Here is a 57,671-nt window from a genome sequence, read left to right on the forward strand (position 1 = left end):
AGCAGCGGACAAGGCTGCACTTGTCATCGGCTATGCGACAGGTGACTCCGCAACCGGCGTGACGCAGGACGTCACGCTGCCGACTGCGGGAACGAACGGGACGACCGTTACTTGGGCGTCGAACCGCCTAGCGGTTGTTGCCGCTGACGGTACTGTAACCCGCCCAACCTTCACTCAAGGCAACCAGTCGGCTAAGCTCACAGCGACGATCGAACGCAACGGCGTCAGCGATACGCGTGAATTCTCAATCGAAGTGCTTGCCGCCGCGCAGACGGATGCGGAAGCCGTAGCAGCGGACAAGGCTGCACTTGTCATCGGCTATGCGACAGGTGACTCCGCAACCGGCGTGACGCAGGACGTCACGCTGCCGACTGCGGGAACGAACGGGACGACCGTTACTTGGGCGTCGAACCGCTTAGCGGTTGTTGCCGCTGACGGTACCATAACCCGCCCAACTTTTACCCAAGGCAACCAGTCGGTCAAGCTCACCGCGACGATCGAACGCAACGGCGTCAGCGATACGCGTGAATTCCCAATCGAAGTGCTTGCCGCCGCGCAGACCGATGCGGAAGCCGTTGCAGCGGACAAGGCTGCACTTGTCATCGGCTATGCGACAGGTGACTCCGCAACCGGCGTGACGCAGGACGTCACGCTACCGACTGCGGGAACGAACGAGACTGAGATAACATGGTCGTCTGACAAAGACGCAATTATTTCCGACAAGGGCATTGTCGTCCGTCCATCCTATTTGGAGGGTCCACAAGATGTTGTTCTGACAGCGACGATCGCAAAAGGGACTGTGTCGGATGTACGCACCTTCACGATCAAGGTACTGCCGCAAACGCAGACGGATCAGGAAGCGGTCGCAGCGGCGAAAGCAGCACTCGCTATCACGTTCGCACAAGGCGATTCCGAAGCATCCGTCACACAAGATGTGACGCTTCCAGCCGCAGGCGTCGATGGCACAACCATTACGTGGTCGAGCAACGATGATACGATCATTACCAATGAAGGACATGTAGAGCGCCCTGTTTATACAGCGAGTGATATTCCGGTAACGTTGACAGCAACGATTGCCAAGAATGGGGTACAAGACACGCGCACCTTCACGTTAACCGTTCTGAAACAGGACGCGCCAGCACTCCTGAGCATTACCGCAACGCCGGCAGTCTTGAACTTGGATATCGGTGCTGCAGCCGCACCGACGCTCACAGGAGATTATGGTATTGCTGGCTCCAAATCGCTTGCAGCTTCTTCGCTGAGTTGGGTTGTAGCCAATCCGCAGATTGCAGAGGTCAACGCAGCCGGATTAGTAACGGCATTGCAAGCCGGAGCGACTACGGTTACGGGGACGCTTGACGGAATTACGGTTACTATTCCTGTTACGGTGTCCGGTCAAGTAGCAGTACGGTCGATAGAAGTTGATGCTGCAAGTCTGGATATGAGCAACGGGTCTGTCAGACAACTGCGCGTTGCAGGGACACTTGTAACTTCGCAGACGGTAGATCTCACGCAATCCGCGACTTATGTCTCTTCGGCTACTTCTGTCGCGACAGTCAGCACTACTGGACTGGTGACAGCCGTTTCCAGCGGTACGGCGACGATTACCGTCACCTTTGGAACTTTTCAGAAGACGGTTAACGTTACTGTCACGGTACCGAGCATCCCAACTGTACCGCCTGTGCCAACACCGACTGAACCGGTTAAGCCGACTACGCCTCAAGAACCGACCCCTGCCCCTGAATCGGGGGATGTATTCAAGAGCGAGATCGTGAATACCAAAGAAGTCGTAAGCGCAATGGCAGCGAAGGTCGAGGCAGCGAAGAAGAATCCTGCTCCGAATCAACCTGCAGATATTAAAGGCCACTGGGCAGAAAAAACGGTTCAAACGCTCACCAATCTGGGCGCTATAACCGGATATGCGGACGGAACAATTAGGCCGAATAGCGATATTACACGCGCTGAGTTTGTGACGATTATTTCACGCATATTTACGATCTCGGCAAGCCGGACACCGGTTGCCTTGAATGATATCTCTGACCATTGGGCCAAGCCTGCTATCGAAGCTCTGGCTGGCGCAGGCGTTATCCAAGGCTACGGCAACGGCTCCTTCAAGCCCAACAATACCATTACGCGCGAAGAGATGGTTGCGATCATGAGCCGCTTGATCGACATGGAGCATGTTGCAAAAGATACAACAAAGGGCAACTTCACCGATACGTCAAGATCCTTCGCGGCAGATGCGATTAAGCAATCGGCTGAAGCCGGTATCATCAACGGCAAAGCGAACGACAAATTTGATCCAAAAAGCAACGCGACGCGCGCCGAGGCATTAACGCTGATCTTAAACACCCTTAATCTGAATCCGGATATCAAGATGCTTCTGGAGTCGTTGAACTAATTTTCTTTCATTTACAATGCAGGCAGGTCTGTCACCTCATGACAGGCCTGCCTTATTTATGTGGGCCCGGCATGGGCGTCATCTTTCGGGTGAAAGTCCTGGTGCACGGACACCGTCTTCCTCCATAATCCCGACGATCGGCGTATCCGACAGGGGGCGGCATTCTGCAAAGCGCGTGTCTGATCCGGATTCCGATGAGCCTTCTCCAATTACGATACGGAATCCGCATCGGGCAGTCGCTTGACGTCCGATCGCAGTCCGCGACTCTCTCGGGAGCGACACGAGCTCAGGCAGGCCTGCTTGTGTTTCTTTTATGCAATATGGAGGACATACCAAGCGTTGCTATAATAATTGCTAGCAATAGCATAAGGAGCACACCGCATATTACAACAGGCCGAATGGTGATGGCATCGGCCAAGATGCCGAATATAAAAGTTATGATCATCGTAAGCACAGATTCAATGAAGCCATTGAGCGACCCTACCCGCCCCATGATTTCAATCGGGACGCTTTTCTGATAAAAGGTCATAAATCCTGTATTCGCAAAGGCAAGGAAAAAAGAAAGGACGAAGAAACCGACTGCGGCAGTAAAAAATGAATGCGAGAATGCATAAATGCAATAACCGAAGCAGTTGCCAAGCACCCCGATGCTAATTAATCTCAATGGAGTCAGCTTATTGACAACCCACGCATTCAGAACCGCTCCCGCAGCGATGCCCGCACCGGCTATACTAACGAGAAGTCCATAACCGCTTTCCGTAAGTCCAAGTACGATTGTTGCAAACGATGCCTCCAGCGAGTCGACAGATGACGCCATGACAACCATTAATCCGCCGAAAAGCAGACACATGGCCATAACAAAAGGGTAGATTCGATAGAAGGCTTTAACCGTTAAAAAATCTTCTTTTACGACGGCAAACGATAATAAGGGCTGACTGGACTTATCACGTATAGGTTCCCGCTCCAGGTTCGGCATAAAGAGGGTTAACGAGCCGGAGATCAGCAGTGCGGCTGCATTTGTGAAAATGGCAAACTCCGGCGTGCCGACCAGAAAAAGAAGACCCGCAATCGCTGGACCGATTAAGAACGCTCCCGAGCTGAGCAGACTGTTGAGTGAATTGAATCGCGGCCGCTGCTCCTCGGGGATAAGCTTGGTGATGTATACAAAGGAGGCATTTCCGAACACATGGCTGGCGACTTGTATAACGAAGGTAACGGCATAAATGATCCCGATCGAGTCTGTGAAGGGCAGAATGCACATGACGAGGGCTCTGGAGACATCGAGCACGACCATGACATACTTTTTGTTTACTCGATCCACGATACTGCCCGCCCCTATATTTGCAAGGAGTCCTGCGACAGGACGAATCATGTACAAAATGGACAACGCAAGCGGAGATCCCGTCATACTGAGAACAATCAGATTTAATGCGATGAAGTAGACCCAAGCGCCTATATTGGATAACCCGATGCCGAACAATAAGATCGAAGGGTACTTCCAGCTTGCCATTACTTCTTTAAAACTTCGCATCCAAGTATCACTCCTCGAATTGTAAAAAAAATCATCCCCAAGACAATAAATTGTCTTGAGGATGATTTTTCACGGTGCCACCCCAATTCGTTCGTATGTCACCATACGAACCTCGGCGAGTATTTAAATACTCTGCTCTATAACAGGAGCACCTGTCACATCATCCCTTGTGTCAAGATTCGATGTGATGCTCAGAGTCTTGGTTCAACTAGAACTCTCCGCTCCTTTTCAGCATACGGAGCTCTCTGTGGGAGAGGTTCTGGTTTACTCTTCTCTTCGTCGCCTTTGTAATATTTTTATTATCTTATATGCAGACGCCTGTTTTGTAAATAGGTTCCATCAATGCCAGCAGCGTTGCTCCATCCACTGTCGTTCCCCTAAGATACTGCGGGAGCAGCTTCGGTTGCATAATGCCTAAAATTTACTTTCACGACGAGGGCCGTCCCGCTCTGTAAATATCGCTTCATAGTGAAGCGCGCCAGCGGAGTAAAGTACAATTTGAGCAGTAGCGGGAGCCGCCGTCTCGCTGTCATGCTGGACTTGGAACGCCATTTTTTTAATAGCGCGCAAAAGGAGAATATCATGACGGCGAATAAGACAAATAAAGCCAATCAGGTAGAGGTATGGTGGAGTTCGGAGAAGGAGCCGAGAGCTCGCACTTGGTTCGATGAGCCGAAGCCGATCGCATACAAAGGGGAGGCGAGGCCGCCCTTGTGGGCGCATGCGCCGAGGCCGGAAAACATGGCGACGATCGCCGTATTCCCGGAGCTGGCCTATCAGGAGATCCTCGGGATCGGCACTTCGATGGAAGAGAGCACCGTATATAATCTGGCCCGTATGTCCCCTGAAAAGCAGGACGAGATCATCTCTCTGCTGGTCGATCCGGACGGGGGTGCCGGCTTCAGCTTGCTCCGCATCACGCTCGGCACTTCGGATTTTACGGCACAGCCGTTCTATACCTACGACGACCTGGAGGAGGGGGAGACGGACTTTGCGATGGAGCGGTTCTCGATTCGCAAGGATATGGACCTCGGGATCGTATCTGCCGTTCAGCGGCTGCTGGCCGCAGCGCCGGAACTGCGTATATTCGCCTCTTCCTGGTCGCCTCCGGCCTGGATGAAGACGTCGGGAGATTTAAGACGCGGGGAGCTGAAGCAGGGCAGGCCGTATATCGATGCGCTCGCGCTCTATTACCGCAAAGCGATTCAGGCGTACAAGGAGCAGGGCATCGACATCTATGCGATTACCGTGCAGAACGAGCCGCTGCTGGAGATCGATTACCCGAGCTGCTACATGAGCCCGGAGCAGGAGCGCGAGCTGATCGTCGCGCTGCGCCGGGAGCTTGATGCCCATGGCCTCTCCACAAAAATCTGGATCTTCGATCACAATTTCCACGATGCGTGGACGTATTGCTGCCCGATCCTGAACGATGAGGACGGCCGCCGCGCCTCGGACGGCATCGCCCTCCACGATTATGAAGGGGAGCCGTCGGTCATGTCCGAGCTGAAGGCGGCGTATCCGGATCAGACGGTTCATATGACGGAGCGCTCGATCTGGGGCGTGGCGGCGGCGGACCGCATCGCGCAATATTTCCGCAACTGGGCTTCGAGCTATAACGCATGGGTCACGATGCTCGACAGCCGGATCGGCAAGCATCAGTGGGTCGGCATTCCCGATCCGACGCTGCTCGTGCAGCATCATGCCAACCGGGACGAATACTGGATGACGCCGGAGCTGCATCTGACCGGACAATTCGCCAGATTCGTGAAGCCGGGGGCCAGAAGAATCGAGAGCAATTACGGCTCGGCCGATACCGTCACCAATGTCGCGTTCCTGAACCCGGACGGCAGCATCGTTGTTGTCGTCATTAATCAGACGGAGCAGCAGCAGCCGATAAGAATAGTGTGCGAGGGCAAGCAGTTCGAAGCTGATGCTCCTCCCATGAGCGTCGCGACTTACCGCTTTGCGCGCCGCTGACGAATACGGCAGCTTGATTTGAACGTTCGAGATGCGGATAGGGCTGTCCTGACAGGGCGGCCCTCCCGCTATGCTGCAGGCAAGCAGGCAGCGGAAGACATCGACCAGGAGGAATTGAGATGATGTTGGTCCAATTTCGTTCCCGCAAATATTTGCAGCGTATCGTATGGACACTCATAGTTTTTATCGTAGCGATCCTATGTGTTTTCGCATCGACTTTGTACTGGAAGATGAAGCAATCGACCATGCATATTCAGATGGAGGCGAACCGCAAAGTGTTCGCCCAGGTCAAATATAACGTCGAGTATATGGATGAGATTCTCAAAAACTTGATGATGTCGCTTTACTTCGACAATGAGGTCATCCCGATTTTATATAGCAAGACGTTCAGCTACGGGGATATCGCGATCAAGCTTGCCAAGCTGGACAAGGTCGCGGATTCCTCTACATATTTGCACTCGATCATTCTTTATAACTATTACACGGATACGTATCTGTCTACGAACCGCAAGTTCCAGGATAATCTGCACGGCGAGATCGAGCGCTTCGAGCTGCAGCTCGGCAACCAAGCGAATGTCCAGAAGATGAAGCTGGTTCCGATGAAAATAACGGCAGACACTTCGAACGCCATCGATTTTTTCTCTTATATGATGTACGACGAGCGGGCGGAGCAGTCGAAGCAGAGCAAGCTGATTCTGAATGTGAAGCCCGAATGGATCTTCAACAATATTAAGGTAATCAACAGCCTGGCGTACGACAAGAGCAGCTCCGTGCTCCTGATGGACGGCAGCGGCGTCTTGTATACGAACGATAATCGGGAGGCGGATTTTCTGCCCGAACGCATAGCGGAGCGGATCAAAGAAAGCCGCGCAGAACTGGAGACATTCACCTATGGGCGGGGCAGCCACAGGTCCATCGTCACGGTCATGTCGCTGGGAGAGTACAACTGGAAGGCGATCGGCATCCAGTCCTACGATTATGCGTTCAAGGAAGTGAACGGCATCCGCAATATGCTCATGGCGGTGACGATCCTATTCCTGGTGCTGTCCGCCGTCATCGCCTTCATTATCTCCACGCGGCTGTACCGCCCCGTGGATTCGATGGTCAGGCAGGTGCGGGGGACGCTGCCGCATGAGATGAAGTCTGCGGGGCAGAAGGACGAATGGTCTTACCTGGCGGCCAGCTATGCCTCGATGGCGGACAAGGCGGATCTGGCCGAACGCCACCATCTGCGCAACCGGAAGATCGTCGAAAACTTCCATTTTCGCAGCATGCTGAGCCGGGGGACGGAGCTAACTGAAGAGGAGTTCAGGTCATGGCTGACCGAGCATCGGCTGCCGCTCGATGCGGCAGGGCCTTTTATGATCGGCGTCTGCAAGATCGACCGCTTCGAGCGGCAGATGCTGCAGGCCAGCGCTTCGGAGCAGCGGATTTACAAGTTCGCGCTTGGCAATATCGCCGAAGAATTGCTGTCTAGGCACGGCAAGCCGGTCTGGATCGAGATGGGGGACAACCAGTATGTGTTCCTCTGCTCCTTGCCCAGTCTGACATTGGCCGGCGATTTGATTAAGGAGACGATCAGGGAGCTGCAGCAGGTCATCCAGACCTACTATCATTTGTCCACCACCTTCTCACTGGCCCGGCCGTTCGGCAGCTGTACGGGGATGGCCGATGCCTACCAGGAGGCGCTGCAGCTGATCCAGTACCGGATGCTCCTGGGCAGCGCGGCGCTGATAACGACGGAGCTGGTGCGGGCGGAGGATCGGCACGAGAATCTGCATCATGCCGACCATATCGAGCGGCAGATGACGGAGCATCTGCGGCTGGGCAACAGCCAGGAGCTGAAGGGCGATATCGACCATTATTTCGAATATGCGTCCAGGCTGACCTATTCCCAGTTCATGAATGCGGTTCTGCATATGACGGTGACCGTCACCAAGACGATCAGCGAGATGAACGAACACAGGCTCCGCCCGCTGGATATCGACATCAGGGCCTTTCACCAGGAAGTGCTGAAGCAGGAGACGGCGGAGGAGATGAAGCTGCTGTTCTGTTCGCTCGCCGAGCAGCTCGCGGACCAGGATCATCCGGCAGAGCTGGAGAAGGCCGACATGCTCGCCCGCACGATGAAGGATATGATTGCCGAGAACAGCATGGACCCGGACTTCAGCCTGAACGCGATGGCCCAGCTGCTCAAGATGTCGTCGGCCTATATCGGCCGCCAATTCAAGCAGAGCACGGGCATGACCGTGACGGAATATATGAACGAATACCGTCTGGAGCGGGCGCTGGAGCTGCTGGAGACGAAGGATATTACGATTAACGAAGTGATGGAGCTGTCCGGCTACCGTTCGCAGAGCTATTTCTTCAAGCTGTTCAAGAGCAAATACGGCACTTCTCCGAAAAATTACAGACTCCATAAGGTCATGACGCCGGATAAATATTAGACGGCAGGCCGGAAGCGATGCAGCCAGGAGTAATGTGCCCATAGAGAAGAGGGCGAGCGGAGTAAAATGCAATTTGTTCAGTAGAGGAAACGCCACACAATCTGCTTAAATCGACCTATGAACGCTGCGGCTTCCAAATTGGGCAGCGCGAGGAGGTGAATGTGCAATATGAACAGCCAAGTCGGCAGCGAGGCGGGCGGGACGGTTCAGCCGAGAAGCAAAGGGCGTTTCCGGAAAAATAAAGACTTGTTCTTCCTTAGTCTTCCGGCGCTGCTGTTCAAGCTGATCTTCAACTATCTGCCGCTGATCGGACTGATCGTAGCCTTCAAAAAGTTCCGGTTCGACAAAGGCATCTTCGGCAGTCAGTGGAACGGCTTGGACAACTTCCGCTTCTTCTTCGTATCCGACAATGCATGGCGGGTGACGCGCAATACGGTCTTGTACAACGGCGGCTTCATTATCATCACGCTGGTATGCGCGCTTATTCTTGCGCTGCTGCTGGGCGAGATGAGCGGCCGGGCCGTGAAGGTGTACCAGAGCGCGCTGTTCCTTCCTTACTTTTTGTCCTGGGTGGTCGTCGGCTACATCGTGCTGGCTTTTCTCGAGCAGGACCGCGGACTGCTGGATCATGTCTGGCGGCTGTTCGGGCAGGAGCCGGTCAACTGGTATCAGGAATCGGGCCGCTGGCCGTATATACTGAACGCGGTCAATCTGTGGAAAACGGTAGGCTTCTCCACGCTCGTCTACTACGCCGGCATCATCGGCATCGATCCGAGCTACTACGAGGCTGCGAGGATCGACGGAGCCGGCAGACTGCAGATGATCCGCAAGATTACGTTGCCGCTGCTGATGCCGCTGATTGTTGTTCTTCTCATCGTCGCGATCGGCGGGATGTTCCGGGCGGACTTCGGTTTGTTCTACTTCATTCCCAACAACTCCAGCTTCCTGTACGCGACCACGGATGTCATCGATACGTACGTGTTCCGCGCGCTGCGGACGTTGGGCGATGTGGGCATGTCCGCTGCGGTAGGACTCTATCAATCGCTCGTCGGCTTCATCCTTGTCGTCGCCACCAATACGATCATCAAAAAAGTCAACTCGGATCATGCACTGTGGTAGGGGTGGGGTGTTCCCATGAAAAGAAATGAGCGCGCTGTCGCTCGTCTGTTAAGTCATGCCGTACTTGCGGCTGTGGCCGCGATCATGATCTGTCCGCTGCTGCTCGTCGTGTCGATTTCCTTGTCGCAGGAAGATTCCGTCGTCAAGCACGGGTACCGGTTTATCCCGGAGCGATTCAGCCTGGACGGCTATGCGGCGGTATTCAAGCATCCGGGCGTACTGCTCCATGCCTACGCGATGACGATTATCGTGACGGTGCTCGGGACGCTTGCGGGTCTTTTGCTGACAGCCATGATCGCATATGTGATATCCCGCAGGGAGTATCCGTATAGAAAGGCGACAACGCTGTTTGTCGTGTTTACGATGCTGTTCAACGGCGGCCTTGTACCTTTTTATATTCTGATCGTGAAGTATTTGCATATGAAGGACACGCTGTGGGTGCTCATCATTCCTTATCTGATCAATCCGTTCTACGTCATGATTATGAAGGGCTTCCTCGACCGCATGCCTGCGGAAGTCATCGAATCGGCCAAGATCGACGGAGCCGGCGAATACCGGGCCTTCTTCACGATCGTACTGCCGCTGTCCACGCCGGCGCTCGCTACGGTCGGGCTGTTCATTTCCTTCATTTACTGGAACGATTGGTGGCTGGGCCTGTTGTTCATCGACCGCAACAAGCTCGTGCCGCTGCAGCTGCTGCTCTATCGCACGATGAATTCGATCGAATTCTACGCCGCCAATTCCCAGCATCTGAGCGGCAGCGTGGATGTGACGAAGTTCCCGAGCTTGACGACCCGAATGGCGCTGGCCGTACTGGGCGCGGGACCGATGCTGTTCATCTTTCCTTTTTTCCAGCGTTACTTCGTGAGAGGGCTTACCGTAGGGTCGCTTAAAGAATAATGGACCATATCTGAGGAGGATGAAGATGGGGAACGAATACAGCAAAGGTGCAAAGGCGGTGCTTGCCGCCTCGCTCGGCTTGACCTTGGCGCTCTCCGCATGCAGCGCAGACAAAGAGGCTGACAGCGGCAAACCGGCCAACAAGCCGTCCGCGGAGCAGACTGCGACGGATACGGCCGCTTCGAAGCTGGAGCCGGTCGAGCTGACCTGGTACTATCCGCAATGGAGCACGCAGCCGGATACGCAGGTGGTCGAGGATGCGATCAACAAAATTACGAAGGACAAAATCAACGCCACCATCAAGCTGATGCCGACCGACGGCGGCAGCTACGAGCAGAAGCTCAACACGATGGTCGCGGCCAATGAGAAGTTCGATATCGCCTGGACCTCGTTCTGGATGTTCAACTATGCGCAAAATGCCCGCCGCGGCGCCTTCGCCGAGCTCGGTCCGCTGCTGGAGAAAAACGCGCCCGAGCTGCAAAAGCTGTTCCCCGATATCGTATGGGAAGCGCTCAAGGTCGACGGCAAAATATACGGCATCCTCAACTACCAGACGATCACGAACAAGGAAGGCTTCCTCATCCAGAAGCGGTTCGCGGACAAATACGGCCTCGATACGGGCGCGATCAAGTCGATCAAGGACATCGAGCCGTTCCTCGAGCAGATCAAGGCGAACGAGCCGGACATCATCCCGTTCGCGATGACGCGGGGCGGCAACTTCGAGAATATGAAGACGACCTACAACAACATCGAATATATCTCGAACGAAGCGATCGTCGGCATATACCGCGATGCTGCGGACATGAAGGTGATGGACGTGATCCAGTCGCCGGAATACAAGCAATATTTGAACCTGATGCATGAATGGTATGCCAAAGGCCTGATCAACAAGGATGCGCCCACCGTCAAAGCGCTCGACGACCGGAAGAAGGCGGGCCAGGTTGCCGTATCGTTCCACAACGTACTCAAGCCGGGCCGCGAGGTAGAGGAGAAAAATGCTTCCGGCGGCCAGGACATCGTGCTGGTCCCTACGTCCGAGCCGTTCGTCGGTACGAATACGATCATTCAGTCGATGCAGTCGATCAGCCAGACGTCCAAAAATCCGGAGCGCGCGCTGATGTTCCTGAACCTGCTGAACACCGACAAAGAGCTGCTCAACCTCATCAGCTACGGCATCGAGGGCAAGCATTATACCCGCATCTCCGCCGATACGATCAAGATGAACGACGACAGCGGCTACAACCCGAACACGAGCTGGGTATTCGGCAATACGTTCCTCGTCGACATGCAGGAAGGCCAGGACCCGCAAGTGCTCGAGCTCACGCAAAAGGAAAACAATGAAGCCAAGTCTTCGCCGATTCTGGGCTTCACGTTCGATCCGGAGCCGGTGCAGACCGAGATCGCCAACATTCAGGCGGTGAACGACGAGTACGGCCCGCCGCTGAATACCGGGGCTGCGGATGTCGAGCAGAAGCTGGCCGAATATATCGGGAAACGCAAAAAAGCGGGCATCGAAAAAGTAGTCGCGGAAGTACAGAAGCAGCTGGACGAGTGGAAGCAAAAAACAGGAAAGTAAGAGGGGAGACAGGCTGAATTCCATCCTTATTTATCGCTTGCCGCAAAGGGGGTGATGGAAGTCATAGGACAAGCAAGGGAGCCGCGGCGCAAGCTTCGCTAGTTGAACAGCCAATACAAAGGAGGCATCAGAATGGGCAAGTTGTTAAAGGGCATGACCGCAGCCGTGTTGATGACATCGTTGGTCGTGAGCTCGCTGCCATTTGCGCAGACAGGGACGGCTTCGGCTGCCGGAGAAACGGTAAGCGTATGGCGCACGAATGAATCGTTGACGGAGAAGCTCGCGGCGCAAAGCAATCTGACCTTTGCGGCCGATACGAGCTCGGGCACGAATACGATCTTTGTCGACGAGAACGCTACGTTCCAGACGATTGACGGCTTCGGCGCCTCGATCACCGATTCTTCGGCCTACCTCATGAATCAGAAGCTGACGGCGGCGAACCGCAATACGCTGATGACCAATCTGTTCAGCCCGACGAGCGGCATCGGGATCAGCTGGCTGCGCCAGACGATGGGCGCGTCCGATTTCTCCCATGTCGGCAACTACAACTACAAGCCGACGGAGACGTCCGCCTTCTCGATCGCGCAGGACGAGATCGACATCATTCCGCTTCTGCAGCAGGCAAGGACGCTGAACGGCAATCTGAAAATCGTCGCCAGTCCGTGGAGTCCGCCGGGCTGGATGAAAAACAACAACTCCATGCTCGGCGGAGATACGGCGACGCTGAAGACGGATTATTACGACGACTTTGCTACGTATTTCGTCAATTTCATCGACGCGTACGCGGCCAAGAGCGTGCCGATCTATGCCGTGACGCCGAACAATGAGCCGCGCTGGGCTTCCACCGGATATCCCGGCATGTATATGACGCCGCAGGAGGAGGCCAATTTTGTCAAAAACAATCTCGGTCCTGCGCTCAGCGGCAAAAACGTCAAAATCTTCGCTTTCGATCATAACTGGGATATCGACTTCGTGCCTGCCTACTACAGCGATACGTCCGCTGCGAGCTATACGGCGGCTACGGCCTGGCATTGCTACGGCGGCGAAGCGACGATCATGTCCACGATGCACTACCTGTACCCGACCAAGGATACGTACGAGACGGAGTGTACGGGCGGCACCTGGACGGATACGACGACAGGCCAGTTCGATGTCGATATGAAAAACCTGACGAAGACGCTACGCCACTGGTCGAAAAACTTCATCTCCTGGAATATCGCGCTCGATACGAACAACGGTCCGACCAACGGCGGCTGCACGACCTGCACCGGTCTGGTTGCGATCAATCAAAGCACGGGCGCGGTCACCTACGGTCCGACTTATTACGCGATGGGCCATCTGAGCAAATACATCGTGCCGGGCGCGGTACGGATCGCTTCGACGGGCTATGCGAACGGCATCCACAACATCGCGGCCAAAAATCCGGACGGCAGCAAGGTGCTGGTCGCTTACAACGAGACTTCCGCGAACAACACGTTTAAGGTGAAGTGGGGCGGCCAATCGTTCACGTATACGTTGCCTGCCAAATCGGCTGCGACCTTCAAATGGTCGGGCACGCAGTCGACGACGAAGACGGTCATTCCGAATACGTATGCGCTGAAGGCGTCGGCCTACAACGAATCGTTCTCGATCAAGCCGGAAGCGTCGAGCGACACGGGCGGCGGTCTGGATATCGGCAATGCGACGAATGGCAGCTGGATGATGTTCAAAAATGTGGATCTGAGCGGCGTGACCGGCGTTAGCGCGCGGGTAGCCAACGGGGGAACGACGGCGACATCGCTCGAGGTTCGCACAGGCAGCCCTACGGGCACATTGCTCGGCACCTTGGCGGTCGGCGTGACCGGAGGCTGGCAGACCTGGGTGACGAACAGCGCGGCGCTGTCCGGCGCATCCGGTACGCAGGACGTGTACCTGGTTTACAAAGGCGCATTAAACTTAAACGGCATTAACTTCACGGCTGCGACGGCCACGAATCTGCTGCTCAATCCCGGTCTCGAGGCGGGCAGTCTGAGCAATTGGAGCGATTGGCATCCGAGCGGCCAAGCGGCCGCGCATAGCGTGGACACCGATACGCCTCGTACGGGTACGTACAAGCTGACGCACTATGCGTCGGCTGCGTATCAGCAGACGACCTATCAGGCGGTATCGGTGCCGAACGGCACATACAAGGCTTCGGTATGGGTGCGCGCCAGCGGCGGACAGAGCGCGGTGCGCCTGGAGGCGAGCAACTACGGCGGATCGACGCTGTACAGCAGCAATCTGACGGCCGGCTCGCCCACGACCTGGGTTGAGCTCGTCATCGACAACATTACTGTGACGACAGGCACGATCACAATCGGCGCACACTCGAACGCAGCGGCAGGCAACTGGGCGGCCTTCGACGACTTCACGCTGGTTAAAAAGTAACGGTTGTACGTTTGAATGAGAGGCGGCCCCTTGGCGGGCCGCCTCTTTTATAAGAGATTATAAGAATGGCAACCAAATTATAAATCCGTATCCTGTTTTATCGCCGTTCGGATTTTTGGTGCGGTTTTTGGCCGGCGCCAAGCTCGGTCACGACCATTTTGCTCGAGGAGCGGTCCGCACAGTGGGCCGTTCCCAGATGCATCGGCTATGCCGACACCTCTCATCTGTATGAGGCGAACCTGCCGATCAGCAATATGGGGATAAGGGGGAACTGTGCGGCATCCTTATTTACTCTACAATTCATTCGTAACGACCATGTTTCTTATTCGCTCAGCATGCTGTCTTTGTCCGCTGCTGCATCTCCAGCTCAAGCCAACGCGGCTGCCTGACCTTGGAGCGTGACAACTTCGCCTTGCTTCCACCCGACGTTGGACGAGACCCGAACCGCGAGCGTTTCTCCTTCCAGACGACAGGCCAGCGAGAAGGTGAACGGCGTCTCTGCGAAGATTAACCGGATATTCAGCGTGTCATCGTCCCCCCAGGCGAAGCAGCCCTCTACCTGCTGCTTCGCGCCTTGCTTGAGGCTGGCGAGCTGGAGCAGGCTTGGCCGCCATTCGCCGCTGCCCAGCTCCACGGCCTGATCGCCGTATTGCTCGCTGGAGAACACCACCTCGGCGCTATGCCCGGACAATCGCAGTGCGATCGCGTCAAGCTGCAGCTCGTTCGGTTCCAGGCGGAAGACCCGGCCTGCCAGCTTCGGCGCTTCCTGCGGCGAAGACGGCTCACCTTGCAAAGGTTCGATCCGCAAGGAGGAGAGCCGTTCGGTCAGCTCCGGCTGCGCTGCCGAGTCCGCTATCGCATCGTCCGATGACAGCGCCGGCAGCAGTTCGGACCACGCGGCATCGAGAACAGCCTGCATATCGCCTACGCCGGACGTAATGGCGAGTACGGCATCCTGCTTCGGCAGGACCAGGCAGAATTGGCCGAACGCACCGTCTCCGCGGTATGCGTCGTGGCGGCAGAGCCAGAACTGGTATCCGTAGCCCTGCGCCCAGTCGCTCGCCTTGTCGTCGCCGTTGCTGATCCGGAAGCTTGTCGCTTCGTCGATCCAGGAGGCCGGCAGGAGCTGCTTGCCTTCCCATTGTCCGCGCTGCAAATAAAATTGACCGAACTTGGCGATGTCTTCGATCGCGAGGTTCAGGCCCCAGCCGCCGGTTGCGATGCCCTGCGGGCAGGTCTCCCACGTGCCCTCGGACAGCCCGAGCGGCATGAACAGCCGCGGCTTCAGGAACTCAAGGAGCGTTTGGCCGGTCACTTTAGCGAGAACGGCGGCCAGCATATATGTAGCGGCGCTGTTATAAGCGAAGTGCGTACCCGGAGCGTATTCAACCGACTGCTGCAAGAAGGCTCTGACCCAGTTGTCATCCTGACGCAGGCTGCCGGTTACGTCCGCGGCATGTCCGGTGCCCATCATCAGCAGATGCCGAATTTGCATCGCAGCCAGATGATCCGATATCGTCTCGGGGACGTCGTCGGGGAAGAAGCTGATAACCGGATCGTTCAGCGACAGCAGCCCCTCCGTCACCGCGAAGCCGATCGCCGTCGACGTGAAGCTCTTGCTGAGCGAGAACAGCATATGCGGATAATCCGGCCGGTAGGGGGCCCATGAGCCTTCGGCTACGACTTCACCCCGTCGAAGCAGCATGAAGCTGTGAAGCTCCAACTGACGATCGCGGATCGCGTCCAGAAATCCGATAACCGCCTGTGGCGATAGCCCCTGCGCTGCCGGGGTCGATCTGGGTAAACGAGTCGGATAAGACATAGTTTATTCCTCCCATTTGCGATTCTTTAGCTATTACTAGGCAAGATGTTATCGGAATTGGATAATCGTGTAAAGGGGCTTGGTGTGATCTCCCGGACAGGCAGGTTGGAGAAGGATGAGGGTGGTTGGGAAAATTGACCAACTATCTTGTGTTGATTGCGGTCTGGCAGAGGGAGATATATGGGTCGCCGCGTTTACCGACCCGAGCTGGACGCCGCTATTCGTATCCATTATGGGTCTCGTCACCGAAACTTGGCCGGCTACGACGTTAATTGTAAATAACGTGTATAATTGCTGTAGTAAACAACGGAGGTAATCGCATGTCTTCGAGACCTAAGCTGCAGCAGTTGCTAGAAAAAGAAGGGGTCGCTTTTAAGGCCGTCGATATCTACAATAAGGACTTCGAAAAGGGACGGATGCTTAAGCGGCATTACGATGCCGATCAAGTAGATGAGTTCCTGGATAAAGTCGTGAAAGATTACGAGCGCTTCTATAAATTGCTGGAGGATATGCAAGTCGAGGTCGAAGCGCTCCACGAAGCGGTGTCAAACAAGGGAGAAATCTCTAACGAGGCTTTGCATGTGCGACTAAGGAAGGTCGAACACTTTTTGCAAAACAGCCGGTGAGCCGCGGCATATAAAAAGCGCGAACGGGACGGAGCAAGGAAAACTTGCCCGTCCCGTTTCTACAACAGAAGTTGTTAGTCTACGCTGCAGTCACGATGATCGGCCGATTTTTTGTAATGATAATAGTGTGCTCATATGTGCCACAAAGCTATTGTCCGACACACACAACGTTTATCCATCCGCTTGTTCGTCCACATATTTTGCATCCGTAGGTAAAAAGGCTCGATTGTAATGATCACATGATAGCCGCCCTTTTTAGCCTCCATTTCAATGATTCTTCCGATCTCGTTCAATAACTGTCCGCCAATCTCGTCCAGTTCCTTTGTCGTTATGCCGACACGTGAGTTTCGTTTCATGGCCCGGATCGTCATCGCCACGATTTTCCCAATTTCCTTGAGCACATCAATATCGCTTTGAGAGCCTATCGTCAAAAATTCCCTCCGTTTTTCCGGATAGGTTTATTTTACTAATGGTCCAGTAATGAGAACAAGATCCCGAACGTTCTGGCCTTCAGCAAAGTAGAATCGCTGCTCGGCGCTCATACAGGACTTTGATTATCAATGAAGAATGTTATTCATATGGAAGGACGAGGTAATGGCCGAAGAGACCGATATGACTGTCAGTCCGACCGCGCAGCCGAGATCATCGAGCGTTATGTTTGAAAATAAATAGACTAGAAGAAAGGAATGGGGGAGAAATGCGTTAGGCAAAATTAATGCAGAAAGCTGGTTATATATGAAGCATAGTTATTTAATCCTTTTAATAATAATTTTTATTTTGTCAGCTTGCAGCAATGGAATAAAGGAGATTCGTACAATTGAAAAAGATATATCTAAAGAAGTTGATGATCGGATTTCAGATAAAACAGAATATGAAAAACTATTGAAGTTTGAAGATGATCCTAATGGGCGCTCAAATGGAATTAAACAACTAATCTACTCTGACACAGATGCGTTAAAAACAATCAAGCTATATTTTGGAAATTACAATGACATTAACATATGGAAACAATATGTTACAGAGAAGTACCTAAAATTTGTGTTTAAGTTGTGGATAGATAAAGCTGAAGAAAACTCAATTGAAGAAAACATAAATTTATATACATCTGAAGCTATAAACGAACAACTTGAAAAGTTGGTGAGTTTTAAAATTATTTGGGTCGAACATGTAGGGGATGATGAAAAGTTGGTACTGGTTGAACGTGGTTGGAATAAAGATTACACAACGCCCTTGACCTATAAATTAGTTAATGTGAATGGCAAGTGGTTGATAGATGAAAGAATGGATTTTGATTGGGTAAGTCATTGGGGAATATCTTGAATATCATGAACGATATTATAAATGAAAACTTGGAAGCGCTCAGGGGCTGGCCAAATGATAACCATTGCTTTTGACAACTTCTTTAATTTCATCGGAATTTAATTGGTGGGATAATCAGACATCAGGTTTAGAACCTTGATGTCTTTATTTGTCTTTTAGTTTACTTGAAGGCACTGGTGCTAGATATAATATTATATTCACGCTTCGGGCCTTGCGGCCCTTGGTCCGCTAGACGGAGTGATTTATTGTCATGGGAGTTAGGTTTGTAATTGCAATTTTTATCGGCGATAAAGAGATTTAAGATAGGTGGATATGCCGGGGTCACTCTGGGAGTAGCTTTGGTTGTAGCAGCTTTACTGGGAGGATTTAAGGGAACATGACATTGACGAAAATTGCGGAATATCAGAAAAGGACAAAATATATGAAAAAAGCTAACCGATATCTTTTTTACTTTGGAGTAGGTTTGCTACTTCTGTTCATTATAGGAGTGATTATAAATAATTTTCTTGCGAAGAAGAGTCCATATACAGTTAACATCTATGGAGAAAAGCCTGAAAGACATTTGATAGAGATAGAAGACCCCGATCATCTTGTAAACTTGTATGGATATAACGTGCCTGATGAAAGAGTAAATTTAGGGATAGGAACCTATTATATATTGTTGAAGAAAAAGAGCAGAGAGATATTGCTTATTACTGATGATATAAATACTTTGAATGAACATTTACGAAAAAAGAATTGAGAGTAATATGAATGAGGGATAGCAACCGTTCCGACTAGGCGGGGAGCTGTCGTTTGGCTTATAAAATAATAATAGTCGGCATCCGCACTAATCTGTGGTATTCTGAACAACAGACTCTTGGCTTCAAAAATAAAAATTTGCAAAGCCGCATAGATTAGGAGAATAGCTTCGCATGACCGACAAGAACAACTCGCATGTATTTAGACAAGCTTTGCTGCTCGGGTTATTTTCGACGCTCGGGCCGTTTACGATCGACATGTACTTGCCGGCGTTCCCTGAGATCGTCGAGCAATTCGGTACGACGGCATCGCTCGTGCAGCTCAGCCTGACCGCTTGCCTGCTCGGGCTCGGCATCGGCCAGCTCGTGATGGGCTCGCTGAGCGACGTCCACGGCAGACGCAATCCGCTGCTCATCTCCATGGCCGTCTATGTCATCTCCTCGCTCGGCTGCGCGTTCGCGCCTCATATCGGGCTGCTGATCGCATGCCGGTTTTTGCAGGGCTTCGCCGCTTCGGCGGGCATCGTCATTTCCCGCGCGATCGCGCGCGATCTTTACGCTGGGCACGAGCTGACGCGGTTTTTCTCGCTGCTGCTGCTCGTCGGCAACCTGGGACCGCTCGTAGCGCCGGTCGCCGGCAGCGGGGTTCTGTCCTTTTCGTCCTGGATCGGCGTGTTCGTCGCGCTGTCGCTGCTCGGCATCTACCTGTGGACGATGACCAAGTGGCGTCTGCGGGAGACGCTGCCCGCCGAGCGGCGCAGCCCGGCCAATGTCAAGCAGCAGCTGCGGAACTACGGTTCGCTCCTGCGGGATCGCCAATTTGTCGGCTATATGCTCGCCCAGGGCATCATGATCGCAGGTGTGTTCGCGTATGTCTCGGGTACGCCCTTTATTTATCAAAATATTTACGGCGCTTCGCCGACCTTGTTCGCGCTTTTGTTCGGCTCGAACGGCATCAGCCTGATCATCGGCTCGCAGATCGTGGGGCGGGCGTCGCATCGCATATCCGAGCGCGCATTTCTGCTGTTCGGCTTGTACCTTGCTCTTGCGTCCAGCATCGTCGTGCTCGTCGTCGCTTTCTTCCACGGTCCGCTGTTCGCCCTGGTCATCCCGCTCTTTTTCTTCGTCGCGTCGATCGGCATCACCTCGACGGCGGCATTTCCGCTCGCCATGGAGAGCCAGGCGAATATGGCAGGCAGTGCAGCTGCGCTGCTCGGCGTCATTCCGTTCCTGCTCGGTGCGGTCGTCTCGCCGCTCGTCGGCATCGCGGGCGAGGACACGGCGGTACCGCTGGGCGTCATCATCTTGTCGACGAGCACTGCGGCGATGCTGGCGTACTTCTTGCTTGTCAGGAGAGACGAGGGTGCCAGGCTGGAGGCATAAGGTGTCCAGTGTCTACTGTCCGGCCATCGTGCCAGCCAGCATCCAGCATCCGGCATTCAGCATCCAACGAACATCGAACAGCATCCCTGCCAACGAGCAGCCGCAACCGCCCACCTCGGGCGGTTTTTTATGATGTCGCGCCATAAACGGTGAAACGTTTTTATTGTTTATCGATCAGCCATTGACGCCTCATTTTGTATTGTTTATAATCCAAAATAACCGTCGTTGAAACGTTTCGATTAACTGAGAGGTTCGCCGGCGAGTGGGTAAGGCAAACCCGGACGAGCATTCCGCCCACACCAGATCGCTTCGTCCGCCGCGAGACAACCAGAAGGGAAGTGAGAAAACATGGAGGCTGTAATCGATCCGTTAAAGGCAATGGATGTCATACGGATAGAAGCAGGGGAGCTGACATTCGATTTTCTGAGCAGCGGGGATCTGATGCGGGCCGTTCATCAACATACGATGCTGAACCAGGTCGTATCGAGCCCCATAGACGGCTCGCTCAACAATCTTTATTTGCGGATGCACAGCGCAGCAGGCATTTCCTTCGAGCCGCTGCTCGGCATTCGTGCCAAGAGCCGCTTGTCTTCAGCCGGCAGACGTCTGCTATGGGAAGGCAAGGCGTTCGGCGCTATCGACTATCGTGTTGTGTTCACACTGACCGAGCATGGCATATGGTTCTGGGACGTGACGATCGATGCGAATGAAAACGGAACCATTATCGATGTCGTCTACGGCCAGGATATCGGGCTTGCCGATATCGGCGCGGTCAGGACGAACGAAGCGTATATGTCGCAGTATGTCGATCATCAAGCGTTCAAGGACGAAAAGTGCGGCTATGCGCTGTGCTTCCGTCAAAATCAGCCGATGCAAGGCGGCAGATTCCCGTATTTGCAGCATGGCTCGCTGACGGGCGCGGCCGGCTATTCGACGGACGGATTCCAATTTTTTGGCCTCGGCTACAAGGAAACGGATATTCCCGAGGCGCTGGGCAAGTCTTCGCTCTCGAACGAAGTCTACCAGTACGAGTTCGCCTATGCGGCGCTGCAATCGGAACGGGCCGAGCTCCGGGGAGAGGCGCGCTTCGTATTTTACGGCCTGTTCAAGCCTGACCACCCGTCCGCCGTCGATTCGCTGGAATTCCACGAAGAAATTCAGGCCGCCTGGGAAGCGGCCGAGCGTACCCGGTCGGCCGAGCTTGCGACTGCCTCCGAGCCAGTGAGCCAAGTCGAATTCGCCGCCGGCATCGGTTCGCCGCTGCGCACGGCATCGATGACGATGGCAGAGCTCGACGCCTTGTTCCCGGTCCGTCGCCAGGAGGAATGGCAGGACGGCCGTCTGCTTTCTTTTTTCACCGATACGCATGAGCATGTCGTGCTGAAGGAGAAGGAGCTGCTCGTGGAGCGTCCGCACGGCCATATTCTGATGTCCGGCGGCAACGACAGGGTCGCCGACGATGTGACGACGACCACCTCCTACATGTACGGCGTCTTCAATTCGCAGCTGCTGGTCGGCAATACGAGCTTCCACAAGCTGCTGACGAATACCCGCAATGCGCTCAACGCATTTAAGGCATCGGGCCAGCGTATCTATATCCGGTCGGCAGGAACGTATCGTCTGCTCACGATGCCTTCCCTGTTCGAGATCGGCTTCAACTATGCCCGCTGGTACTACAAGACGGCGGACGACATGCTGATCGTCACGAATTTTACGACAGTCGACTCGCCGGAGGTTCGCCTCCATATGCGCTCCGCGAACGGGAAGGCCTACAGCTGCCTGGTGACGAACCAAGTGTCCATGAACAACAACGAATACGAGTTGCCGTTCGCAATGGCGCAAGCGGACGGCGCACTTGTGTTCACGGCGGACGCACAATCGATCAGCAAAGGCGTCTTTCCCGACCTGCAATACCGGATGACCGTCGAAGGCGCGGGCTTCACGGTAGGCGACGAGCGCCTGCTGGTCCGCGGCGTTAGACCCGGTGCGGCCTCGCTCGCGGTTCTCTCGCTTGACGCGAGTCCGGAGTGGACGATCACGATGCAGGGGCTGCTGCACGGAGAGGCGCTGCCGCTTGCGCCGCGGCGGGCGGAGCCGGAGATCGAGCGCTACCGCGTTTTTTTGCAGGACGTGATGAACGGATTCCGTCTATCTTGGGCAGACGATGCCGCTGCCGCGGGCGCGGGCGAGCTGGACAAGGTGAACGCGCTGGCATGGTGGTACACGCACAATATGCTGGTCCATTATTCCGTTCCGCACGGCCTGGAGCAATACGGCGGCGCGGCCTGGGGGACGCGCGACGTCTGCCAGGGACCGACCGAATATTTCATGGCGATGCGCAAATACGAACAGGTCGCGGAAATTGTTAAAACCGTCTATTCGCATCAATACGAGGACGACGGCAATTGGCCGCAGTGGTTCATGTTCGACCGGTATTACCGCATTCAGCAGGAGGAGAGTCACGGCGATATTATCGTCTGGCCGCTGAAGGTGCTCGGCGATTATCTCGCCGCGACGCAGGATTACGACATTTTGCAGGCCCGCGTGCCGTATACGATGCGTCACAAAGGCGAATTTACGACGCATTCGGCCTCGCTGCTCGATCATGCTCTGAAGCAGATTGCTTATATCAAAAATCACTTCCTGCACGGGACACATCTGTCCTCGTACGGAGACGGCGATTGGGACGATACCCTGCAGCCGGCCAACGCGCAGCTGAAGCGCTATATGGTGAGCAGCTGGACCGTCGCGTTGACGTACCAGACGATCGCACGGTTCGGACGCGTGATGGAATCCGCCGATGCGGCGCTGGCCGCGGAGCTGTCGGCGCTGGCTGCCGCCATTGAGGCCGACTTCAACCGGTACATGCTGGGGCAGGAGGTCATCCCCGGCTTCGTCTATATGGAGACGCCGGGCGACGCGAAGCTCATGCTTCATCCGACGGATACGGCCACGGGCATCCAGTATCGGCTGCTGCCGATGACGCGCAGCATGATCAGCGAGCTGCTGACGGAGGAGCAGGCCGAGCTGCATTACCGCATCATTAAAGAACATCTGTACTTCCCGGACGGCGTGCGGCTCATGAATCGCCCTGCGCAGTATGCGGGAGGCGTCAGCACCAACTTCAAGCGGGCGGAGCAGGCGGCGAACTTCGGCCGGGAGGTCGGTCTGCAATATGTGCATGCCCATATCCGCTTCGTAGAGGCGATGGCCAAGCTGGGCAAGGCCGATGAAGTATGGGACAGCCTGCTCAGGATTAATCCGGTCGGCCTGCGCGACGTCGTGCCCCATGCGCAGCTGCGCCAGAGCAACGCGTACTTCAGCAGCTCGGACGGCGAGTTCAATACCCGCTACGAGGCGCAGGAGCGCTTCGGCGAACTGCGCGAAGGCACGGTGCCGGTCAAGGGCGGCTGGCGCATCTATTCGAGCGGTCCGGGGATTTATATGAACCAATTGATATCGAATGTGCTGGGCATTCGTCAGTGGGAGGGCGACCTGGTCATCGATCCGGTGCTGCCGGCCGACCTTGACGGTCTTCAATTCGAATTCGCGTGGGACGGCCTGCCGCTGACCTTCGTCTATCGGATCGCCAATGCCGGGCAGATTACGAAAATCACGGTCAACGGCGAGGAAGTGGCGCTGCAGCAGGCAGAGAACCGCTATCGTCCGGGCGGCATCCGCATTGGCGGAGAAAGGCTCGTCGCAAGCCTGAATTCTGCATCCAACCGGATCGAGATTCACATGTAAGCAGCAGACTGGCGATATGCGAATGATCGCCAGTTTTTGTGATATTTTTTATGATATATTGAAGGAATCATGCGAGACAGGAGAGAGTGCCGTGGTCAGTATCAAGGATATCGCTAAAAAAGCGGGGGTCTCCATCTCTACCGTATCTTATGCGCTTAACGGCAGCCCCAAAGTGACCTACGAGACGACAGCCAGAATACTTGCCGTCGCCAAGGAACTGAACTATGTCCCGAACGCCGCAGCCAGATCGCTCAAGACGAGGGAAACGAAAATCATCGGCATTTTCCTTACCGATTTTAGCGGCGCGTTCTATGGCGATCTGCTGCAGGGCACAAAGGAGACACTGACGCAAAAAGGCTATGATCTCATCGTATGCAGCGGCAAGCAGTCGCATCGTTTGCTGCCCGAGCGCACGATCGACGGCGCCATTATTCTGGATGTGACCTTCGGCAGCGAGGAGCTGATCAGCTATGCGGATCGCGGGCACAAGCTTGTCGTCCTGGATCGGGAGCTTGCGCATCCGAACATCAATCAGGTGCTGCTCGACAACAAGGCGGGAGCGACGCTGGCGACGGAATATCTGATCGAGCAGGGGCACCGGACGCTGTACGCCGTCACAGGTCCCGACGGCTCGTTCGATTCGAAGCAGCGGCTGCAGGCGGTCACGCAAGTAGTGGAGCGCACGCCTGGGGTGAAGCTGACCGTGATCGAAGGCGACTTCAACAAGGCGGGCGGAGAGCAGGCGGCGGCCCAGGTGATGGCGGACAGCGGCGGCGGAGCGGCTCCTGGGGCAGTATTCTGCTTCAACGACGAGATGGCGATCGGCATGATCGATTATTTGGCGAGGCATCACCCGGATGTTCGCGTCGGGGAGCAGCTGCATATTGTCGGATTCGACAATATCGAGCTGGCCTCGTATACGCAGCCGCGCCTGTCGACGATCGATTATTCGAAGCGCAAATGGGGCGCGCTTGCAGCCGAGCAGCTGCTCAAGCTGATCGGCGGCGATGCGGTAGAGCATGAGCGCATCTATGTGACGCTGTTCAAAGGAAATTCAGTCGGCGGCAACACCTGATAAACGATGGCCGGGAGGGACAAAGATGCTCTCTAGCTTGCGGGTAGAGCGCTTTTTTTGCAGCCATTCATCCCTCTCGCTCCTATCGATGACGCGCAATTAGAAAGCGTATACAAAATGATTAAAAAAGGGATTGATTTCGAGAACTTCTTGGTGTAATATTCGTTTTGAAGAAACGTTTCAATTCTTAGATTTTCAATTTATTGTTCATGCAAGCGTTTTATGTGCAATATTCCCTGCCTTTACTTAAGGTTAGGGATTGATTTTTCCATAAAATCGAAACGTTTCACAAGAAAACGGATGTTTTGTAAGCGCAAACTTGAATCCGATCCAAACGGGAGGTGGGCATCATGCATGTCCTATCACGGCTGAAGCTTCATTGCGGAAATGTACTGCGGGAACTCCTGAAAAACAAAATTTTGTTTCTTATGCTTACGCCCGTCATCTTGTATTTCATTATTTTCCACTATCTCGTGATGCCGGGAGCGTACGTCGCGTTTGTCGATTTCAATATCAGCAAGGGTATCTTCGCAAGTAAATTCGTAGGACTGGCCAATTTTGAGTTTCTCGTCAAAAACGGCGATCTCTGGAATATCACCAAAAATACGCTGCTGTACAATTTCGCCTTCCTCGCGCTCGGCAACGTGATTCAAATTGTGTTCGCGATTATGCTTTATGAGATTTCCAGCTCGTGGTTTAAAAAGGTTTCCCAGTCCGTGCTGCTGCTTCCCCACTTCATTTCCATGGTTATCGTAGGCGTGTTCGCCTACAACATGTTCAATTTTAAAACCGGCTTCATCAATACGATGCTGGTCTCGCTGGGCATGGACCGCTACGAATTTTATTCCGATCCCGGCATCTGGAAGTACATCATCGTGGCATTCAAAATATGGAGCGCGACCGGCTACGGCATGATCGTCTATCTGGCGACGATCGCAGGCATCAACAATGACCTGTACGAAGCGGCTTATATGGACGGGGCCAGCAGATCGCAGCGGATCCGGTATATGACATTGCCGATGCTGAAGCCGACGTTCATCCTGCTCCTGCTGTTCGGACTCGGCGGCATCCTCAAGGGCTCGTTCGACCTGTTCTACAACCTGATCGGCACGAACTCGGTGCTCTATCCGCAGACGGACATCATCGATACGTACGTTTTCCGCAGTCTGGTCGGGCAGTTCAACTTCTCGATGGGCGCGGCGGTAGGATTCTATCAGTCCTTGTTCGGCCTGGTGCTCGTGTTCACGGTTAATCTCATCGTTCGCAAGATCGAACCTGACAGCGCCTTATTCTAATGACAGGGAAGTGAGAAAAAGATGAATGCCAAAACCGTAGGAAAAGAAGACGCGGGCAGTCTGTTCATCAAAGCGATCAGCTATATAAGCATCACTGTCTTCGCCTTGGCTTGCCTGTTCCCGTTCGTGCTGATGATCTCGTCCTCCTTCATGAGAGAGGATGAGATCATTCGAGAAGGCTACAAGCTGATTCCGAACCACTTTTCCGTCAAGGCTTACGAGATGCTGCTCAATAACTCGGACGCTTTATACAAAGCTTACGGCGTCACAATTTTTATTACGGTCGTCGGTACGGTCGCGGGCTTGCTGATGATGTCGATGGCGGGCTTCGTGCTGAATCGCAAGGACTTCAAATATCGCAATTTCTTTTCCTTCCTGATTTACTTTACGACGCTTTTTGCCGGGGGCCTGATTCCAAGCTACATCCTGATGGTCAAATATTTGCATCTCAAGGACAGCCTGTTCGCGATGATATTGCCCGGGGTCGTCGGGGCGTGGTCCATTTTCCTGATGCGGAACTTCATGAAGGCCATTCCCGATTCCTTGTACGAGTCGGCTACGATTGACGGCGCGGGCGATTTTCGGATCTATTGGCAAATCTTTATGCCTTTGGCGATTCCGGCGCTCGCTACGATCGGCCTGTTCTCGGCGCTCGGTTTTTGGAACGAATGGTACAATGGCATGCTCTACATTCAGTCGCCCGCCAAGTATCCGCTCCAATATTTCCTGCAGCGCATGATCAATCAGACGAATATCCAGGCGCTCATTAACCAGGGCGCGGTGATCAATACGGCGGATCTGCCCTCGCAATCCATCAAGATGGCGACGGCGGTGCTGGCGACGGGGCCGATTATTCTGCTGTACCCTTTTGCGCAGCGCTACTTCGTATCCGGGCTCACGATCGGTGCGGTCAAAGGCTAATAAATACCTCCATTCAAGGCGGTATCTATTATAAATTAAAAAGTCATTGCAACTAAAAAAGGGAGGTAATGAAATGAAAGGAAAGAAGATGAAGTATCCGCTCATTTTATCGTCAGTCATGTTGCTCGGCAGTGTGCTGGCAGGCTGTTCGTCGTCGAAGGATGAGAACGCGTCGTCCGGATCGCCGTCTTCGGGATCGGCATCGTCAGGATCGTCGGCAGCGGCGTCCGACAAGACGGCCGGCGGCGTGGACATTTCCAAAGAAGCCAAGCTGGTTTATTATCTCTGGGGTTCGGAAGGCGTCGCCAACAAGGACATTCTGGCGCAGATCAACAAGAAGCTGAAGCAAGATATCAACGCCACCATCGAGGTCAAATATATCGATTGGCCGGATGTTGCCACCAAGTATCCGCTGCTGTTCGCTTCCGGCGAGAAGTTCGACATGTCCCACGCATCGCCAGGCGCACCGGTTTCCTATTTCTCGCTGGCCAATCAGGGAGCGCTCGTAGATATCACGGATATGCTGGACAAGGTCGCGCCCAAGCTGAAGGCGGAGATTCCGGAGCAAACGTGGGCCGGCGCCAAGGTGAACGGCAAAATCTATGGCGTACCTTCCTTATATAGCGAATTCACGCCGACCGGCTTCGCTTACCGTTCCGATCTGCTGAAGAAGTACGGCATGGAGAAGATCGGCAGCATTGCCGACATGGAAAAGTACATGGACAATGTGCTCGCCAACGAATCTTACCCGCCGATCAACGGCAACGCGAACGACGCCTTCAATATGTACAGAATGCTCGTCGATACGACGGATATGTGGATCAACGCGCCGGGCATCTCGCTGACGGAGCTTAATCTCGTGACGAAAAGCCCGGACGATTACAAGCATGTATTCCACCCGGCCTTCACCCAGGAATTCGAGGATTGGGCTGTGAAGATGCGCCAATGGGCGGACAAAGGATACTGGCCGAAGGACATTCTGTCCTCGCAGGTCGACGCGGGCACGAACTTCAGAGCGGCGAACTCGGCGGGCTATCTGACGCATGCGCAGGACTGGATCGGCAAGTACGGCACCGATATGAAAGCGCAGCCGGAATCGGATCCCTACTTCTATACGTTCGCTGAAGCCAACCACAAGATCAAGCGGAAGCTGGGCGTGGAGAACTCTACCGTCATCAGCACGAATTCGGCCAATCCGGAACGGGCGCTCATGGCGATCGAGAAGTTCATGACCGATCCCGAATATTACAATCTGATTCAGTACGGTCTCGAAGGCCGCCAATACGTCATTGAAGACGGCGTGAAGAAGACGCCTGCCGGCTTTGACGACAAGAAAGACGGCGGCGGCTTTGCGGCATGGTCCCTGCGCAACGACAAATACAATCTGCCGATGGACACGGAAAACCCGATTCGCAGCAGCCTGTACGACGAGTGGAACAAAGTCGCCATCAACGATCCGTACATGGGCTTCAGCTTCGATCCGAAAAACGTGACGACGGAGATCGCAGCCATTTCCAACGTCAATCAACAGCTTGGCATGCAGCTCATGCTCGGCAAAACGAGCAAAGATCCGAAGGAAGCGGTGGCCGAATACAGAAAGCAGCTGAAAGCGGCCGGCATCGACAAGGTCGTCGCGGAAGTGGAAAAGCAGCTGGCTAATTTTGAAAAGATCGGCTAACATACAAATTGTAGGATATCGGAAAGGGAGCGATGTTCATAGCAGGCTGCTATGTTCATCGCTCCTTTCTTTAAAAGGAGGGTTTTGAAAGTGAGCGAGGCATCCTATCGAGTCGCCTTTATCGGCTGCGGCAGGCGTGCGCACGAGCATGCGGTCGGCGTACAGGCCGATAACAGGTGCAAGGTCGTCGCATTGTCCGATCTGTCGTCCGAAGCGGCCGGCAGACTGAACGAAGAATATGGATTCGGAGGCAGCATTTACGCGGATCACCGGGAGATGCTGGCGAAGGAGCAGCCGGACGTTGTGATCGTCTGTCTGTGGACGCCGCTGCATTTGCCGGTTTTCCGCGACTGTGCGGAGGCGGGCGTTAAGGCGGTCCTGTGCGAAAAGCCGATGTCGGCCACCTGGGGAGAATGCCTGGAAATGGGGCGAATCGCGGAGGAGACGGGGTGCCAGCTGACTTTCTCTCTTCAACGGCGATTCGCCGCGGGCAATCAGACCGTGCGCCGTCTGATCAAGGAAGGAAAGATCGGAGAAGTCGTCCGGATGGATCTGTATTCGCCCCCGAATCTGCTCGACTGCGGCATCCATACGTTCGATCAGGCGATCAGCTATATGGATGAAGCTTCGGCGAAGTGGGTGCTGGGCGCCGTCGATACGACCGAGATTTATAAATGGTTCAACGTGCCGTCCGAGTGCGGCGCCAGCGGGCAAATTCAATTTGCCAACGGCGTCTTCGCGAACTTCTATTCCGGTGCGGTCGACACTTGGGAACCGACGGAGGATATGAAGAAGACTTGGGCCGGCGTCCGCGTATTCGGTACGGAAGGCTTTATCGAAGTCATGTGGGACGGGCAGATTGTCAGGGGCGTCAACTATGCTGATCCTTCCTGGCAGCCCGCCATGGAATTGAGCTCGATGTCCGACCAGATGAAGGGTTATGTCCGGCATGCGATCGACTGCCTGGAGACGGGCGAACAACCGGAAGTGTCTCATTTGAAAGCGCTTCGCGCCTCGGAAATTATTTTTGCCTTTTATCAATCCGTGCGTCTGCATGCGCGCGTGGAGCTGCCGCTCGTCGGCGTGAGTGACAGTCCGTTTATCGCCATGCTGGAGAACGGCGAATTCGGCCAACAAGGAGCGTGAATCGGATCATGACGAGACCCAAGCTTGGATTAATCGGTATTGTAAACGAGGAAGCGAAGGCGGACTACTGGGGCACCATGCAGCGCGTAGCGGAGATCGGCTACGAGGGAATCGAAGGCGGGGGCGAGCTGCTCAAGGGCGATGTCAAAGCCAACCTGGCGCGATTCCACGAATTGGGGCTCCAGGTTGCGACGCACAGCGTGAACAAGGAGCAGCTGCGCGACCCGGCAGCGCTCGATCAAGTCATCCAAGAAGCTCACGCGCTGCAAACGAAGGACGTCACGTTCTGGTGGGATGTCGTGGACACGCGCGAGCAACTGCTGGCCGATGCCGAATTGTACGAAGCGGCCGGCGCCCGTTTTCGGGCCGAAGGCTTAAGATTCTGCTATCATAACCATGCGCACGAGTTTGAGCGGACGTTCAACGGCCTCTATTCGCTGGATATTTTGGCGGAGCATACGGATCCTCAGCATGTATACTTCCGGCTGGATGTCGCCTGGATCACGCTCGGCGGCGCCGATCCGGCGCATATTCTGCGCAAGATGGCGGGCCGCGTACCGGCGATCCATCTGAAGGACGTCTACGGCCGAGAGGCCGGTCAATGGACGGCGGTCGGTACGGGCATCGTGAAGATTCAGGAGTCGATCGAAGCGGCCACAGAGATCGGCGTCGAATGGATGACGGTCGAGCAGGACCAGCTCCGCAATCTGACGGGCCTCGAGACGGCGACGGTCAGCTATTTGAACTTGAAGGAAAAGGGCTTGCTGTAATCCGAGGGGCGCTGAATGAATGGGAGATCGCGAAGTCGGTAATGACTTGTGCGGTCTCTTTTTCATACATTATCGCTATGAGTTGAGCATGGAAGGAATGGAACTAAAGACGATAGAATTGCATTCGTCCTGGCATGTAAATTGCATTTATAAATAAGTTCAGTTCGAGCAAGCATCCTTTCTGGTCGTCGAGTTTCCCGGCGCTAATTATGGTGTCGAGAAGCCTATTTTCCACTATACTAGAAAAGCGTTATTAAATTTAGGGATGGATGCTAGAATATGGCTATCAAGTTTATGAAAAACCTTCAAGAAATCATAAATGGCTATATTAGCAAGCTGACCGGAGAAGTCGAGGACACATACAATCTGTAGATAATTATTCGGACATGCCCTGCGTGGGCAGTCGCGCGATAAAGGAGAGCGGAGAAGCAAATGACCCGACAAACTTATGAGATCAAAAACGAGAAAATCCGCGAGGCGTTCGAGGCGCTGAAAAAGAACGAGCCGAAGCGGTTCGAGCGGCGGCTCGCCCTGTCGTGGAGCAATTGGGGCTTCGGCATGGAGACGCTGACGGACACGGCCAAGCGGCTGCAGCAGGCAGACATCGGCTTCATCGAGCTGCACGGCAATCACTATGGGCCCGACCTCGGCTACCGCAAGCAAGAGACGCTCGATATTCTGGGCGCCCATGGCATCAAGGTCGCCGGCATCTGCGGCATGTTCTCCGCGGACAACGACCTGTCGAGCAACCGCGCCTTCCAGCGCCAGGCCGCCGTCGACTACCTGAAGCGCGAGATCGAGTTCACCGCATCGGTCGGCGGCTCGTATATTCTCGTCGTGCCGGGCGCGGTCGGCCGGCCGACCAAGTACGACGAGATGGAGCTCGCGCGCAGCGCCGAGACGCTCCGGCTCGTCGCGGACATGTTCGTCTCGCACGGCGTGAAGGCGGCCATCGAGCCGATCCGCTCCGCGGAGACGAGCTATGTACACACGATCGCGGACGCCCAGGCTTATATTCAGGCCGTGAATCATCCGGGCGTGCAGCATATCAACGCCGACGTCTACCACATGCAATCCGAGGAGTCGCATATCGGCGAGGCGCTGCTCGCGGCCGGCGACCGGCTAATCAATCTGCATATGGCCGACAGCAACCGAGGCGCGCTCGGCGACGGCTCGCTCGATCTGGATACGGTCATCATGGCGCTGTACGTGCTCGGCTTCAATCGCGACGGACATTACGTGACCCCGGAGCCGCTCGGTCCGGGCGGCGATCCGTACCCGGCCATGTACGGCAAACCGGACAAGGCGCTGCTGGACCGCATGGTTATGCAGACGGCGACGTACTTCCGCGAGCGGGAGGAAGCGCTGCTCGGGCGTTAACCGGACGGCGCAAGCCGGTGTCGGGAGCGTTCGCGGTGGAGCCGGTCATGTTCATATAAGGCGTCACCAGAGCGGTTCGACCGTAGCGGTGGAGCGGGCGCGAGTTTGTCCTGCGTCGCGCGCGATGCTATGCTTAAGGCATATCTACTCGACAGAGGAGCGATGACAAGCATGTACCAATCGATCGAACAAATCGTGAATGACTGGAACCAGGAAGCCGCACTGACGCTTAAGGTGCTCGAAGCGCTGACCGACGCATCGCTGAAGCAGGCCGTGTCCGACACCAGGCCCAAGACGCTGGGCGATCTGGGCTGGCATGTAGCCGGCGCGCCTGTCGGCATCCTCAGTGGAGCCGGGCTTCGGATCGCAGCGGGCCCGGACTTCAAGTCGCCCGTTCCCGCGAGCGCGGCGGAGATCGCAGACGCTTACCGCAGCATGAGCGCGGCCGTCGCCGACGCCATCAAGACGCAATGGACGGATGCGCATTTGTCCGAGAGCCTGCTCCTGTTCGGCTCCATGAACATGACCTATGGGGACGTGCTCACGATGGTCGTTCGCCATCAGATTCATCACCGCGGACAGATGACGATTCTCATGCGGCAGGCGGGCGTGGTCCCTCCGGGGGTGTACGGCCCGAACGAAGAAGAAGGCGAAGCCATCAGAGCCGCACGCAGCCCAAAATAATGCAGATGAAACGGAGACCTCGGCGGAGGCTCCGTTTTTTTTACGTCGTTCGCGTCCCGAAGCGGCGCCGTATTATCGCCAGGCCGAGAGCCGTCCTCCGGTTGCGTCCGTCCGCTGTATTCACGCCAATCGCCGATCGGCCCGGGCGTGGCGGGCAGGAAATAACGATACAGCTATAAACGGCAAGCGCGCTGCCGCCTCCAGCCGGCGCGTCGTCAGCGCCTGCGCCGATATTCGCTTGGACGCATGCCCATTAGGTCGTGGAACACCTTGCGGAAGTATGCCTGATCCCGGTAGCCTGCCATGCCGGCAATGGCGGATATTTTGTCGTCCGTCTCCAGCAACAGCCTGCAGGCGTATTCGATCCGTCTTAGCTGTACGTAGTCGGTGAATCGCAGCCCGGCATGCTTCCGGAACAGCCGGATGAAGTGGCGCGGGCTCATGCCGGCTTGAGCGGCAAGACCTTCGACGGCAAGCGGCTCGCCGACGTGATGATCGATATAGGACAAGATCGCCGACATGCCCGTACGCTCCGTATCGTCATGTCTTGCCGCTTCATCGTTATCGGCACGGTCCTCTGCAAGCCGTGTCAGATGAACGGCGATCTGCATGAGCCCCGCCAACATGCTTGCCTCGTAGCCCGACCGCTGTTCGATATATTCCCGGTGCAGCCGGTCGAAGCGCCGTCCCAGCCGCATATCCCGATCCGTCAGCGAGACATAAGTGCCGGGAGCGCCGTCGAAAATCGAAAAGGCTGCGCCGCCGCGGCCATACGCGTCCAGCCAATCCCGGATCGTGTTCACAAATTCCGGACGCACGCACAGGTTGTACACGATCAGCTTGCGCCCGGATGCCGCGTCGCTCGGGCGCAGCATATGAGAAGTGCCGACCGGCAAGACGTACAAGCTCCCTTTGGCGACCCGCTCGATGCAGTCCCCGATATAATGGTAGCCGTCTCCGGACATGACATAGACGACCTCCAGGTAGGCATGCGTATGCTCCCTGAGCGCGAAGCCTTCCTCCCAGCGATTGATGAACAGCGGGAACGTCCCCTGAAAATGCTCCGACAGCTCCGAACGATGGACGGGCGCTTTCGGGGCTTTTGGCATCCTTGCGCCAGCGAGACAATCGAGGTCATTTTTGTCCATCCTGCCTGTCACAACTCCCCGCCTATTCCGAGTGAGGCTTATTATACAATGGTGCTCGAATAGAGGGAAGGAGCGATGACGATGACACAGCGTCAGACGGGACGGCGGGCGACCTGGATCTGGTATCCCGGGGACTTCGAGATTCGGCTGCACGAGAAAACGTCGACGAAACGCAGGGCGCGCGGGGTGCCGTATCCCGCTTTTTGGCGGCTGGACCGGCATTATTCCAATATCAAGTTCCGTTATACGTACGAGCTGCCCAGCGAGGAACGGATCGAGATCGCGGCCGAAGGCGTCTTTTCACTCTATCTCGACGGCAAGGACAACGAACGCTGCGACGCATCCGTCGTCACCCTGCCGGCGGGCAGGCATGAGATCAGCGTCAGCGTGTTCAACGATGTCGAAGCGCCGGCGCTGTTCATCGAAGGACCGAATATCCGGACGGATGCGGACTGGGAAGCGACCTCCTATCAGCACGACTGGGTGCCCGCAGGCTGCTGGACGTTCGACTTGCCGTCCGATCCGCCGTCCGCTTTTCGGCTGGCGGTCACGCCGCAGGCGCCGGTGTCCGAGGAAGCGGTCCACGACCATCCGCTGCTCGACTTCGGCCGCGAGACATTCGGTTATTTGCGGTTCCACCATCTCGAAGGCGCGGGCCGAGTGCGCATCTATTACGGCGAATCGAGAGCGGAGGCGCTGTCGCCGGACGCTTGCTACAGCCTGGACCGGTTCGAAGCGGGCGCGGCGGCTCGGCAGGCCGAAGACGGCATCTATACGCTTGCGGATGCGAAGGCATTCCGCTATGCATGGATTCATGCCGATCCGGGCGTCCGCTGGGATCGCGTATCCATGCTGTACGAATACGTGCCGGCAACCAATCGCGGCGCGTTCGCATGCTCCGATCCGAAGCTCGGCGAGATTTACGAGACGAGCCTCTATACGCTGCATCTGAATACGAGGGAGTTTTTTCTCGACGGCATCAAGCGGGACCGGTGGGTGTGGTCGGGCGACGCCTATCAGGCGTTTCTGATGAACTACTACAGCTTCTTCGATCTGGACGTGACGCGGCGGACGCTGATCGCGCTGCGCGGCAAGGACCCGCTGGTCATGCACTTCAACACCATTCTGGATTATTCGCTGTACTGGTTCGTGTCGCTGTACGACTACTACCTCTATACCGGAGATGTCGCGTTCGTCCGGCAGTATTACGACCGCGCGGTGTCTCTGATGGACTTCTGCCTGGCGCAGCGCAATGCGGAGGGGCTGATCGAGGGCAGGCCGCAGGATTGGGTGTTCATCGATTGGGCGGACCTGGAAAATGACGGCGCGGTCAGCACGATCCAGATTATTGCGGCGCGGAGTCTGGAGGCGATGAGCGCGTTCGCCGCGGCGATGGAAGACGAAGTGGCATCCGCGGCATACGGGGCGCTCGCCGAGGATATCAAGGAGAGGACGCTGCGACTGTTCTGGGACGACGAGGCAGGCGGACTGCTGCATCGCCGCGTGAACGGCGTCACGCAGCCTGCGCTGACGAAGCATGCCAGCATGTTCGCGATGGGCTTCGGCTATCTGAATCCCGACCGGCAGGCACGCGTGATCCGGGACGTCATGCTCGGCAGCGGCGTGCCCCGGATTCGGACGCCGTACATGCGGTTCCACGAGCTGGCGGCGCTCTGCGAGAGCGGTCAGCACGAACGCGTGCTGGAGGAGGTTCGCGCCTACTGGGGCGGCATGCTCGACCTCGGCGCGACGACGTTCTGGGAGGCGTTCGACCCGACCTTGGCGGATGGCGCCCACTACGACATGTACGGCATCCCCTTCGGCAAGAGCCTGTGCCACGCATGGGGGGCGGGTCCGATCTACCTGTTCGGCAAATACTTCCTGGGCGTCAGGCCGCTGTCCCCCGGCTGCGCTTCGTTTGTCGTCGAGCCGCATCTGGGCGGGCTGGACTGGATGAAGGGCGCCGTCCCGCTCTCCGGAGGCGAAGTCGAGGTCGACATGGACGCGTCGCGCATCCGGGTCAGGGCGACGGGCGGGCAGGGCGTGCTGAGATACGGGCTGGACGGGGAGACGATCGAGCTTGCGATTCCGTCCGACGGCAGCTGGATTGAAGCGGGTCTGCGATAGCGCGCGCCAGGCGCCGAGGCGCTGCCCGTCTCCACCAGAGCCTCGGCGCTACAGATCCTTCCGGCTGAACGCGCGGCACCCGAGCCAGAGCAGCAACGCCATATAGCCCGCAGTATATACGAGGAAAGCGTTGGAGGGCACGCTCGGCACGGAAAAGGGTCCCATATAAAGCTGCGTCAAGCCGACCAGGTCCGATCCCCCGAGCAGCTCGAACAGGCTCCTCCGGTAGATCGAGTCCGTGGGCACGAGCAGCCCGATCAGCAGGACGAACTTCTCGATCAGGGGCGGGGTCTGCCCCTCGCTCGATACGCCTTCGACCAGCCCGCTGAAAAGGGCGATCCCGTACAGCAGCGCCCCGCAGATGCCGGTCCCCAGCATCGGCAGGTAGACGGAGCAGAGCATGGTCAAGGTAAGGAGGAGGAGCGGCATCCAGACAAACAGGAGGAATCCCCGCAGCAGGTCCTCCGGCAGGATGGGAAGTCCGGAAATACTGTGGATCGTCCATACGATAGCGCTAAACAAGGCTGCGCTGTACAAGGCGATCCATACGGCATGGCCCAGCCATTTGGCCAGATAGAGCTTCCAGCGAGGGAGAGGTCGGGCCGCGACGGCCAGCAGCAAGCCGTTCTCCTGTTCGCCCGTGACGATGCCCATCGTCGAGAAGAGCACGAAGAAGGCGGCCAGAAACTGCGCGAACAGCAGGCCGAGCACCATCAGCAGCATGCTGTTCTTGAGCCGTTCGACGGGAGCTTCGGGCTGCTGTCCGGTCATGCCGGCCAGCTCCCGCACCCCGACGATGAACAGTACCAGGAAGACGCAGGTCAGAATCAGCGTGACCAGGAACACGCGCTTGCGGGTCAGCTCCTTGAAGGTGGCGGAGATGTACATGGTCATGGCCGGTCGCCTCCTTGACGGGTGTGGGCCATCCGGAGGAACCAATCCTCCAGGCTGTTCGGCGCGGGGCCGGATTCGTAGAGCGTCAGGCCGCTCCCGATGAACAGCGCGCACAAATAGCCGGCCTGCTCCCGGTCGATGAGGGCTGCGGTCAGGAGAGCGTCGCCGCGCTCGTCGGCTTCGAGCAGGCGCAGCCGGGCGGCGAGCGTGCCGCCCGCCGCTTCCTGCAGATTCGCCCATGACTCGGGGAGCCAGCCGCCGAGGCGGAAGCGCCAGTTGACGCCGCCGCTCCTGCCGTCGCCGGCGCCGCCGAGCAGCTCGTGCAGCGGACCCGACGCCAGCAGCTCGCCTTCGTAGAGAAATGCGACCTGGTCGCACAGCTCCTGGACATCCTCCAGCAGATGGGTGTTGAGGAACACCGTCACGCCCTGGCCGCGGAGCCGCTTGAGCAGATTGCGGATCTCGTGGCGTCCGACCGGGTCCAGCGCCGACGCCGGTTCGTCCAGAATGATCAGCTCGGGGTCCAAGAGCAGGGCTGCAGCCAGACCGAGCCGCTGCTGCATCCCCTTGGAGAAGCCGCCGACCCGGCGGTCAGCGGCTTCGGCCAGGCCGACCAGCTCCAGCATGTCCCGCACGCGGCTGCGAAAGGCGGGACCTCTCGTCTCCCGCGGCCGCATCCCGCCGAGCTGGCCGTGGAACCGGAGCACCTCGGCCGGCGTCAGCCAATCCTGATAGCGGAACAGCTCGGGCAAATACCCGAGCTTGCGCCGCGCCTCCGGCCGGCCGAGGGGCAGCCCGAGCAGGGCGGCCCGCCCGGCGTCGGGGCGGTGGAGGCCGGCGAGCATCTTGACGAAGGTGCTCTTGCCGGCGCCGTTGGGGCCCAGCAGGCCGAAGATGCAGCCCTCGGGCACCGTCAGGGTGATGCCGCGGCAGCCGCCGCGGCCGTTGAACGTCTTGGTCAGCTCCGTCGTATCGATCATCGTCATGGCCGGATCAGCGCCTCGGCGGCCCGCTTGAAGTCGGCTTCGGCCGGGAAGTCTGCGGTAGCGCCGCTCAGCAGGCTCATCCGGTCCCCGGAGAGCCAGAGCACGAAGCGTCTGCTGTCGCCGGTCGTCATGACCGCATCATGCCCGTTCAGCCGGAGGCTGACGGTCGCGCCGTCCCGCGCGGGCACCGGCAGCGTACTCTGCCAGTCGCCGATGGCGGCGAGCTTGGTCCGCAGGCTGTCCGGCAGCACGGGCAGCCCCAATACCGCTTCGCGGACGGCCGCCGCGTCGATGCCGCCCTCCACTGTCAGCTCGGGCTTGCCGAATTGGAGCAGCCGCACCGGCTTGCCTCCCAGGCTGCCCTCCGTGGAGACGCCCCCCGGGATGTGCAGCCGGATCGCTTGGCCGTCCGCTGCAGCAGGCAGTGTGGTGCCGCTGCCCAAGCGGACGAGCAGCCGGTTGACCGCCTTCACGTTGAGGCGGAAGGTAAGCGTGACCGCGGGCTGGTAGACGGGAGCGGCGGCATCGTCCGGCCGGAGCAGGGAGGCGCCCATCCGCTGCCCGGCTTCCGCCCAGGACACGGTGCGTTCCTCGCCGCCGCCTGATTGGGTCAAGCTGCCGTATTGGGCCAGGTCGAAGCGCTGGTCGCCGTCGGGCGAGCCTCGCTCCAGCAGGCCGGAGATCTTCGCCATATCGTCAGCCGTGATGCCGACGCCGACCACGTGCTGGACGCGGAAGGATTGGAGCATGGCCGACATCGCCCGGTCCCCCAGCGGAGTGGCGAGCAGGCCGACGGTCATGGAGACAGCGGCCAGACCTGCGGTCAGCCGCCGCAGCCTGCGCCTGGCCGGCCGCTCCGTCCGCCAGACGCGGCCGCCCGTCCCGCCAGTGCCGGCCGCGCCTGCATGTACCGCCGCCCCGGCGGCCGGGGCTTCTTGCATTGCCTGATGTTTCATCTGATCTCCGCCTTCCTTTTCGTCAAGATTCGGGATTCCTGCGGGCTGTGCCGCGATCTCCGGTTCAGCCGCGCGCAGGCCGTCGTGCGCCTGACGCCAGAATGCCGGCACCGGCTCCCCGGCCGCGAGCCGTTCGAACCGCGCCCAAGCCCGGTCCGTATCAACGTCCGGCTTCGTTTTTTGCGCCATCACGCCGCTCCTCCTCCTGCCCGTATTTTTTCCTGAGCCGTTCCTCGGCCCGGGCCAGCAGCGTCCCGACGATCTTGGGATTGACCTCCAGCCGCCGGGCGATCTCCTCGTAGCTGTAGCCTTCCTCCCGGAGCAGCAGGGCGGTCCGGTCCCGGTCCGAGAGCTTCTGCAGCACTCCGCGGACGACGTCGATCTCCCACTCGCGAATGACCTCCGCCTCTCCCGAAGGCACCGCATTCTCCTGGCTGATCGCCACGCGCGCGCTCTCCTTTTCCAATAAAGTCCTGCCCGAGGACCGTTGTCTCAAGTAGTCGTAGGCCAGGCGGGTCAGCACCCGGTGCAGCCAGGCGCCGACGGCCTCCAGCCGGTCCGGAGGGCTCCGGTACAGCCGCAGGAATACCTCCTGGGCCAGATCCTCCGCGGCCGCATGATCGCCGATCAATGCATGGAGCTTGCCCGCCACGCCGGGATAATGCTCCCGGAACAAGCGCTGGAACAGCTCGGGTATTCGCTCGCCTTCTTCCATGCCGCCGCCTTCCCCCTCTCGCTGATAAGACGGATGCCGCGCCGATTTTGTAGCACCCTCCCGGCAAATGGTGTCCATCGTGCATAAATCTGCAGATTGTTGAATTGTGGATTCCGATGCCGGCGTTTACGATGGGGCTGGACGACGGATCAGGAAAGGATTATGTCATGGAAAACGCAAACAGGCAATCAAGCTCCGCAGCGCAGCGGCAGCCGTCTCCGGAGCGGGACGGGCAGACGGCCGGCGGCTGGCCCGCCGAGCTGATGGCGAACGCCAATCTTCCGTTCCGCCCGGCAGATGCGCTGGTCACGACGCAGAACCCGCCCGACTTCAGCTGGCCTTTCGTGCCCGGCGCGGACCGGTACCGGCTGGAGCTAACGCGGGACGCCTTCATGGACGGCGATGCAACCTCAGCCGCAGAACCGTCAGCCGCAGAACCGGCGCTCAACTTCTATAACTTTCCCTTAATTTTAAATGAAGGAACCTGGTATTGGCGCGTGCGGTTCCATAAGCCGGAGGCGGGATGGTCCGAGTGGAGTGAGGTGCGGACATTCCGGATCGCGGAGGGGAGCGTGCCGTTTCCCGTGCCGCCGATCGACGAGATGCTCGCGCGCATGGAGACCGCTCACCCGCGGGTGTGGACCAACCCGGGACAGCTCGCCGCCTTCCGCGAACGGCGCCGGCACGGCATCGCGAAGTCGGTGTTCGAGCGCGTCATGGCATCGGTGCTGTCGCGGCTCGACGAGCCGCTGCCGCCGGACCCGACCTTTCCGTACATGGACCGGTCGATCTCCAGCGTATCGCCGGAATGGGTCAAGGCGCTGCAGGACCTGCGCAAGTATGCCGATACGGCGCTCGACCATTTGCTCCAATCGGCCTTCGTCTATCTGATCACGGGCGACCGCGCGATCGGCGAGCATGCCAAGGCCCATCTGCTGAACTTCGCCTCCTGGGATCCGGAAGCGGCCACCCGGTTCGACATCAACGACCAGGTGCACCGCGCCGTCGCCTACCGCTCGGCGATCGCCTACGACTGGCTGTACGATCTGCTCTCGTCCGAGGAGCGGCAGGCCGTGCAGAATATGGTGCGGACGCGCATCGCCGTGCTGATCGAGCATTATCTGGATCGCCAGCCGATCTATCAGTACCCGTTCGACTCGCACGGCTGGACGATCGCGGGCTATATCGGGCTGATGGGCACGATCATGCTGCACGACATCCCCGAGGCCGAAGGCTGGGTGCGCCGCGCCGTGCCCGCCTTCGTCAATCTGCTGCCGCCGTGGGGCGGGGAGGACGGCTCCTGGTCGCAGGGCACCGGCTACTGGCAGTGGTCGTCCGGCTCCAACAAGGAGCTGATGGACGTGCTGCTGAGCGCGGGTGCGATCGATCTGTACGCCAAGGCGTTCTCGCGGCACGAGGGGCTGTACCCGGTCTACATGTTCCCGCACGGCAGCCCCACCGGCGTATTCGGCAACGATAGCCACTACACGCCGGATTGGCCCAGCATCGGCCTGTTGAACCGGCTGGCCCAGATGTACGGCGATCCGCGCCTGCAATGGGCGTCCCGGGCGATCGGCGACAAGCCGGCCCCGGGCCTGCAGGATTACTTCTACGGCGACGAAAGGATCGCGCCGCGGCCGCCGGTCGATCTGCCGCACGCCAAGTGGTTCGAGACGACCGGCCTCGTCGCCATGCACAGCGATCTGACCGATCCAGAGCGGCTCTCGCTCTACTTCAAGTCGAGCCCGTACGGCAGCTACAGCCACAGCCAGGCCGACCAGAACGGCTACATGATTCATGCCTTCGGCGAAGCGCTCGCGATCAAGAGCGGTTACTACGATTACTATAACAGCGTCCATCACCGGGGATTCACCAAGCGGACCTACTCGGCCAACGCGATCACGTTCGACGGGCGGCAGGGACAGCCGATCGATGACTTCGACGCCAAGGGCCGGATCGTCGGCTTCGCGTCCCATCCCGCCTTCGACGCGGCGACTGGCGACGCGGCGGCGGCCTATCGGGGCGGCGAGCTGTCCCGCGCGCTGCGGCATATCGTCTATATGAAGCCGTCCGTCTTCGTCGTCATCGACGATCTGGCCGCGTCCGGTCCGGAGGGTCTCTCCTTCGAGTGGAATCTCCACGCCGACGAGCGGCTGACGCTCGATCGTGACGGTGCAGGCGCGACGATCGAGAAGGGGAAGGCCGGGCTGCAGGTTCGCCTGCACGGCCCGGATGCGCGCCGCTGCACGGCGGCGATCGAGACCCGGTTCCTCGATCCCGCAGGGGAGGCGGCGACGCCGGTCGCTTGGGCCGCCGGCCAGTCGCAGGTGCATGCGGTATTCGCCACGCCGAGGACGGACGCCGCGCTGCTGGTCGCGACGCTGGCGCCCTACAGGCTGGACGGCGGCGCGTCGGAAGCGGCCGTCGCGTCGAGCGAGCACGACGGCTATATCCGGCTGGCGTTCGAAGGGGGCGCCGTGCTCTACGTGCGGACGAAGCCGTCCGGCACGGTTGATACGGGCGCGGCCGACAGCGGCACGGGCGGGTACCGCTTCGACGGCGCGGCGCTGGCCGTCTCGGGCGGCTCGCTGCTGCTCGTGCACGGCACGCGGGCCGAGCGGGACGGCGTCGTCGTCTGCGAGAGCGATGCGCCCGCGACGGTCGCCTGGGGCGACGGCCGGCTGTCCGTGTCGGCGGGCCGCGAGAGCGATATGTGCGTGGCGGCGCCGGAGGGCGTCCGCCTGCGCGATCTTGGCAGCGGCCGCGAGCTGCCCGCGGGCGGCGATCCGGCGGCGCGCGTGCGCAGCCACGGCGTGCACTGGACGGCGGTGTCGCCGCCAGGCCGTCTGACGCTGCGGCTGGAGCAGGGCCAGCACGCCTTCCGGCTGGACGAGGCGCCGCTGCCGGGGCCGCTCCCGCCCGCGTCGCTGCCGACCGAGATCGACGGCGCGGTCGGCGAGACTGCGCTCGAATGCTGGCGCGATCTCGACGGCGCCCCCGTCGCCTGGGGGCTGCTGGCGCTCGAGCCCGGCGAATACGAGGTGCTCGAGGCGCCTGCGGGCTTCCTGTTCGTGCGGCACGGCCGGCCCCGCCGCGCGGCGCTCGGCCCGCACGAGCCGGTGCTGCTGCGGGGCGAGCCGGACATGCTGCGGCTGCGGCGGATCGGGGCTGCGGCAGCTCCGCAATAAAGCCAGCCAAGCCGGCGAATCGCGGCGGTCCGCCTACGCCAAGGCTGCGGCCGGCAGCCCCCGCATTTGCGCCCCGGAAGGGTGCGCCGGTGTCCATCCTGCCTTGTAGAGGCTCCCGCGAGGGAGCCTTTTCAATTGGCAAGAAAGCAGCACGCGACTTCCCCCTACGCAGCGCGACCCTGCACGTTTGCAGGATGATCTTCAGTCAATATTGTTGTCCGCGCCCGTTGTTCGACCAAAGGCGAAGCCGTTCACTTTTTGTTCACATTCGTTGCCCAATGTGTATCATTGCACGATGAGTAAAGTTGCACATTGGGCAACAATAATGTAGCCTAATTCTTATGACGCCACAACGGTATTGGAAATGAGGTGCATGAAACGATGATGATGAAACAAAGCTTGCGCGATATCAAGCGGGAGGCGACAGCATCCGCACTGGCGGAGGCTGCGTTCGCGCTGGCGCGGGAGCGGGGGCTGGGCGGCTTCGTCGTCGAGGATGTCGTGCAGCGGGCCGGCTATTCCAGGCGAACGTTCGCCAACCATTATGCATGCAAGGAAGAAGCGGTCGCGATGGCGGCGCTGACCTTCGGCGATGTCGACGAGGCCGAGGTGCTGAACATACCGCCGAGCACGGCCCCGCTGGACGCGCTGTACCGCTGGATGCGCATGCAGTTCACGGCGGGCTTGCTGTGGAAGATGCGCGAGCTCATGTCGCTGGCCAAGGAGCATCCGACGCTGGAGCCTTATATGCTGAGCGTGCTGCACAGACTGCAGACGGGGGCGCAGGAGGCTTTGAGCGAGCTGTTCAAGGACCGTTATCCGGAAGGATACTATCACATTCTCATCGGCGCGGTGTTCGGGGCGGTCGTCCCGATCCTCGACGGCAGCCTGCCCGTGTCGCTCCCGGGCCATGCGGCGGCGGAGGCCTCGGAGGCGACGCCCTTTGATCAATATTTGGATACGGTATTCGGTTATTTGCGCCACGGATTCTAACGCGAGCTGAACCTACATGGAAGGGAAGACCCCACTATTATGTCCAAACTACTGTACAGGATCGGAAAAGCCGCCTACGACAAGCCATGGGCCTTTATCATGGGCTGGGTGCTGATTCTCGGCATCGTCCTGGCGATGCTGGGCGTTAACGGCATGCACGTCAGCTCGGAGATGAAGATTGAGGGCACGGCTTCGCAAAAGGTGCTCGACAAGCTGGCGAAGGAGCTGCCCGAAGCGTCGGGCGGCCAAGCGGGCGTAGTGTTCACTGCGCCAAAAGGAGAGCGCCTCGATACGCCAGAGCGTCTGAAGGCGATCGGCAATGCGGTGAACACGGTATACGGCCTCGAGTATGTGATCAATCCGGCCGAATTGGCCGCCGCTGCGGGCGGCGGCGCGGGCGATGCGGCCGCGCAGGCCGGGGGCGCATCCGACGGCGCGACGGCGCCAGCGGGCGACGCGTCGACGCAAGCCGGCGGCGCTGCGGGCGATGCCTCCGCGCAGACCGCCGGAGCGGCCGCGCCGCCTTATGGCCCGCTTGTCATCGACGGGGCGCCGGTGCCCGGCATGCTGATCTCGTCCGATGGGAGCGTCGCGCTGTTCCAATTCCAGTTCACGGTGCAGCAGAACTCGCTGCCCAAGGGTGTCACCGACTCGGTCGTCGAGGCGATCGAGCGGGCGGAGAGCGGCACGGGCATCCGGACGCTGCCGAGCGATTCGCTCAAGCAGACGGAGATTCCGATGGGCGCCAACGAGGTGTATGGGCTTGTCATCGCCGTCATCGTCCTCGTCATGACGCTCGGGTCCGTCGTCGCCGCCGGCCTGCCGATCGTGATCGCGCTCTTCGGCGTCGGGATCGGCGTAGGCGGCGCCTTCGCGATCTCCAGCTTCGTCGCCATGAGCTCGGTCACTCCGGTGCTCGCGCTGATGGTCGGTCTGGCCGTCGGCATCGACTATGCGCTGTTCATCGTGAACCGTCAGCGCCGTCTCATTTTCGACCAGGGACTGTCGGCGCGCGAGGCTGCCAGCCGTGCGGTAGGCACTGCGGGCAGTGCCGTGTTCTTCGCCGGATTGACGGTCATCATCGCCCTGTGCGGGCTGCTCGTCATCGGCATCTCCTTCCTCAGCATGATGGCGCTCGTCGCTGCGGTGACCGTGTTCCTCAACGTGCTGATCGCACTCACGCTGCTGCCGGCGCTGCTCGGCCTCGTGGGCGAGCGCATCTGCTCTGCCAAGGCGCGCGACAAGAACCGCGCCAAGGCCAAGGTCAAGGAACACGGCGTCGCGGACCGCTGGGTCAAGGGCGTCGTCAAGTTCCGCTGGCCGGTCATCGTCGGCGTCGTCGTCATCCTCGGCGCGGCGGCGATTCCGGTGGCCAAGATGGATCTGGGCATGCCGTCCGGCGCGACCGCGAACCTGGACACCGCCCAGCGGCAGAGCTACGACGCGATCTCCGCCGGCTTCGGCGAGGGCTACAACGGTCCGCTCGTCATCGTCGCCGAACCCGCCGCGGCCGGCGGGACGATCGCACCGCAGACGCTGGGCAAGCTCGTCCAGGATATCCAGCAGGTCGACAATGTCACGGTCGTGTCGCCTCTCGGACTCAACAAGGAAGGCAATGTCGCGATCCTGAGCGTGATTCCGGCTACGGGTCCGACCGACGGGGCGACCAAGCAGCTGGTCAAGGCGCTGCGCGCCGCCGATTCGCCGATCGCGAAGAACAACGGCGTCACGCTCGGCGTGACAGGCTTCACCGCGATCAACATCGACATGTCCGCCAAGCTGGCCGAGGTATTCCCGATTTATGTCGGCATCATCGTAGTGCTCTCGCTGATCATCCTGCTCCTGGTCTTCCGGTCGGTCCTCGTGCCGATCAAGGCGACCGTCGGCTTCCTGCTGTCCGTACTGGCGACGTTCGGTCTGACGACGGCGGTGTTCCAGTGGGGCTGGCTGCACACGCTGTTCGGCTTCGATACGGGCGGTCCGATCATGAGCTTCATGCCGATTATGGTTACGGGAATTTTGTACGGCCTTGCGATGGACTATCAGGTGTTCCTCGTCTCCTCCATGCGCGAGTCCTATGTGCACGGCCACCGCGGCCGCGAGAGCGTAGTCCACGGTTACGATCAGGCGAGCCGGGTCGTCGTGGCCGCCGCCTTGATCATGGTGTCCGTGTTCGCGGGCTTCATCTTCACGCATGACATCATGATCAAGCACATCGGGTTCGCGCTCGCGCTCGGCATCCTTATCGACGCGTTTTTCGTCCGCATGGCGCTTGTGCCGGCCGTCATGGCGCTGTTCGGCGACCGGGCATGGTGGCTGCCGAGGTGGCTCGACCGTCTGCTGCCGAATCTCGACGTCGAGGGCGACAAGCTCATCGCCGAGCTGAACGCCAAGGACGGCGCAGGCTTGCATACGTTGCCGAAGGGTGCGCGTTAACGGCGCTTGGCAGGCTATCACCATTCAATCGCATTTCCGCATCAGGCTGCCGAGCGCATCGGCAGCTTTTTCATATTGTGTGGTGCTAGATAGATACCGCCGGTCGACTATATGTTGCCTACGAGAGAGGCTCTATCCTGCATTTTTGCGCGGTAGCAGTCCGCGACCGGGATTGTGATTCAAATCACAAGCTGCGCCGACGCATATTGATACAATAAGCGTGAAGCATGACAAACCGGCTCGCCGGAGCCGCGGAGGAGGACGTACCGTGGACAAGATCTCGCTCAGTACGGTGAAGACATACAATCCCGAGTCATTTACGAAGCGCGTGCTGTTTAAGACGGATGCCAGCGTGACCTTTGTGCTTCACTTTTTGCCGGGACAGCGGCTGCCGGCGCATCGTCATCCGGGCTCGACATTGTATCTGCTCGTATTGGAAGGCAGCGGGGAACTGGTTCTCGATCAGCGCGCGATCCCCGTCGCGGCGGAGGATGCGGTGATGTGCGGCGGCGAGGTGAATTTTTCCTTTGAGAATACCGGTCCCGATCCCGTCCGTCTCTATGTGACCCTCACGCGGCTGCCCGACGAACGTTATGCCGAGGAACGTTAGGAGCGTGAATGCAAAGATGGCTATGCAGGAACCCAGATATGCTGGGAGCGGGTCGGGACTCGGCAGCTTGTACGATCAGATCGGCGGCGCCGGGACTGTCGAGAAGCTCGTCGAAGCGTTCTATCCCCGCGTCTACCGTCACCCGGAGCTGCGGCCGCTCTTCCCCGACGGGGTGGAGCCGATCAAGGCCAAGCAGCAGCTGTTCCTCACGCAGTTCACCGGCGGGCCGGCGCTGTATACGGACAAGTACGGCTTCGGCAATATGAAGCTTATGCACGAGCGGTTCGAGATTACGCCGCAGCGCGCCGATGCCTGGCTGACATGCATGCGCGAGGCGATGGACGACATCGGGCTTGGCGGACATGCCAGAACCCTGCTGTACCAGCTGCTGGACAAGGCCGCGCATCGGTTTGTTAATGCCGATGATAGTTCGCATCGTCAATAAGGAATATTAATGCCGTTGACAATATTTCCGTGTCGGGCCGTCTCCGCACCGCGAACGCGATGCCGGGACGGCTTTTTTGGCGAGGCCGACGGCTTCCGCAGCCGATTGGTCTCTGGAGTAGCAGCCCTCGGTCGGCATAGCACAAAATTATTATAATTCGTAAACAATCATCGCCGGATGGTAAAATATGATGCATAGCACTGACGGCCTTTCGTATTCCCGCGATACGGCATTTGACGTCGCTGGCGTTTACGTCGAACGTTACTTTTCTGGTCGGGGTTCAAGCACAGATTCGGCAAGCGGGCGATCTATCTGCTTTGACGAGACCCCGATTCGGGCGATCCGGTACGAGGACGCGCTGCATTATATCGTGACCAAGCGGTTTTTGAATAACCGGGACAAGGTATGGGGCGAGTTGCTCGAGGAATGATCCGGATCGCTTTTACGAGTATCGGTCCTATTTCTTTATCCAGGAGGGTCAACATGCGCGCAATAATCATCGGTGCAACGGGAGCTGCCGGTAGAGACCTGCTGAACGCTTTGCTGCGGGACGATTCCTTTCGGCAGATACATATTTTTGTTAGACGAGCCCCTGATCTCCGGCACGAGAAGCTGCAGGTTCATGTGATTGACTTCGATCAGCCGGCGCAGTGGAGGCAGCTGGTGAAGGGGGACGTATTGTTCTCCTGCCTGGGGACGACACTGAGAGCGGCAGGCAGCAAAGAAGCGCAGTGGAAAATCGACTATGAATACCAGTATCAGTTTGCCGGGGCGGCCAGACATAACGGTGTGCAGCATCATGTGCTGGTATCCTCCGGTTTTGCTTCGCCGAAGTCCCGCTTCTTCTACACGAGAATGAAGGGCAGGCTGGAGGCAGCCGTCAAGGCGCTGGATTTTGAGAAGCTGACGATCTTTAACCCGCCTGTATTGGTACGGAAAAATAGCGATCGGGCCGCGGAAGTCGCCGGTGTGAAATTCATTGGCTATCTGAACAAAATCGGCATGCTGCGCACCCAAAGGCCGCTGCCCACGGAAATATTGGCCCAAGCGATGATAAACGCCGCCAAAAGAAAAGAAAACGGCCTCGTAGTGTTAGGCGGCCAAGCGATCTGGAAGGCCGCGCGGGCTGAATGATGCCCGATACGGTATAATAAATGGCAGAATCCGGGGATGGAGATGAAGCTGGCCATGAGGAAAATCAACTCGTTCGCTGAAGCGGAACGCTTCGTCGGGGAAGGGCTCGAGGGGCTGATGAGCGAATCGCTCCTGTCTCCCGAAGCGGCAGGCATCATGTCGGCCGGAGATGAGCCGGTGAAGGAAGCGTGCATTACCACCTATGTACAGGAGGGGCGGCAGGCAGCGGAGCATTATGTGCTCGAATGCCGCACCGGCACGGGAGCATCCTATATGGTTTGCATTCACGTAGGCAATGGAGCGTCGATTCAGCATTTTAACGGGGAGGATTGGCTCGCTTTCCGGGAAGAGTGCGAGGATTACGGACTTCTCCTGGCGGGCAAGCCGCTGCTTGCCTACACCTTCAAGGGCTTGGTGCGCGTGGAGGCTCCGACGGACTGACAAATGTGAAAAATGATAGCCTGATTTCCCGAATAATGGAGAAGGGGCGTTCCTTGATGCCGACAGGAGAGAGAAATCCGAATATCGATCCGTATTTTAATAAGCTTAACAAGTGGAAGGAAGAGTTCGAGCTGCTGAGAGGCATCGTTCTCGACTGCGAACTGACTGAAGATTTTAAATGGATGCATCCGTGCTACACGTATCAGGGCGGCAACGTTGTCTTAATTCACGGATTCAAGGAATATTGCGCGCTGCTGTTCCACAAAGGCGCCTTGTTAACAGATCCCCATGGCATCCTCGTCCAGCAAACGAAAAATGTGCAGGCGGCGCGCCAGATCCGATTCACCAATGTGCAAGAAATAGAAGAGATGCAGCTAATCGTGAAGTCCTATATCGATGAAGCCATTGCAGTTGAAAAAGCCGGTCTGCAAGTTGAATATAAAAAGAATACGGAGTACACGATTCCTGAAGAACTGCAGGATAAGTTCGTCGAGCTTCCGGACCTGAAGACGGCGTTCGAAGCATTGACGCCGGGGCGGCAGCGAGCGTACCTTCTGCATTTTTCTTCGCCCAAGCAATCGAAGACGCGAACGTCCAGAATCGAAAAATATTTGCCGCATATTTTTAACGGAAAAGGGCTGGATGATTGACTTGTAACCCTAACGCGTCTTGACCAGATCGGCATTGCCGTCGCTCTGGCCATGCAGTGCCTTCGGCCCGCCTCCCATCGAATCGAAGCAAGTTCATCCTAATAACATATAAGCTTGGTATATAACCCCCCTTACAATCGTGTTTACAATTAAACGTAGGTATGGATATTACTACTACGTGGGGGGGCGCCGTTTTGAACCAAAACGCGTTGAAGCTTGTTATCACATCACTGATTGTCTCTATGCTGCTGTTGTCGACTGCCTGCAGTACGGCCGATCAAGCGCATGCGCCGGAGAAATTCGTTATCGATTGGGAAGATCATACAGTCGTGGTCAATGACGATCCTTTGTTTGAGAGCGCTTCCGAGGACGTCCGTCATGTGTCTCCGGGAAGCTTCGGTTCCGAGTATGCCAGAATGACCAAGCTGTCCGACAAAGAGTGGATTATGGTCTATACGGTATACCGCAATCAAGGTTACTTCGCGGATGAGAAGGGCGGCACATCGCTCGAGGTCGCTATAAGCCAAAATAAAGGGAGAAGCTGGAAGGCGGTATCGGTCATCGGCGAACCGGGCAGAGATATGGACAATGGGCAAATTGTAAAGCTTAAAAACGGCGATCTGCTGCTCGCCGGCCGATCCGTCAGATGGCAGGAATCTTATCGGCTGCCGGTGTACAAGAGCACGGACAAGGGGCGTACCTGGAAAAAGCTCAGTGAGATCGATGCCAATGAAGGTACGCCCGGCAGCCTGGGCGATCCTGACAAAGGGGTATATGAGCCGTACTTTCAACTGCTCGACAAAGGTGAATTAGCCGTGTTTTACGCGAACGAGAAGCATGTAACCGAGACACCCGTATACAGCCAGACGATCTCGGAGAAAATCTCGAAGGACAACGGAAAAACCTGGGGCGAGGAAATATTCGTCGCATGGACGCCGGACGATCCGGCAGCAAGGCCGGGAATGCCGATAGCAAGCCGATTGAAGAACGGCAAATATGTGGTTGCCTTCGAGGTATGCGGCACGTATAACTGCAATATTTTTGTAAAAAGCTCGGACGATGGCGTGAATTGGGAGCCCGGAATCGGGACACAGGTGCCGGTTCAATCCGGAGGGCCTTATATCGCCGCAATGAAGGATGGCAGCCTGCTCCTGACCTCCAATTCAAATGAAGTTTCCATGAGTATAGACGATGGCGCGAGCTGGGAGCTGAATCCGATCGCTCCGTGGAACGGAACGTTCCCTCAATATTTATGGGCAAGCCTATACCAGACTGGCACAGACGAGGTAGCGGCCGTCAACTCCATTCCGCGTGACGCCGGCGGACATCGGGTGGAGATCCGGTTCGGAAAAATATCACCTCAGCCATCGGACTCCCAATAACCGCAACGACGTTTTTTCAAGCTACAGCCCTTCTGGCGTAGGATACCGCACATCCCGGATGAAGGTCACAGGCACCGTCTCGCGCCGTGGAATATAGCTGCCCTCCATCTGCTGGATGATCATATCGACGGCTTTCTCCGCGATCGCCGGAATGTCCTGCACGATGTACGGAACAAAGGGCAGCTTGGGGTCGTCGAACGATATGAGCGTGAGATCGTCCGGAATCCGTTTGCCGATCTCATAGACCGATGCATAGACGAGGCGGGCGAGAACGGTATCGATGGTGATGGCCGCGGTAATCTCCGGATAAGCCTGGAAAAACGTCTTGATCTTCTCCTTCAACCCTTCATCGTCCTGCTTCGTATGCCGCTTGAGGTAGAGCCAATACTTCTTGTCGATCGGCAGCTCCCGCTCAAGAAAAACATTCTCGAAGCCGGTCTCGCGTTCCCGGGTATTCGTATTGGAATCTGCCTGCGTAATAAGCGCGATGTGCTGATGACCCTCGCCCAGCAGATAATCGACGACATCCATCGTCCCATAAATATTGTCGGAGGAGACGCTGCTGTTCGTAATGCTGGGCAGGTAACGGTCAACCAGCACATGCGGGAACCGGTTAAGAGACAGCTTTAATATTTCCTCGTTGTAATTCTCCTCCATGACCGGAAAGATAATAAATCCGCGCACGCCGAACAATTGGAACATCCGGATTGCCTCGACCTCTTTATCCATAATGTCCTCTGTCACCCGGATCAGCGTCTGATAGCCTCTCTCATGCAGGCGGGATTGAACCTGGAAGAACAGCATGCTCTCGATAGGCATCGTGATCGATGGGAAAATGATGCCGACGATGCCGTTGAAGCCGGAATGGATGGATTGCAAAATATCCGTGCCGTTTCTACCGGCGACAAAGGTTCCTTTTCCTTTCAGCCGGATGACGAGATTCTCGTCGCTCATCAGGGAGAGAGCCTGCTTGGAAGTGATTTGACTGACGTTGAAGTAGCTTGCGATTTCCTTCTCGGAAGGGACGCGGTCGCCGGGCCGCAGCTTGCCGGACATAATCTGTTCTCTTAAGTGGATGGCGATCTGCTTATATAAGGGAATCGACTTATTGTTCGCCAAGGTTGATTTCTTATCGCTCAAATGAGCCAACTCCTACGAAAAATATACTAACCTAAAAATTGTTAACATTATCATATCGGTGAATGAACAGCGTTGTCAAAGTTTATATTTTCGGCATCTCCCGAAAATATACTAAGTTTAATATATAATAATATGCCCACTAGTCAGTATGATAAAGTCGCTTGATGGAAAGCGCATACACGAATGCATACGCGATCATGAGAATCAGAAGCGGAGGTTGGAAAGTTGGAAAAAGAAGCGATCAGAGCAGAATATCCGAGGCCGCAGTTCGTCCGAGCGACGTGGATGAGTCTGAATGGGGAATGGGACTTCGAGTTCGACGATAACAACGTTGGCTTTAAAGAGGGCTGGTATAAAGGTCATCCCTTCTCCAGAAAAATCACTGTTCCTTTCTGTTACCAAAGCAAGCTGAGCGGGATCGGAGACTTGGCCTTCCATGATATCGTCTGGTACCGCAAAGCCTTTGAATGTCCCGAGAGCTGGAATGGCCGCAGACTGATGCTGCATTTTGGAGCCGTCGATTACAGCGCCGCTGTATGGGTGAACGGTGTGCTCGTCGCGAGGCATGAGGGAGGGCATACGCCGTTCTCGGCCGATATCGGATTTGCGCTTCATGCGGGAGACAACGTGATTGTCGTCCGGGCGGAGGACTACAGCCGGGATGTTACGCTGCCGCGGGGGAAGCAGTATTGGAAAGAAAAGAGCGAGATCATTTTTTATACGAGAACGACGGGAATTTGGCAGTCGGTATGGCTGGAGGCCCTGCCTGCCGTGTCGCTGGGGCGGGTGAAGTTCGACCCGGACATCGATCGGGATGAGATCCGAATTCAATACTTTATAGACGGTCTGAACGAAGTGCGAGGCAAAGCAACGCTGCTCACCAAAATCACATTTGGCGATGAGCTGGTTGCCGAAGACGAGCAGCAGCTTACGCATGCCAGCTTGACGAGAACGATTGCCCTGCACGACTACAATGACCACGGACTTGGCCGCTGGTGGTCTCCCGAGCGTCCCAACCTGTACGACGTCGCGTTTACGATCAAGGTGGACGGGGAAGTGGTCGATCAGGTCGCCAGCTATTTCGGCATGCGCAAAGTGTCGGTGGAGAACGGCAGGCTATGTCTGAACAACAGGCCTTATTATATGAGGTTAGTGCTGGATCAGGGGTATTTCCCGGACGGCATTATGACCGCACCGAGCTACGAAGCCTTGAAGCGGGATGTGGAGCTGACCAAGGCGATGGGCTTCAACGGAACGCGCAAGCATCAGAAGATCGAAGATCCGCTGTTTCTTCATTTATGCGACGCCATGGGCTTGCTCGTGTGGGGAGAAATGGCTAACGCCTACGCTTATTCCGAGCAGTATGTCGAGAGAATGACGCAGGAGTGGCAGGAGGCGATTCGGCGCGATTATAATCACCCGTCTCTCGTCGTATGGGTGCCGATGAACGAGAGCTGGGGCGTGCCTAACATTCTCGTCGATGCGCAGCAGCAGCATCACGCGATGACGCTGTATCACCTGACCAAATCCCTGGATGCCAGCCGGCCGGTTATATCGAATGACGGCTGGGAGCATGTCAAATCCGATCTGTATACCGTTCATGATTACGAGTGGAGAGAGCGCGTGCTCCTTGACCGGTATTCCACCATCGAAGGGGCAACCGATGCGCCCCAGAAGCGGGAGATGCATGTCGGCGGCTACGCTTACGCCGGAGAACCCGTCCTTGTCACGGAGTTCGGCGGCATTTCCTTTCAGCGGAGCGAGTGGGAGGGCTGGGGATACTCCGGCGCCAACAGCGAGGAGGACCTGGAGAAGCGGCTGCGGGCTGTTTTTGGCGCCCTGCAGCGTTCGCCGCTCGTACAGGGCTTCTGCTATACGCAGATAACGGATGTCGAACAGGAGATCAACGGCTTGTTGACCTATGACCGGCAGCCGAAGCTGCCGCTTGAGACGATCCGTTCGATCGTGCTGGGCCAATGACCCAAATAACAAGTATATGCGCTCGGATATACTAATTAGTCCTTTTATATTGCGGATCCTAGTATGGGTCGATTGGTTTAGCAAGAAGGTGACTCATGAGTTTCATACTAAGCTTATTATAGAATGGGGTTTTCCCGGATCATATACTTGAATTGTAAGTAAGCGATTACAAAAATCAAGCGGGAGGGTTAAATCTATGAAGAGATGGAAACGGGGCAGTTGGCTGGTAGCGATGTGCGCCACACTGCTCATCGCCTCGGCATGCGGCAACGGCAACAGCAACAATACCGGCAAATCATCGGCAAGCTCTACACCGACGGCTGCGCCGGCTAGCTCGGAGGCCGCTGCAACGACCGATACGAAGGCGCCTGAGGGCAAGGTCACGATTACGTACTGGAACGGATTCTCCGGTTCGGACCGCCCGGTTCTGGAGTCGCTCGTGAAGAAGTTTAACGAATCCCAGAATGAAGTCGAAGTCAAGATGGAGATTATGAGCTGGGACGTCCTGTACCAGAAGCTGACGACAGCGACCGCATCCGGTCAAGGGCCAGACTTTATCGCGTTCGGTCCGGAGAATATCGCCAAGTACGCGGACCTTGGCGTGCTTGCCCCGGTAGATGACTTCTATGCCAACAACATGATCGATACGTCCCTGCTGCCCAAAGGCTACGATCAGCTGCTGCATTATAAAGACCACTTCATAGGGTTCCCGATGAACTACTTCGCCCATGCCCTTTATTACAACAAAAATATGGTGAAGGCCGCCGGACTCGATCCGGAGAATCCGCCGACCAATTGGGATGAGATGGCGGACTGGGCCGTCAAGATGACCGATACGAAAAAAGGCCAATACGGCATGACCATCTCGTCGGGCTGGGTATACCTCACCCAGATGATATGGGCGAACGGCGGAGACGTCATCGATTACAAGAACAAAACTTCGCTCATCAACAAGCCCGAGGCGGTTGAAGCGGTCAAATATTGGGCTGATCTTGCGATCAATAAAAAAGTGTCGCCGGCTCCTAACAGCGACAACCTCAAGATGTTTGCTTCCGGCAAGCTCGGCATGATGTACGACGGTCCATGGATGTCGCCTCAGTTCAAAGAAGCAAAGGTCGACTACGGCATTGCGCTGATGCCTGCCGGACCTGCCAAGCAAGTGACCTTCGGCGCCGGCTTGTCCATGCACTTGACGAGCAAAGGCGCGAAGGACGAGAAGGTGAAGAACGCCGTCTATAAATTCGCGCAATGGTGGTTCGAGAAGGATACGCAAAAAGAGTGGTCCACCAAGATCGGCTTCCCGCCCGTACGCACCGACCTTGCCGGCGATCCGGACCTTCTCGCAGCCAACCCGGATCTGGACATCTTCATGAAGTCGGCCGACATCGGTCAACCGTGGCTGGTAGGCATCTCGAATTCCAGCAAGATTCTGACGGAAGTATTCCAGAAGTACTTCGATCAGATTCTGATCAAAAAAGCGGATGTTCAGAGCACGCTGGATCAGGCATCGATCGATCTCGACAAGATTTTGGCTACGGAACGATAGAACGATAAACGAACCGGAAGGGACAATATGGGAAGCCCGAGGCTCCGGCCCGGGCTTCCCCATCCCTTTTGTTTGAGGAAAGGAGAAGCCTATGAAATGGAAGGCGCTTGCCTGGAATAAGTCGGCCGTCGGTTATTTGTTTATTTTACCGAGTCTGGTTGTCATGACCGTGTTTGTCATTGTGCCGCTTCTGTTTTCGCTCATATCGAGCTTGTTCAGCTTTGACATCATGCTTCACAATTTTAAATTTATCGGCTTTGACAACTACCATGCGGTGCTTGACGACGACCGGTTCTGGAACAGCTTGAAAAACACCGTCTACTTCGTGTGCGGCAACGTTCCCCTGCAAATCGCACTCAGCATTCTGGTTGCCGTGGCGATTAATAAAAGATCCCGACTGAATATTGTATTCCGCACGGTCTACTTCCTTCCTGTCGTCTGCTCCATGACAATCGTCGCCATGGCCATTGCGATGATGTTCGACTTCAACATCGGCATCGTGCCGGCGCTTATGCGCCAGCTTGGTCTGCCAGTCGTCGACGTGTTTAACGATACGAGGTGGGCGATGCCGGCTATCATTTTGATAAGCGTGTACAAGAGCTTTGGATTTACGATGATTATTTTGCTTGCCGCGCTGCAGGGTGTGCCGGAGAGCCTGTACGAAGCGGCCGAGATTGACGGAGCGGGAAGATCGGCCATGTTTTTCCGGATCACGCTGCCATCCATTGCGCCTTCCATCGCTTTTGTTGTGATTACCTCGATTATCGGTTCGTTTCAGGTGTTCGATCAGGTCTATGTGACGACGAAGGGCGGACCCATGTTCAAGACAGAGACGATTGTGCAGTACATCTACGAGAAAGCATTCGTGACCAACGAGATGGGGCCGGGCATTGCAAGCGCCATTCTGCTGTTCATTCTGATTCTGATCGTCACGATGATTAATTTGCGGATGGGAAGAAAGGCTGAACAAAACTTCTGACGAGGGAGGTGCCGAAGAAGTGGATTCCACGATGAATCGTCGAAAGAGCTTCGATCCGGGCCGCTTGATTATCATTCTGCTCCTGATGGCCCTTGCAGTTTCTACAATATTCCCGTTTATATGGATGGCGAGCACATCGGTCAAATCGATGGGGGAAATACTCGGATCGCCGCAGCGTCTGCTGCCGGTCCATTATGATTTCAGTACGTACACGAAAATCTGGTCGGAAGTGCCGTTCGGAAGGTATTTCGTTAACTCCCTTGTGTTTTCCTGCTCGGTTGTCATCATCGCCCTCTTTTTGAATTCGCTGGCCGGTTATGCCTTTGCCAGGCTGCAATTCAAGGGGAGGGGTCTGCTGTTTGTTCTTATTCTTTGTACGATGATGATTCCTTTCCAGGTGACCATGACGCCGCTGTTCCTGATTATCTACAAGCTGGGGATGATCGATACCTATCAGGGACTTATCATCCCAAGAGCGGCGGATGCTTTCGGCATTTTTATGATGCGGCAATTTTTCCTCACGCTCCCCAGAGACCTGGAGGAGTCCGGAAGAATCGATGGCGCAAGCGAGTTCCGGATTTTTTTCCAGATCATGCTGCCGCTTTGCAAGCCGGCTTTTGTTACGCTGGGCGTATTTATTTTCATGGGCAACTGGAATGACCTGCTGTATCCGCTGCTGATGACGAACTCCGAGCAGTTCCGGCCGATCCAGGCGGCGATTGCCTTGTTCGCGGGCAAATACGGGACCGATTACAGCTTCGTACTGACAGGTCTGCTGCTGGCATCCATTCCCACACTTGTAGCTTATTTATTCGCACAACGATTTTTCGTCAGCGGCATCGCCATGACGGGAATCAAGTAAAGCATCGGAGGGATAAACTTGACTTGGTCAACAGACAAAGCATGGAACTGGTACCAGAAGCAAGGCTGGATTGTCGGCTGCAATTATGTGCCCGGCAACTGCATTAATACCACTG

45 protein-coding genes, 1 pseudogene and 1 other annotated feature (1 of these 47 running past the window's edge) are annotated in these 57,671 nt (G+C 57.0%); of the genes and pseudogenes, 37 read left to right on the forward strand and 9 right to left on the reverse strand.

Translation table 11 applies throughout. From position 1 onward, the window contains the following. Positions 1 to 2,401: immunoglobulin-like domain-containing protein (locus tag VQ071_RS23165; RefSeq protein ID WP_340516611.1), on the forward strand; the 2,401-nt coding region annotated here is incomplete at its 5' end. 286 nt (positions 2,402 to 2,687) lie between these two features. Here the strand turns inward: VQ071_RS23165 and VQ071_RS23170 are convergent. Further along, on the reverse strand, positions 2,688 to 3,932 hold the full coding sequence (locus VQ071_RS23170; RefSeq protein ID WP_340516612.1) for an MFS transporter: 1,245 nt from the start codon (positions 3,930 to 3,932) through the stop codon (positions 2,688 to 2,690). 54 nt (positions 3,933 to 3,986) lie between these two features. Beyond that, positions 3,987 to 4,221 (reverse strand) — a binding site (T-box leader). A 293-nt stretch (positions 4,222 to 4,514) separates the two neighbouring features. On the opposite strand from VQ071_RS23170, the gene VQ071_RS23175 reads away from it, so the two are divergent. The 6 genes from VQ071_RS23175 (at position 4,515) to VQ071_RS23200 (ending at position 14,357) form a co-directional block, all read left to right on the forward strand. Further along, on the forward strand, positions 4,515 to 5,909 hold the full coding sequence (locus tag VQ071_RS23175; RefSeq protein ID WP_340516613.1) for a glycoside hydrolase family 30 protein: 1,395 nt from the start codon (positions 4,515 to 4,517) through the stop codon (positions 5,907 to 5,909). A gap of 119 nt (positions 5,910 to 6,028) precedes the next feature. Continuing rightward, entirely contained in the window at positions 6,029 to 8,356 is a 2,328-nt protein-coding gene (locus VQ071_RS23180; RefSeq protein ID WP_340516614.1) for a helix-turn-helix domain-containing protein, read from the forward strand. Between the two features lie 168 nt (positions 8,357 to 8,524). Continuing rightward, entirely contained in the window at positions 8,525 to 9,475 is a 951-nt protein-coding gene (locus VQ071_RS23185) for an ABC transporter permease (RefSeq protein WP_340516615.1), read from the forward strand. Positions 9,476 to 9,490: 15 nt separating this feature from the next. Next, a complete protein-coding gene (locus VQ071_RS23190; protein WP_340516616.1) occupies positions 9,491 to 10,375 on the forward strand; it encodes a carbohydrate ABC transporter permease in 885 nt (294 codons plus the stop codon). A gap of 25 nt (positions 10,376 to 10,400) precedes the next feature. Then, positions 10,401 to 11,951 carry an ABC transporter substrate-binding protein gene (locus VQ071_RS23195; protein WP_340516617.1) on the forward strand — a complete coding sequence of 517 codons (1,551 nt, stop codon included), beginning with the start codon at positions 10,401 to 10,403 and terminating at the stop codon, positions 11,949 to 11,951. A gap of 132 nt (positions 11,952 to 12,083) precedes the next feature. Next, on the forward strand, positions 12,084 to 14,357 hold the full coding sequence (locus tag VQ071_RS23200) for a carbohydrate-binding protein (RefSeq protein WP_340516618.1): 2,274 nt from the start codon (positions 12,084 to 12,086) through the stop codon (positions 14,355 to 14,357). Positions 14,358 to 14,724: 367 nt separating this feature from the next. Here the strand turns inward: VQ071_RS23200 and VQ071_RS23205 are convergent, their stop codons facing one another. Next, a complete protein-coding gene (locus tag VQ071_RS23205; protein WP_340516619.1) occupies positions 14,725 to 16,179 on the reverse strand; it encodes a serine hydrolase domain-containing protein in 1,455 nt (484 codons plus the stop codon). A 160-nt stretch (positions 16,180 to 16,339) separates the two neighbouring features. Between VQ071_RS23205 and VQ071_RS29350 the strand changes: the two are divergent. Then, positions 16,340 to 16,429 (forward strand): annotated as a pseudogene (locus tag VQ071_RS29350) (PEP-utilizing enzyme); the annotation flags it as partial. Positions 16,430 to 16,499: 70 nt separating this feature from the next. After that, a complete protein-coding gene (locus VQ071_RS23210) occupies positions 16,500 to 16,805 on the forward strand; it encodes a DivIVA domain-containing protein (protein WP_340516620.1) in 306 nt (101 codons plus the stop codon). Positions 16,806 to 16,936: 131 nt separating this feature from the next. Here VQ071_RS23210 and VQ071_RS23215 read toward each other — a convergent pair whose 3' ends face one another. Next, positions 16,937 to 17,236 carry a hypothetical protein gene (locus VQ071_RS23215; protein ID WP_340516621.1) on the reverse strand — a complete coding sequence of 100 codons (300 nt, stop codon included), beginning with the start codon at positions 17,234 to 17,236 and terminating at the stop codon, positions 16,937 to 16,939. A 304-nt stretch (positions 17,237 to 17,540) separates the two neighbouring features. Between VQ071_RS23215 and VQ071_RS23220 the strand changes: the two genes are divergently transcribed. From VQ071_RS23220 to VQ071_RS23275, 12 genes are all read left to right on the forward strand, one after another. Continuing rightward, positions 17,541 to 18,125, forward strand: coding sequence for a hypothetical protein (locus tag VQ071_RS23220; protein ID WP_340516622.1), 585 nt, complete (start codon positions 17,541 to 17,543; stop codon positions 18,123 to 18,125). A gap of 376 nt (positions 18,126 to 18,501) precedes the next feature. After that, positions 18,502 to 18,867: a hypothetical protein gene (locus tag VQ071_RS23225; protein WP_340516623.1), complete on the forward strand. Its 366-nt coding sequence runs from the start codon at positions 18,502 to 18,504 to the stop codon at positions 18,865 to 18,867. A 172-nt stretch (positions 18,868 to 19,039) separates the two neighbouring features. Next, entirely contained in the window at positions 19,040 to 20,248 is a 1,209-nt protein-coding gene (locus tag VQ071_RS23230; RefSeq protein ID WP_340516624.1) for a multidrug effflux MFS transporter, read from the forward strand. 348 nt (positions 20,249 to 20,596) lie between these two features. Continuing rightward, a complete protein-coding gene (locus VQ071_RS23235) occupies positions 20,597 to 23,995 on the forward strand; it encodes a GH36-type glycosyl hydrolase domain-containing protein (RefSeq protein ID WP_340516625.1) in 3,399 nt (1,132 codons plus the stop codon). A 91-nt stretch (positions 23,996 to 24,086) separates the two neighbouring features. Beyond that, a complete protein-coding gene (locus tag VQ071_RS23240; RefSeq protein WP_340516626.1) occupies positions 24,087 to 25,070 on the forward strand; it encodes a LacI family DNA-binding transcriptional regulator in 984 nt (327 codons plus the stop codon). Positions 25,071 to 25,420: 350 nt separating this feature from the next. Further along, on the forward strand, positions 25,421 to 26,365 hold the full coding sequence (locus VQ071_RS23245; protein WP_340516627.1) for an ABC transporter permease: 945 nt from the start codon (positions 25,421 to 25,423) through the stop codon (positions 26,363 to 26,365). Between the two features lie 21 nt (positions 26,366 to 26,386). Then, positions 26,387 to 27,286: a carbohydrate ABC transporter permease gene (locus VQ071_RS23250; RefSeq protein WP_340516628.1), complete on the forward strand. Its 900-nt coding sequence runs from the start codon at positions 26,387 to 26,389 to the stop codon at positions 27,284 to 27,286. Positions 27,287 to 27,359: 73 nt separating this feature from the next. Further along, the gene (locus VQ071_RS23255; protein ID WP_340516629.1) at positions 27,360 to 28,964 is read left to right on the forward strand and encodes an ABC transporter substrate-binding protein; all 1,605 of its coding nucleotides are present in this window, start codon (positions 27,360 to 27,362) and stop codon (positions 28,962 to 28,964) included. A gap of 90 nt (positions 28,965 to 29,054) precedes the next feature. Next, positions 29,055 to 30,110 (forward strand): Gfo/Idh/MocA family protein, encoded by a 1,056-nt coding sequence (locus tag VQ071_RS23260; protein ID WP_340516630.1) that lies wholly within the window; start codon positions 29,055 to 29,057, stop codon positions 30,108 to 30,110. 8 nt (positions 30,111 to 30,118) lie between these two features. Further along, a complete protein-coding gene (locus VQ071_RS23265; protein WP_340516631.1) occupies positions 30,119 to 30,880 on the forward strand; it encodes a sugar phosphate isomerase/epimerase family protein in 762 nt (253 codons plus the stop codon). A 432-nt stretch (positions 30,881 to 31,312) separates the two neighbouring features. After that, the gene (locus VQ071_RS23270) at positions 31,313 to 32,260 is read left to right on the forward strand and encodes a sugar phosphate isomerase/epimerase family protein (protein WP_340516632.1); all 948 of its coding nucleotides are present in this window, start codon (positions 31,313 to 31,315) and stop codon (positions 32,258 to 32,260) included. 171 nt (positions 32,261 to 32,431) lie between these two features. After that, positions 32,432 to 32,944: a DinB family protein gene (locus VQ071_RS23275; RefSeq protein ID WP_340516633.1), complete on the forward strand. Its 513-nt coding sequence runs from the start codon at positions 32,432 to 32,434 to the stop codon at positions 32,942 to 32,944. A gap of 215 nt (positions 32,945 to 33,159) precedes the next feature. On the opposite strand, the gene VQ071_RS23280 is transcribed toward VQ071_RS23275, so the two are convergent. Beyond that, positions 33,160 to 34,053 (reverse strand): AraC family transcriptional regulator, encoded by an 894-nt coding sequence (locus VQ071_RS23280; RefSeq protein ID WP_340516634.1) that lies wholly within the window; start codon positions 34,051 to 34,053, stop codon positions 33,160 to 33,162. A 120-nt stretch (positions 34,054 to 34,173) separates the two neighbouring features. On the opposite strand from VQ071_RS23280, the gene VQ071_RS23285 reads away from it, so the two are divergent. Further along, entirely contained in the window at positions 34,174 to 36,219 is a 2,046-nt protein-coding gene (locus VQ071_RS23285; RefSeq protein WP_340516635.1) for an alpha-L-rhamnosidase-related protein, read from the forward strand. A 48-nt stretch (positions 36,220 to 36,267) separates the two neighbouring features. Here the strand turns inward: VQ071_RS23285 and VQ071_RS23290 are convergent, their stop codons facing one another. Genes VQ071_RS23290 through VQ071_RS23305 form a run of 4 tightly spaced genes read right to left on the reverse strand, consistent with a single transcriptional unit; the run spans position 36,268 to position 39,770 of the window. Beyond that, entirely contained in the window at positions 36,268 to 37,113 is an 846-nt protein-coding gene (locus VQ071_RS23290; protein WP_340516636.1) for an ABC transporter permease subunit, read from the reverse strand. Then, positions 37,110 to 38,099, reverse strand: coding sequence for an ABC transporter ATP-binding protein (locus VQ071_RS23295; RefSeq protein WP_340516637.1), 990 nt, complete (start codon positions 38,097 to 38,099; stop codon positions 37,110 to 37,112). The genes VQ071_RS23290 and VQ071_RS23295 overlap by 4 nt, the downstream gene beginning before the upstream one ends. Further along, positions 38,096 to 39,244, reverse strand: a complete 1,149-nt coding sequence (locus VQ071_RS23300; RefSeq protein ID WP_340516638.1) for a hypothetical protein — start codon at positions 39,242 to 39,244, stop codon at positions 38,096 to 38,098. The genes VQ071_RS23295 and VQ071_RS23300 overlap by 4 nt, the downstream gene beginning before the upstream one ends. Further along, entirely contained in the window at positions 39,216 to 39,770 is a 555-nt protein-coding gene (locus VQ071_RS23305) for a sigma-70 family RNA polymerase sigma factor (RefSeq protein ID WP_340516639.1), read from the reverse strand. Before VQ071_RS23305 ends, VQ071_RS23300 begins: the two co-directional genes overlap by 29 nt. A 167-nt stretch (positions 39,771 to 39,937) precedes the next feature. Here VQ071_RS23305 and VQ071_RS23310 point away from each other — a divergent pair, with 167 nt between their 5' ends. From VQ071_RS23310 to VQ071_RS23355, 10 genes are all read left to right on the forward strand, one after another. Further along, positions 39,938 to 42,958: a DUF4962 domain-containing protein gene (locus tag VQ071_RS23310; protein WP_340516640.1), complete on the forward strand. Its 3,021-nt coding sequence runs from the start codon at positions 39,938 to 39,940 to the stop codon at positions 42,956 to 42,958. 381 nt (positions 42,959 to 43,339) lie between these two features. Further along, positions 43,340 to 43,951 carry a TetR/AcrR family transcriptional regulator gene (locus VQ071_RS23315; RefSeq protein WP_340516641.1) on the forward strand — a complete coding sequence of 204 codons (612 nt, stop codon included), beginning with the start codon at positions 43,340 to 43,342 and terminating at the stop codon, positions 43,949 to 43,951. 39 nt (positions 43,952 to 43,990) lie between these two features. Next, on the forward strand, positions 43,991 to 46,387 hold the full coding sequence (locus VQ071_RS23320) for an MMPL family transporter (RefSeq protein WP_340516642.1): 2,397 nt from the start codon (positions 43,991 to 43,993) through the stop codon (positions 46,385 to 46,387). Between the two features lie 268 nt (positions 46,388 to 46,655). Next, the gene (locus tag VQ071_RS23325; protein WP_340516643.1) at positions 46,656 to 46,997 is read left to right on the forward strand and encodes a cupin domain-containing protein; all 342 of its coding nucleotides are present in this window, start codon (positions 46,656 to 46,658) and stop codon (positions 46,995 to 46,997) included. Between the two features lie 16 nt (positions 46,998 to 47,013). Further along, positions 47,014 to 47,442 carry a globin domain-containing protein gene (locus tag VQ071_RS23330; RefSeq protein ID WP_340516644.1) on the forward strand — a complete coding sequence of 143 codons (429 nt, stop codon included), beginning with the start codon at positions 47,014 to 47,016 and terminating at the stop codon, positions 47,440 to 47,442. A 187-nt stretch (positions 47,443 to 47,629) separates the two neighbouring features. Then, on the forward strand, positions 47,630 to 47,872 hold the full coding sequence (locus tag VQ071_RS23335; RefSeq protein ID WP_340516645.1) for a hypothetical protein: 243 nt from the start codon (positions 47,630 to 47,632) through the stop codon (positions 47,870 to 47,872). Continuing rightward, a complete protein-coding gene (locus tag VQ071_RS23340; protein ID WP_340516646.1) occupies positions 47,869 to 48,576 on the forward strand; it encodes an NAD(P)H-binding protein in 708 nt (235 codons plus the stop codon). The genes VQ071_RS23335 and VQ071_RS23340 overlap by 4 nt, the downstream gene beginning before the upstream one ends. Positions 48,577 to 48,630: 54 nt before the next feature. Further along, positions 48,631 to 49,017, forward strand: a complete 387-nt coding sequence (locus tag VQ071_RS23345; RefSeq protein WP_340516647.1) for a hypothetical protein — start codon at positions 48,631 to 48,633, stop codon at positions 49,015 to 49,017. Positions 49,018 to 49,073: 56 nt separating this feature from the next. Beyond that, positions 49,074 to 49,667, forward strand: coding sequence for a YdeI/OmpD-associated family protein (locus VQ071_RS23350; protein WP_340516734.1), 594 nt, complete (start codon positions 49,074 to 49,076; stop codon positions 49,665 to 49,667). 194 nt (positions 49,668 to 49,861) lie between these two features. Continuing rightward, complete coding sequence (locus VQ071_RS23355; RefSeq protein ID WP_340516648.1) at positions 49,862 to 51,049, forward strand: sialidase family protein; 1,188 nt, start codon at positions 49,862 to 49,864, stop codon at positions 51,047 to 51,049. A 21-nt stretch (positions 51,050 to 51,070) separates the two neighbouring features. Here the strand turns inward: VQ071_RS23355 and VQ071_RS23360 are convergent, their stop codons facing one another. Beyond that, entirely contained in the window at positions 51,071 to 52,189 is a 1,119-nt protein-coding gene (locus VQ071_RS23360; protein ID WP_340516650.1) for a GntR family transcriptional regulator, read from the reverse strand. Positions 52,190 to 52,474: 285 nt separating this feature from the next. On the opposite strand from VQ071_RS23360, the gene VQ071_RS23365 reads away from it, so the two are divergent. From VQ071_RS23365 to VQ071_RS23385, 5 genes are all read left to right on the forward strand, one after another. Next, the gene (locus tag VQ071_RS23365; RefSeq protein WP_340516735.1) at positions 52,475 to 54,169 is read left to right on the forward strand and encodes a glycoside hydrolase family 2 protein; all 1,695 of its coding nucleotides are present in this window, start codon (positions 52,475 to 52,477) and stop codon (positions 54,167 to 54,169) included. Positions 54,170 to 54,365: 196 nt separating this feature from the next. Next, positions 54,366 to 55,715: an ABC transporter substrate-binding protein gene (locus VQ071_RS23370; protein ID WP_340516651.1), complete on the forward strand. Its 1,350-nt coding sequence runs from the start codon at positions 54,366 to 54,368 to the stop codon at positions 55,713 to 55,715. 91 nt (positions 55,716 to 55,806) lie between these two features. Further along, positions 55,807 to 56,694: a carbohydrate ABC transporter permease gene (locus tag VQ071_RS23375; RefSeq protein WP_340516652.1), complete on the forward strand. Its 888-nt coding sequence runs from the start codon at positions 55,807 to 55,809 to the stop codon at positions 56,692 to 56,694. Between the two features lie 31 nt (positions 56,695 to 56,725). Continuing rightward, a complete protein-coding gene (locus VQ071_RS23380) occupies positions 56,726 to 57,556 on the forward strand; it encodes a carbohydrate ABC transporter permease (protein WP_340516653.1) in 831 nt (276 codons plus the stop codon). An 18-nt stretch (positions 57,557 to 57,574) separates the two neighbouring features. Further along, positions 57,575 to 57,671: the 5' portion of a sialidase family protein gene (locus VQ071_RS23385; RefSeq protein WP_340516654.1), read on the forward strand. It continues 2,102 nt past the right edge of the window; the window shows 97 of its 2,199 coding nt (coding positions 1-97); it begins with the start codon at positions 57,575 to 57,577; the stop codon falls past the right edge of the window.

Source organism: Cohnella sp. 56 (assembly GCF_037963805.1).
Taxonomy (GTDB): Bacteria; Bacillota; Bacilli; order Paenibacillales; family Paenibacillaceae; genus Cohnella.

What these genes read in the sequence shown, in the direction of transcription:
- VQ071_RS23380 (WP_340516653.1), top strand. Translation starts at nt 56,726, where the DNA reads ATGAATCGTCGAAAGAGCTTCGATCCGGGCCGCTTGATTATCATTCTG.
- VQ071_RS23245 (WP_340516627.1), top strand. Translation starts at nt 25,421, where the DNA reads ATGCATGTCCTATCACGGCTGAAGCTTCATTGCGGAAATGTACTGCGG.
- VQ071_RS23175 (WP_340516613.1), top strand. Translation starts at nt 4,515, where the DNA reads ATGACGGCGAATAAGACAAATAAAGCCAATCAGGTAGAGGTATGGTGG.
- VQ071_RS23365 (WP_340516735.1), top strand. Translation starts at nt 52,475, where the DNA reads ATGAGTCTGAATGGGGAATGGGACTTCGAGTTCGACGATAACAACGTT.
- VQ071_RS23280 (WP_340516634.1), bottom strand. Translation starts at nt 34,053, where the DNA reads ATGCCAAAAGCCCCGAAAGCGCCCGTCCATCGTTCGGAGCTGTCGGAG.
- VQ071_RS23180 (WP_340516614.1), top strand. Translation starts at nt 6,029, where the DNA reads ATGATGTTGGTCCAATTTCGTTCCCGCAAATATTTGCAGCGTATCGTA.
- VQ071_RS23230 (WP_340516624.1), top strand. Translation starts at nt 19,040, where the DNA reads ATGACCGACAAGAACAACTCGCATGTATTTAGACAAGCTTTGCTGCTC.
- VQ071_RS23375 (WP_340516652.1), top strand. Translation starts at nt 55,807, where the DNA reads ATGAAATGGAAGGCGCTTGCCTGGAATAAGTCGGCCGTCGGTTATTTG.
- VQ071_RS23225 (WP_340516623.1), top strand. Translation starts at nt 18,502, where the DNA reads ATGACATTGACGAAAATTGCGGAATATCAGAAAAGGACAAAATATATG.
- VQ071_RS23350 (WP_340516734.1), top strand. Translation starts at nt 49,074, where the DNA reads ATGCCGACAGGAGAGAGAAATCCGAATATCGATCCGTATTTTAATAAG.
- VQ071_RS23330 (WP_340516644.1), top strand. Translation starts at nt 47,014, where the DNA reads ATGGCTATGCAGGAACCCAGATATGCTGGGAGCGGGTCGGGACTCGGC.
- VQ071_RS23190 (WP_340516616.1), top strand. Translation starts at nt 9,491, where the DNA reads ATGAAAAGAAATGAGCGCGCTGTCGCTCGTCTGTTAAGTCATGCCGTA.
- VQ071_RS23220 (WP_340516622.1), top strand. Translation starts at nt 17,541, where the DNA reads ATGAAGCATAGTTATTTAATCCTTTTAATAATAATTTTTATTTTGTCA.
- VQ071_RS23370 (WP_340516651.1), top strand. Translation starts at nt 54,366, where the DNA reads ATGAAGAGATGGAAACGGGGCAGTTGGCTGGTAGCGATGTGCGCCACA.
- VQ071_RS23195 (WP_340516617.1), top strand. Translation starts at nt 10,401, where the DNA reads ATGGGGAACGAATACAGCAAAGGTGCAAAGGCGGTGCTTGCCGCCTCG.
- VQ071_RS23335 (WP_340516645.1), top strand. Translation starts at nt 47,630, where the DNA reads ATGATGCATAGCACTGACGGCCTTTCGTATTCCCGCGATACGGCATTT.
- VQ071_RS23275 (WP_340516633.1), top strand. Translation starts at nt 32,432, where the DNA reads ATGTACCAATCGATCGAACAAATCGTGAATGACTGGAACCAGGAAGCC.
- VQ071_RS23255 (WP_340516629.1), top strand. Translation starts at nt 27,360, where the DNA reads ATGAAAGGAAAGAAGATGAAGTATCCGCTCATTTTATCGTCAGTCATG.
- VQ071_RS23210 (WP_340516620.1), top strand. Translation starts at nt 16,500, where the DNA reads ATGTCTTCGAGACCTAAGCTGCAGCAGTTGCTAGAAAAAGAAGGGGTC.
- VQ071_RS23305 (WP_340516639.1), bottom strand. Translation starts at nt 39,770, where the DNA reads ATGGAAGAAGGCGAGCGAATACCCGAGCTGTTCCAGCGCTTGTTCCGG.
- VQ071_RS23265 (WP_340516631.1), top strand. Translation starts at nt 30,119, where the DNA reads ATGACGAGACCCAAGCTTGGATTAATCGGTATTGTAAACGAGGAAGCG.
- VQ071_RS23170 (WP_340516612.1), bottom strand. Translation starts at nt 3,932, where the DNA reads ATGCGAAGTTTTAAAGAAGTAATGGCAAGCTGGAAGTACCCTTCGATC.
- VQ071_RS23250 (WP_340516628.1), top strand. Translation starts at nt 26,387, where the DNA reads ATGAATGCCAAAACCGTAGGAAAAGAAGACGCGGGCAGTCTGTTCATC.
- VQ071_RS23205 (WP_340516619.1), bottom strand. Translation starts at nt 16,179, where the DNA reads ATGTCTTATCCGACTCGTTTACCCAGATCGACCCCGGCAGCGCAGGGG.
- VQ071_RS23320 (WP_340516642.1), top strand. Translation starts at nt 43,991, where the DNA reads ATGTCCAAACTACTGTACAGGATCGGAAAAGCCGCCTACGACAAGCCA.
- VQ071_RS23290 (WP_340516636.1), bottom strand. Translation starts at nt 37,113, where the DNA reads ATGACCATGTACATCTCCGCCACCTTCAAGGAGCTGACCCGCAAGCGC.
- VQ071_RS23185 (WP_340516615.1), top strand. Translation starts at nt 8,525, where the DNA reads ATGAACAGCCAAGTCGGCAGCGAGGCGGGCGGGACGGTTCAGCCGAGA.
- VQ071_RS23300 (WP_340516638.1), bottom strand. Translation starts at nt 39,244, where the DNA reads ATGGCGCAAAAAACGAAGCCGGACGTTGATACGGACCGGGCTTGGGCG.
- VQ071_RS23295 (WP_340516637.1), bottom strand. Translation starts at nt 38,099, where the DNA reads ATGACGATGATCGATACGACGGAGCTGACCAAGACGTTCAACGGCCGC.
- VQ071_RS23270 (WP_340516632.1), top strand. Translation starts at nt 31,313, where the DNA reads ATGACCCGACAAACTTATGAGATCAAAAACGAGAAAATCCGCGAGGCG.
- VQ071_RS23310 (WP_340516640.1), top strand. Translation starts at nt 39,938, where the DNA reads ATGGAAAACGCAAACAGGCAATCAAGCTCCGCAGCGCAGCGGCAGCCG.
- VQ071_RS23285 (WP_340516635.1), top strand. Translation starts at nt 34,174, where the DNA reads ATGACACAGCGTCAGACGGGACGGCGGGCGACCTGGATCTGGTATCCC.
- VQ071_RS23235 (WP_340516625.1), top strand. Translation starts at nt 20,597, where the DNA reads ATGGAGGCTGTAATCGATCCGTTAAAGGCAATGGATGTCATACGGATA.
- VQ071_RS23340 (WP_340516646.1), top strand. Translation starts at nt 47,869, where the DNA reads ATGATCCGGATCGCTTTTACGAGTATCGGTCCTATTTCTTTATCCAGG.
- VQ071_RS23315 (WP_340516641.1), top strand. Translation starts at nt 43,340, where the DNA reads ATGATGATGAAACAAAGCTTGCGCGATATCAAGCGGGAGGCGACAGCA.
- VQ071_RS23200 (WP_340516618.1), top strand. Translation starts at nt 12,084, where the DNA reads ATGGGCAAGTTGTTAAAGGGCATGACCGCAGCCGTGTTGATGACATCG.
- VQ071_RS23345 (WP_340516647.1), top strand. Translation starts at nt 48,631, where the DNA reads ATGAGGAAAATCAACTCGTTCGCTGAAGCGGAACGCTTCGTCGGGGAA.